Below are 47,962 nucleotides of genomic sequence, written 5' to 3' on the forward strand. Positions count from 1 at the left end.
CGAGGCCGAGGGCGGTCTTGGTGATGGTCTTGCGCGTGATGGTCACGATGGGACTCCTTGTCTGTTCTTCCCGGTGGGGAGGTGACAGGGGTTCGCCGCCACCTCGGGAAGGGGTGGGTGTTCCCAGGTCCTGCTCAGCTTCGCCCACGCCGGGCCCCCCGAACAGGGCACGCCCCGTGCTGGCACGCGGCGGGCCCGCCTGCTCTACTGGTCGTCAGGCACCACCGCTCCGACCGCCTCCTCGGCACCACCAGGTCGGGGCCGCCGGATCAGGGAGAGACATGGACGACCGAGCGGGAACCGATACGGACACCGACACCGCCGCCGCCGACCCGGGCGGCGCCGCCGCCGGCTCGCAGGACGACGGCTGGCACGCCGTCGACGGCACCGCGCCCCTCGACGCCGCCGAGCGCGAGCGCCTGGCCGCCGTCGAGGCCTCGGCCCTGCTCGGCACCCCGCCGGAGGAGCGCTTCGACCGCATCACGCGCTTCGCCCGCGAGCTCTTCGACGTGCCGATGTCGTACCTCAACCTCGTCGACGACGCCTCGCTCGTGGTCAAGTCGCCCCAGGAGCCGGGGGAGGCGGCGCCCCGCTTCCCGTACGGGGCCGCGTTCTGCGAGTACACCGTCCACGGGACGGGCCTCTTCGAGGTGACCGACGCCTCCCTCGACCCCCGCTTCGCCGAGAGCCCGGCCGTCACGGCCTTCGGGGTGCGCTCGTACGCGGGCGTGCCGCTGCGCGCCGACGGCGGGCAGGCCATCGGGACGCTGTGCATCCTGCACCCCGAGCCGCGCCGGCTCACCGGCGAGGAGCGCGGCCGGCTGGTCGACCTGGGGCGGTGGGCCGAGGCGGAGATCCGCCAGGGGCAGGGGCAGGGCCCGGCGTCGGACGTCACCGTCGCCGTGGACCCGACGGCCGCGGGGCAGCGCCCCGCCCTGCACCACGGCGACCTCACGGCCACCGCCCTCGACCGGCCCCACGGCGCGGTGAGCGGCGACCTCCACGCCTGGGCCGAGGGCGGCGACGTCGTCACGGCGACGCTCGCCGACGTGATGGGCAAGGGCGCGGCGGCCGGCGCCCTCGCCGAGGCCCTCCGCCGGAGCCTCTACGAGGGGCCCGACGGCACCGACGCGCCCCCCGCGACGGCGCTCGCCACGGCGGCGCGGGCCCTCGGCCCGCAGCTCGCCGAGGCCGGGTCGTTCGTGACCCTCTTCCACGCCCGCGTCGACACGCGCTCGGGCGACGTCGAGTACGTCGACGCCGGCCACGGCCTCACGCTCCACCTCCGCGCCTCGGGGACGGTCGAGCGGCTCTCGTCGCACGACCTGCCGCTGGGGCTCCAGGACGCGGCCGAGGGCTGGACGACCGGGACGCTGCGCCTCGAGCCCGGCGACGCGCTCGTCTCCGTCTCGGACGGCGTGCTCGACGTCTACGACTCGACGCTCGCGAGCCTCGACCGCGTCGTCGCCGACCTGCGGGCCGAGCGCGACGTCGAGGCCTTCCTCGACGCGTTCTCGGTCAAGGTCGGCGTGGCCCAGGTCGACGACGACGTCACGGTGCTGGTCGTCACGAGGAGCTGAGCGGCCGGCCGGCCGGTCGGCCGGGCGCCGGTGCCGGCGGGGGTCGGTGCGGCCCGGGCGTCAGGGCGCCGTCGGGGCGGCGACGGCCACGGGAGCGAGCACGTCGCCCGCGACCGGCGCCGCGACGGGCTCGCGCCGCAGGGCGACCACGGTCACGTCGTCGTCGTGGCCCAGCTCGCGGGCGAGGTCGGCCAGGGCGTCGACGACCGCCGACGGCCGCGGGTCGCGGCGCGCGAGGGCCGCGACGTGCTCGACGCTGTCGAGCCCGCCGCCGAAGAGGTCGAGCACCCCGTCGCTGAAGCAGACCACGAGGTCGCCGGGGCAGAGGGCGGTGGTCCGCGTCTCCCACGCGTCGTGCAGGCCGAGGCCGAGGCCGATCGGGAGGTCGGGCGTCGACAGGCGCTCGGCCCCGCCGTCCTCCCGCACGACGACGGTCAGGCCGTGGCCGGCGTCGGCCCAGTGCAGCACGTCGCCGCGGAGGCGCGCGTGGAAGAGGGTGGTGAACACGACGGAGTCGGGCCCGTCGGCGAGGTCGGTGGCGAGCCCCTCCGAGGCGCGGACGATGGCGGCCCCGGGGTCGGGGTCGCGGCGTGAGCTGCGCACCGTCGCCCGCACGGCCGCCGCGATGAGACCGGCGCCGACGCCCTTGCCCATGACGTCGCCGAGGGTCATCGCGACCCCGTCGTCGGTGCGGTACCAGTCGAAGAAGTCGCCGCCGACGGTCGTCGAGGGCAGGCAGGTGCCCGCGAGGGCGTAGCCGGGCGTGTCGGCCAGGGCTCCGGGGAGGAGCGAGCGCTGCACCTCGGCGGCGCGGGTGATCTCGGTCCGGACCACCGCCTCCCGCTCCTCCGACAGGCGCAGCTGGGCCGCGTACTGCCGGCTCAGCTCGTTCACGACGAGGGCCAGCGCGGTGTAGACGAGGACGCCGACGAGCAGGCGGGCGAGCTCGGTGACCCGGTCGCCGGCGCTGATGCCGGCGATGAAGGGCGTGAGGATGACGACCATCGAGCCGAGCACCGCCCAGAGCACCGACCGGCGTGGCTCGCGGGCGGCGAACCACACGAGCGGCATCACCAGCAGGGCCGTGAAGACCGACGAGGAGGAGCCGGTCGACCAGCGCAGGACCCCCAGCGCGACGAAGTCGAGGGCGGGCACCAGGAGGGCCCACCCGCCGATCACGGCCGGGCGGGCGGTGGCGGCGGCCGCCCAGAGCGTGGCGACCGCGGTGACGCCCAGGGCGACGAGGAGGCCCGCGCCGCTGGTGACCACCAGCTGCGGGACGGTGAGCGAGAGGACGACGGCCAGGACGACGAGCAGCGCCGACGGCGCCTGCTTCACCAGGGGGGTCACGCCGTACCGCAGGAGGAACGTGTCGAGCGTGGAGCTCCGGCGTGCCCGCGACGGAGAGCGGTCAGAGGTCACCCCCCGACGATAGGTGTCGGCCGCCCCTCTCCGGTACCCCCCGCACTGGAGCGCCGCGGCGGGCTGTGCCGGGGGTCGGCCGCAGCTATGGTGTCGCGGAGGACCGCGCCGACCCGTGCGCCGGGACGACGAGCCGAGGAGGCTGGCTGGATGGATCTCGCTGTCGAGGGAGCGGGCGCCGACGTCGCCGTCGTGCGCTGCACCGGGAGGCTCAACATGGTCTCGGCCCCGGCCCTGCGGGAGGCCGTGACCGGTGCGATCAGCGACGGCCGGCCCCGCGTCGTCGTCGACCTCGCCGGCGTCGACTTCATGGACTCCTCCGGCCTGGGCGCCCTCGTCGGCTGCCTCAAGTCCGCCCGCTCGGCGGGCGGCGACCTGCGCATCGCCTCGCCGTCGGCCCAGGTGCTGATGGTGCTGAAGCTGTCGAACATCGACCGCATCCTCCGCCCGCACGACGACGCGGCGACGGCGTTCGATGAGTGAGCACCAGCTCGTCTTCGCCACGCCGCCGGACGACGTCAACACGGTGCACGACTTCCTCGAGTCGGTCTGGGGCGACGACACGACCCTCACCGACGAGGAGCGCATGGCCTTCGAGCTCGCCCTCGTCGAGCTGACCAGCAACGTCATCGAGCACGCCGCGGCGGGCGAGGGCGTCGCCTGCCGGCTCTCCGTCGCCATCACCGACGGCGAGCTGACGGCCACCCTCAGCGACACGGCCGAGCCCGGCAGCGTCTCGCTCGTCGGCCGCGTCATGCCCGACGAGATGGCCGAGGGCGGCCGCGGCCTCGCCCTGGTCCAGCTGCTCGTCGACGACCTCGGCTACGAGCGGGTGGGCGACTCCAACGTGTGGTCGATCCGCAAGGCGCGCCCGACGGCCTAGCCGAGGGGCGCCGCACGACCGGCCACCTCGGGGGAGGCGACGTCAGTGGAGGCGACGTCGGTGGAGGCGACGTCGGTGGTCTGGCCTAGGTTCTCTCCGGGAGGCACCGTGAGCGAGACGACAGGCGAGGCAGCGCGTGGGGCGTGCCCTGCGCGGCCGACCCGACCCGCGACTCCTGAGCTGCCGCCCGTCGTGCTCGGGCCCGTCGGGGGCGAGGAGCGCGCCGACGCCGACCTGCCGCGAGCCGCGCTCGAGGCTGTCCACGCCGGCTTCCCGTCGCCCGCCCAGGGCTACTGGTCGGGGCCGGTCGACCTCAACCGGCACCTGATGCGCGACCCGACGGCGACCTTCCTGGTGCGGGTGAGCGGCGACAGCATGACGGGCGCGGGCATCTTCGACGGCGACGAGCTCGTCGTCGACCGGGGGCTCGACGCCCACGACGGAGCCGTCGTCGTGGCCGTCGTCAACGCCGAGCTGACGGTCAAGCGCCTCTCGTGGCGGCAGGGGCTCATGGTGCTCAGCCCGGAGAACCCCGCCTACCCCGAGATCGTGCTCTCCGAGCTCGACGAGGCGACCGTCTGGGGCGTCGTCACGAGGTGCCTGCACCGTGTCTGAGCGCCACGTCGCCATCGTCGACGCCAACAACTTCTACGTGTCGTGCGAACGTGTCTTCAACCCCGCGCTCGAGGGCAGGCCGGTGGTCGTCCTCTCGAACAACGACGGCTGCGTCATCGCCCGCTCGCAGGAGGCCAAGGCGCTGAACGTCGACATGGCCGCGCCCTGGCACACGATCGCGCCGATCGCCGCGATGCAGGGCGTCGTCGCGGTGTCGAGCAACTACGAGCTCTACGGCGACATGTCGGCGCGCTCGGCCGAGATCCTCAGCCGGTTCACGAGCCACCAGGAGGTCTACTCGATCGACGAGTCGTTCATCGAGCTGAGCGGCACCGTCGACGAGACCGCCGCGCAGGCCCGCGAGATCCGCCGCGTGGTGCGCAAGCTGATCGGCCTGCCCGTCAGCATCGGCATCGCGCCGACGAAGACCCTCGCGAAGCTCGCGAACCGGGGCTCGAAGCAGGCCGCCGCACTGGCGGGCGTCTGCCACCTGGGCAGCTACTCGTCGGCGCAGCAGACCGCCATCCTCGCCAGCGTCGACGCGGGCGACGTGTGGGGCATCGGTCGACGCACGGCGAAGAAGCTCGTGCCGCTCGGCGTGCACACGGCCGCCGACCTGCGCGACGCCGACGCCGCCCGCATCCGGAAGCGCTTCGGCGTGGTGCAGGCGCGCGTCGTGCAGGAGCTGCGCGGGGTCGACTGCCTGCCGATCGAGGAGGTCCAGCCCGAGCGCGACCAGATCTACCACTCCCGGTCGTTCGCGGTGCCCGTGACGACGGTCGCCGAGCTCGAGGAGGTGCTGTCGGTCTACACGCAACGTGCCGCCGCACGACTCCGGGGGCAGGGCTCGCTGACCCGGATGATGCGCTGCTTCGCCGCCACGTCGCCGTTCGCGACGGAGGCCGGCCACACCAACCACGTCGTGTCGGTCGCCTTCCCCGAGCCGACCGACGACGCGACCACGCTCTACCGGGCCGCGATCGCAGCGCTCGGCCCCCAGCTCGAGCCCGGCAAGCGCTACGTGCGCGCCGGCGTCACGCTGATGGAGCTCACGCCGCGCGCCGAGCACGCGAGCCTCGACGTCTTCGGCGAGGTCGCCGCGGCACCGCCCGCGTACGGCGACGTGCTCGACCGGATCGCCGGCAAGTTCGGCGACGAGAGCCTCGGCCTCGGGGTCGCCGGTCTGCGGCACCGCCGCGGCTGGGCGATGAAGCGCGACATGGTCTCGCCGCGCGCGACGACCCACTGGGACGAGCTCGCGACGGTGACGGCGCGGTAGCTCCTCCGTGATCGAGGTGCCCCTTCCTGGGCTCTCCGGCGAGGACGGAGCCCCAGACGGGGCGTCTCGACGACTCGCCGAGCATCTCGGTGCACGGTGCGCATCATTGCCCGGAACGCGCCGGGAGCCGTCACGATGGAGGCATGGCAACGACCGAACCGCCCTCCTCCGGGGCCCCCGAAGCCCGACCCTCGACCCTGGGGGAGGCCGTCACGACGACCCCCCAGCTCCGCCGCTGGGTGTTCTGGCCCGCCGCGATCGTCGTCCTCGGCTTCGTGGCCTTCACGCTGATCGCGCCCGCCTCGGCCGAGGCGCTCTTCCTCGGGCTGCAGAGCGGCATCGTCCGCAACTTCAGCTGGTACTACGTGCTGATCGTGGCCTTCTTCGTCGGCTTCTCGATCTTCGTCGGGTTCAGCCGCTTCGGCACCATCAAGCTCGGCAAGGACAAGGACGAGCCGGAGTTCTCCACCGGGTCGTGGTTCGCCCTGCTCTTCGCCGCCGGGATGGGCATCGGCCTCGTCTTCTACGGCGTCTCCGAGCCCCTCAGCCACTTCGCCTCGCCGCGCCCCGGCGTCACCGGCACGGAGGACCAGCTCGCGCAGCAGGCCCTCACGCAGACCTTCCTGCACTGGGGCCTGCACGCGTGGGCGATCTACGTCGTGCTCGGCCTCGCGCTCGCCTACGCGATCCACCGTCGGGGCCGTCCGGTCTCCATCCGCTGGGCGCTCGAGCCCCTGCTCGGCGACCGCGTGCGCGGCGGCTGGGGCAACCTGATCGACGTCATCGCCCTGGTCGGCACGCTGTTCGGCGTCGCCACCTCGCTCGGCCTCGGCGTGATCCAGATCGGCGCGGGCCTCGAGGCCGCCGGCATCGCCGACAGCAGCATCGTCAGCCAGATCGCGATCATCGCGGTGATCACCGCGGTGACGATCGTCTCGCTCGTGACGGGCGTGACGAAGGGCATGAAGATCCTCTCGAACTTCAACCTGATCCTGGCCGCCGCGCTCCTCCTCTTCGTGCTGATCGTCGGCCCGACGCAGTTCCTGCTGCGCGACTTCGTGCAGTCGATCGGCGCCTACCTGCAGAACGTCGTCGGCCTCTCGTTCAACGTCACCGCCCAGCAGGGCGCGGCCGGCGAGGAGTGGCAGGGTGCCTGGACGACCTTCTACTGGGGCTGGTGGATGTCGTGGGCTCCTTTCGTGGGCATCTTCATCGCGCGCATCTCGAGGGGCCGGACCGTCCGCCAGTTCGTCTTCGGCGTGCTGCTCGTGCCGACCGCCCTGACCTTCCTCTGGTTCGCCGTGCTCGGCGGCGCGGCCATCCACCGCCAGACCGACGGCGCCGGGGGGCTCATCGGTGCCGACGGCTCGGTCGACGTCGAGGGCTCGCTGTTCGCTCTCCTCGGCGACCTCCCCGCGGGCGCCGTGCTGACCTTCGGCGCCATCCTCCTGATCGGTGTCTTCTTCGTCACGTCGTCCGACTCGGGCTCCCTCGTGATGGCGATGATCGCCTCCGGCGGCGACATCGAGCCGAAGAACTGGCTTCGCGTCTTCTTCGCGCTCGTCGCCGCCCTGCTCGCCGTCGCCCTGCTGCTCACGGGCGGCCTCGACGCCCTCAAGACCGCGGCGATCACGACGGCGCTGCCGTTCAGCGTGGTGCTGCTGCTCACCTGCTGGTCGACGATCATCGCCTTCACGCGTGAGCGGCGGGCCTATGACAAGGCTGAGCGCGACGTGCTGCTCGAGCACGTCGGGGCCTACTACGGCCTCGAGGTCGAGGCGCCGACGGAGGCCGGGGCCCGCGGGCTGGCCCGCCCGTGGGAGGCGGTCAAGGGTCGCCTGCGCGGCTCCCGTCGTGCGACGGGCGACGGCTCGCCCGCCTCGTCGGCCTCGCCGTCCTCCGTGGCTGCCGAGCCGCCCCTCCGCGTGAGCGACGTCTCGGTCGACCCCGCGGTCGACCCGAGCCTCGACCAGCGCCCCACCGACGACGACCGCGGCGAGGGGACGCACGGCCCCGGCCCGCGCTGACGTCGGCCCGGGCGAAAGGCACGCCGGGCGGCGGACATGTGAGGGTGTGGACGTGACCCTGCTGCCCGCCCGAGCCCGCTTCGAGGCCCTCGTGCCCGAGGTCGTCGAGCCCGTGCGCCGGTACCTCGCGCGCCGCGTCGACGCGGCGACGGCCGACGAGGTGCTCGGCGACGTGCTGCTCGTGCTCTGGCGGCGCCTCGACGACGTGCCCGCGGGCGACGAGGTGCCCTGGGCCGTCGGCGTCGCCCGGCTGCAGCTGAGCAACGCCCTGCGGTCGATGCGTCGCCGCGACCGGCTCGTCGCGCGCATCGTCACGGTCGACCCGCCGACCGAGTCGGTGCCCGAGGCCGACGAGGTCGACCCCCGGGTCGCGCTCGTCGCCCCCGCCCTCGCGCGCCTGCGGGAGGTCGACGCCGAGGTGCTGCGCCTGCACGTGTGGGACGAGCTCACCGTCGCCCAGACGGCCGCGGTGCTGGGCACGACGCCGAACGCCGTGTCGATCCGCCTGCACCGGGCCCGTCGACGCCTCGCCGACGAGATCCGGAAGGCGGAGGCGCGTGACGGACATGCACCGGTGACGGGAGGAGACGGACGATGACCACGCACGACGAGCACGAGCACGACGAGCACGCCGAGCACGGCGCCGACGACCTGCTGATGCGGTCCGCCGACCCGGCCTCCTCCCTCGCCCCGCTGCCGGCCCGGCAGCTCGCGCACCTGACGGAGACGACCATGAGCACCGCACCCCGCACCCCCGCCCGCACGGCCCCCGGCCGCTCCGCCGCCGCTCCGGCCCGTCGACGCTCCCGCCGCCTCCTGGCCGGGGTCGCCGGCGGGGTGCTCGTCGCCGCGGCGGTGGTCGGGGTGCTCGTCGCGACCGGCCCGGGGTCGGGCGGGAGGGTGACGACCCTCACCGCGCCTCCGGCGGGCGGACCGGGCGCGATGTGCGCCGTGCCGACCGCGGAGGTGCTGGCGACCTCGACCACGGCCTTCCGCGGCACCGTCGTGGCCGTCGACGGGGGCACCGCCACGCTGCGGGTCGACGACGTCTTCGCCGGCGACCCGGGCGACGCCGTCGAGGTGCCGCAGGGCGACCCCGACGACCAGGTCGACGGGGCGGCGCCCGTCTTCACCGAGGGAGGCGCGTGGCTCGTCGCCGCCTCGGCCGGCGTCGTGAGCTCGTGCGGCCTGACCGGCCCCGACTCGCCGGAGCTCGCGGCGCTCTACGACCAGGCGTTCTGACGCCGGCAGCCGCGAAGGTCGGAGCTGGCTCGGCGCCTAGCGGCCGATGAGGGAGTCGCGGAGCGCCGACGCGTGCTCGTCGAGCAGCCCGGCGCGCGACGGCGGCGCCACCTCGTCGAGACGGGCGATCAGCCGCAGCGCCGCCTCCTGCACCGCCGGCTGCCCGTCGGCGTAGGTGCGCACGGTGTCGAGGACGGACAGGGTGAGCTCCTCCACCGTCGGCCAGCGGACGAGCACGCGGTCGCGGCCCTGGTCGTCCCGGTGGGCGACCACGGCGTCGCTCCGTCGCCAGAGCGGCACGAGCACGCCGGCCGACATGTCGAGCGCGCTCACTGCCGTGTAGGGGTCGTTGCTGCCCGAGGCCAGGCCGCGGACGGCGATCTCGACGAGCTGCTGCAGGGCGAACTCGACGTCCTGGTGCGGCGTCCGCGCGGCGCCGACCGTGATCGCGCGGCGCAGCTCCTGCACCGCCCCGGAGCCGAGGGAGGCGCGGGCCACGACGAGCGCGTCGCCCGCGATCACGTAGCGCCCCGGCATGGCCACGACCTCGACGACGACGTCCTCGCGGGCGGCGACGCGGCACAGCTGCGGCCACGCGAGCTCCTGCACGTAGCCGTCGGCCGAGGCGCGCACGACGGCGCCGCCCACGCCCTCGTCGTCGGGTCGGGGCGGTGCTGCCGACGCCGAGGCCGACGCCGAGGCGGCCTCCCGGCCCCGCGACTCCGTCCGCACGTCGTCGCCCGGCTCGTCGGGCCACACCGTCGCCGCGACCGCGCGGAGGTCGCTGAGCACCCGGGCCTGGAGCGACGTGATCTGCACCGACGCGGCGATGTGGTGGATGAAGAAGACCAGCACCCCCACGTCGACGACGCCGAGGAGCACCGCGACGTGGACGGCGATGACGGGCACGAAGGCGGAGGCGTCGTCCACCTCGGTGTGGACGGTGCGCATGACGACGATGCAGTAGAGGAAGGTCGACGTGAAGGCGGCCAGCACGAGCTGGTTCGACCGGTCGGCCATGAAGTTGCGCACGAGGCGCGGCCCGTAGGTCGACGACGTCGTCGCCAGCACGGAGATGGTGATGGAGAACGACGTGCCCGCCACCGTGAGCATCGACGAGCCGATGCCGGAGAGGAGCGACCTGCCGCCCGAGGCGCTGAGGGCCCCGAGCAGGGGCAGGCCCGCGGTCGTCGACGAGGGGATCGAGCGGTCGACGGTGACCAGCACCTCGGCGAGCACGAGGGCCGCGAGGGCGAACACGGCGGGGAGGAACCAGAACGACTCCCGCACGCGGGTGAGGGACATCATGTCGCCGAGAGTAGGCGTGCCCGTGCCCCCGCGGTCGGGCGAGCCGGGGCCGGCACCTGCGAGGATCGGGCCATGCCCGTCGACGGAACACCCCTGCGGCGCCTCGGCGTCCTCACCATCGGCTCGTTCGACCCCGCCTCGCCGGCCGCGGGCCACGAGGACGTCCTGCGCGTCATCGAGCGCGCCGAGGAGCTCGGCCTCGACAGCGCGTGGCTGCGCCACCGGCACCTGCAGCCGGGCATCTCGTCGCCGGTCGCGATCATGGCGGCGGCGTCGCAGCGCACGAGCCGGATCGAGCTGGGCACGGCGGTGACGCCGATCGGGGCCGAGAACCCCTTCCGGCTCGCGGAGGACCTCGCCACGGTCGATGTGCTGCTGGGGGGCCGCCTCAACCCGGGCTTCTCGTCGGGCACCCCGATGAACTTCGACCTCTACCGCGACGCGATCTACCCCGACACCGCCGACCACGAGGAGCTCGGGCCCGAGCGCCTGCTGCGCCTCCGCGACCTCGTGCGCGGCGACGTCGTCTCGGCCTCGCCGGGCCGTCGCGGCATCGAGGAGTTCAGCGACGTCGTCCAGCCGCACAGCCCGGGGCTCGTCGACCGGCTGTGGTGCGGCGTCGGCAGCACGCGGTCCGCCGTCTGGGCCGGCGAGAACGGGTTCCACCTGCTCGCGTCGAGCGTCACGAAGGCCGAGCGGGGCACGGACTTCGCCGAGAACCAGCGCGCCCAGATCGACGCGTACCGCGACGCTCACCCGGCGGGCGCCTCCGCCCGGGTGTCGCAGGGGCTCGTCGTCGTGCCGACCGACTCGGCCACGCCCGAGCAGCGGGCCCGCTACGCGGCGTACGCCGAGGCGCGCGCCGGCCGCGTGGGCGTGCCGCAGGGACCGGGGCAGCTGCTCTTCGCCGCCGACCTCGTCGGCACCTCGGCCGAGATCGCGGACACCCTGCACGCCGACCCCGCCTACCAGGCGGTCGACGAGGTCGCCTTCGCGCTGCCGTTCGCCTTCGAGCCCGGCGACTACGCGCAGATGCTCACCGACATCGGCGAGCGCCTCGGGCCCGAGCTCGGCTGGAGCCCCGCCGGCGCCTGACGGCGAGCCCTCCGGGGGCCCGACGCCGAGCCCCGCCAGGTCGTCGGTCAGGCGTGGTCGCCGCCGCGCACCACGCGTTCGAGCAGCTCGAGGTCGATGCCGACGTGACGTCGTGCCAGCGCGGCGGCGCGCGCGGCCTCCCCGGCGCAGATGGCCTCGACGATCTGCTCGTGCTCGGCGAGGGCGCGCAGCTCCATCTCGCGCATGCCGTCCGGGCCGCCCCAGAGGTGGGCCGGCGCGGCGATGCTGACCCGCGACTCCAGCTCGAGCAGCACGGCCCGGAGCGTGGCGCTGTGCGCCGCGTCCGCGATCGCGACGTGCAGGCGCTCGTCGGCCTTCTGCGAGGCCAGGCCCGAGGCGGCGGCGCGGTAGCCCTCGAGGCGGTCGCGCAGCACGGCGACGTCGTCGTCGGTGCGGTTCTCGGCGGCGGCCTCGGCGACCGTGCCGTGCAGGCGGCCGATCGCGTCGCTGGTGTCGCGGAGGTCCGACCAGCGGGCGGCGAGCGTCCGCTGCGCGACGGCCGCGGCCCGGTCGGTCGAGCGCTCCTGCACGAACGAGCCGCCGCCGCGGCCGCGCTGGGTCTCGATGAGCCCCTGGTCGACGAGCCGGGCGAGGGCGGCCCGCACGGTCATCCGGCCCACGCGCAGCGAGGCGGCGAGCTCACGCTCCGGGGGGAGGCGCTGGCCGGGCAGGTACTCGCCGGTCGCGATGGCCGTGACGAGGCGGTCGGAGATGTCGTCGACCCGGGTCGACGACTCGAGCGGGGCCTCGAGGACGCCGGGGGAGTCGGAGCCGGGGGAGCCGGGAGAGGCGGTGGCGGCGTCGGTCGTGGCGGTCACCGGGGACCCGGCGCGCGCCTCCGCGGCGTCCACAGACCCGTCCTCCGTCATGCCGCGTCACCCCTCCCCAGCTCGTCGTCGTGTTACGCCCAGGTTAAGTCACGCAGAAAGGTCTTGGCGTGAGACCTTTCGCGGGTGCATGCTGACGCGCATGTCGACGAGCACCGCTGCCACCCTCCCGTTCCGTGACGGCCACACCTGGTACCAGGTCACCACGCCCGACGAGCCCCGCCCCGGCGCCCTGCCCCTCGTCGTGCTCCACGGCGGCCCCGGCATGGCCCACGACTACCTGCGCAACCTGGCGGCGCTCGCCGACGAGACCGGCCGCACCGTGGTGCACTACGACCAGTTCGGCTGCGGCCGCAGCAGCCACCGCCCCGACGCCCCCGTCGAGACCTGGGTGCCCCAGCTCTTCGTCGACGAGTTCGAGGCCGTCGTCGTGCACCTCGGGCTCGAGCGCTTCCACGTGCTCGGCCAGTCGTGGGGCGGCATGCTCGGCGCCGAGATCGCGGTGCGCGAGCCCGCCGGCCTCGCCAGCCTGGCCATCTGCAACTCGCCCGCCTCGATGCAGCTCTGGGTCGACGGTGCCGCCGAGCTCCGGGCCCAGCTGCCCGCCGACGTGCAGGAGGCGCTGCTCCGGCACGAGGGCGCGGGCACGACCGGCGACCCCGAGTACCTCGCCGCGACCCAGGTCTTCTACGAGCGCCACGTCTGCCGCGTGGTGCCGATGCCCCGGGACTTCGTCGACAGCGAGGAGCAGATGGAGGCCGAGCCGACGGTCTACCACACCATGAACGGCCCGAACGAGTTCCACGTCATCGGCACGATGCGCGACTGGACGATCGTCGGCCGCCTGCCGAGCGTCACCGCGCCCACCCTCGTGGTCGCGGGCGAGCACGACGAGGCGACGCCGGCCACCTGGCAGCCCTTCGTCGACGGCATCGACGGCGCCGTCTCCCACGTCTTCCCCGGCGCCAGCCACTGCACGCACCTCGAGCAGCCGGAGGAGTTCCGCCGCGTCGTCGCCGGCTTCTTCGCCGACCACGACGCCTGACCACCACCACCCCCTCCCCGCACCGTTCCTCCCTCACCCCGAAGAGAGACACCATGTCCGAGCGCACCGAGTCCCCCGAGCTGAGCGCGCAGGCGCAGCTCGAGCAGTACGGCTACAAGCAGGAGCTGAAGCGGTCGGTCTCGACCGGCGACCTGCTCGTCTACGGCCTGATCTTCATGGTGCCGATCGCGCCCTGGACGATCTTCGGCACCGTCTACAACGCGTCGTCGGGCCTCGTGCCCCTGGTCTACCTCGTGGGCCTCGTCGCGATGATCTTCACCGCCCTCGCCTACGCGCAGATGGCCAAGTCGATCCCCCTCGCGGGGTCGGTGTTCTCGTACGTGGGCCGCGGCATCCACCCCACGGTCGGCTTCTTCGCCGGCTGGGCGATCCTGCTCGACTACCTGCTCGTGCCGACGCTGCTCTACGTGTTCGCCGCCGAGTCGATGGTCGGCATCTTCCCCGGCACCGCCCGCTGGATGTGGGCGCTGATCTTCGTCGCGATCAACACGGCCGTGAACCTGCTCGGCATCACCTCGCTCAAGCTGATGAACCGCGTCTTCCTCGCCATCGAGGTCGTCTTCATCGTCATCTTCGTGATCATCGCCGTGACCGCCCTCAACGGCGGCACCATCCCCGGCGCCGAGTTCAGCGTCAGCCAGGTGTGGGACCCGTCGAAGGTCACCGGCCCGCTGATCGCGTCGGCGCTCTCGATCGCCGTGCTGTCGTTCCTCGGCTTCGACGGCATCTCGACCCTCGCCGAGGAGTCGACCGGCAAGCGAGGAGGCGCGGGTCGAGCCATGATCATCGCCCTCGTCATCGTCGCCTTCCTGTTCGTGCTGCAGACCTGGCTGGCGAGCGCGCTCGCCGCGGGCCGCGACTCCTTCCCCGAGGGGGAGGCCGGCAACGCCTTCTTCGACCTCGTCGCCCAGGCGTCGTCGAGCGGCTGGATGACCGCCTTCTTCGTCGTGAACGTGCTCGCCGTCGGCATCGCGAACGCCATGGCGGCGCAGGCCGCGACCTCGCGCCTGCTGTTCTCGATGAGCCGTGACCGGCAGCTGCCCGCGGTGCTCTCGCGCCTCAACTCGCGCCAGGTGCCGCAGGCCGCCATCCTCGTCGTCTCGGTGCTCTCGGCGATCCTCGTGCTGTTCTTCGTCGGCCAGATCGACGTCATCTCGTCGCTGGTCAACTTCGGCGCCCTCTTCGGCTTCATGCTGCTGCACCTCTCGGTGATCTGGCACTACGTCGTGAAGGGGAAGTCGCGCAACTACCTGCTGCACCTCGTCGTGCCCGTGGTCGGCTTCCTGATCATCGGCTACGTGCTCGTCAACGCGGCCCCCGCGGCGAAGATCGGCGGCCTCGTCTGGCTCGTCGTCGGCGCGGGAGTCTTCCTCTTCTACAAGATCCGGGGAGGCGCGGCGCCGACCCTGGGGCAGGTCGACGAGGGCGACGGGTCGGGAGCGGCCGCCACGGCGACCCCGGCGGCGGACACCCTCGAGAAGGAGGCCGGGCGGTGAGCGACGCGCACCGCGACTCCTCGGGGTCCGGGCCGGCGTCGGCCTCGTCCGGCGCCTCGGGCGTCCACCACGTCCTCGGCAACGAGCTCGGCCGGCCCGGCTTCAGCGCCGCCGTCGAGCCCGTGCTGCGCATCACCCCGGGCACGGGCGAGACGATCGGCTTCGAGACCAGCGACGCCGTCTACGCCGAGCTGCACGACCACCACGACCTGACGCAGCTGTCGGTGCCGATCAACCCCGTCACCGGCCCGGTCTTCGTCGAGGGCGCGATGCCCGGCGACGCGCTCGCCGTGACGGTGCACGACATCCGGCTCGTCGACCACGGCTGGTCGGTCAGCCTGCCCGGCTCGGGCGCCCTGCAGCACGTGATGGGCGACGAGATGTTCACCCGTCGCGTGCCGATCGACGCGGAGGGCGTGCACGTCACCGACCGCCACGTCTTCGCGCCGCGGCCGATGATCGGCTGCATGGGCACCGCGCCCGCCGAGGGCGAGAACTCGACGATCATGCCCGCCTACCCGCAGGGCGGCAACATGGACGTGACCGAGAACACCGTCGGCTCGACCGTCTACCTGCCCGTGATGGTCGAGGGCGCGTACCTCTCGATCGGCGACGTGCACGCGATCATGGCCGAGGGCGAGTCGTCGTTCGTGGCGATCGAGGCGCAGGGCACGGCCGTCGTGTCGATCGACCTCGTGAAGGGCGCCCGGCTGCGGGCGCCGCGCATCGAGACCGCCGACGACTGGATCTTCGTCGGCCTCGGCGACCCCGTGCAGGAGAGCGTCCGGCGCGGCTACGAGGACGCCTTCTCCTTCCTGGTCGACGACCACGGCTGGTCTCGCGGCGACGCCTACGCGGTGCTCAGCGCCGTCGGGCACTCCCGGCTCGGCGGGCCGACCGGCTCGGTCGCGCCCGACCCGCTGCACCCGTTCGCGGCCGTCGGCGCGGTGACGCTCCACCGCGTGCCGAAGTCGGTCCTGTAGGAGGCGCGGCGCGGGCCCGGAGTTCCTCTGGCCCGGGCAGTGATGTGAATCCTCCTGGGTCTGGTCGCAACTTTTTGACGGTTCCGGCCGTGTCTTGCTATTGGACAAGGGACAGACATGGCCTGTGCCTCTAGTCTCGACGTCGAACGCTTTTATCGTCGTTACAAGGGGGAGTTATGGTCGATATGCACGGGCTCGAAGAGGCTTTACGAACCGGTGACTGGCTGGAACCACAAGGCCAAGACGATAATCTTGACGCGAAGCTAATCAGATCTACTCTACTTAAATTTCAAGGATCAGGTGACCCTCGAGGATTGCGTATAAAAGATATGCATATTCGCGGCAAACTTGACCTCGCTGGTATGCAGCTCCCGCATAACCTCGAAATGGTTTCGTGCCATTTCGACACTGAAATAGAATTGTCAGGGGCCTCGTTGAAGGGGCTCAACCTTAGTGGCTCACACCTGATGGGCTTACGACTTTTTGCGATTCGCGCCGAAGGGAGCATTCTCCTCATCGAGGCGGTGTCACAAGGCCCTGTAATGGCCAGCCAATCCAGAATACAAGGTCAATTGTGTCTTGATTTGCTTGTCATTAACAGCGACATAGAATGTGTAGTCCTCGATGGCGCAAAAATTGCCCACGGGCTAACTCTCAATGGAGCGAAGATTGATGGCGAAGTACGAGCCGTAGGGGCTGAAGTCAACGGCATCATATCCATGGACGATGCTGTGATCGAGAACTTCGATGGAGATGCGCTCTGCCTGGACAGGGCCCGTATACTGGGCTCAGTCCGAGGATACAATGTGACAATGACCGGAGCTCTTCGGGCCGTTAGCATGGATATAACTGGATCTTTAGAACTTGATGGCGCAGTCATAACTAACCGCGACTGTTCCATTGTGTTGCGTCAAAGCAAAATAGGCCAAGATTTGGACTTAACCGGTGTGAGCCTGTTTGGGCCACTTCTCCTCGATGCTATTCAACTCGGGTCTGCTCTTATCTTCGAAACAAGTGTCGTAGACAGTCCCGCAGGCATCTCCCTTTCCCTTGCCCGCGCTGAACTCGGGGGAGGACTAAGTGTTTCAAGTTCTGCTTTTAAGGGGCAGATATTCGCCTCAAGCCTTGAGGTTGGTGCGGGAATTTCGCTTCGCAACGTTATGGTTCGAAGCCAAGATCCGTTGGCAATGATCCTTGATTCAGCGACAGTACGCGAGGGGTTTCTGTCGCGTGATTGTGTCCTTTTAGGTGGTATTCAAGCAATTGGTGCCTCGTTTGCTCGACGAGTCGAACTGAAGGACCTGAAGATATCCTCGCAGTTTTCGCTTGTCTTCGATGACTGCGACTTTGGGGGCGACTTCACGATTCGGAACGCAACCTTGACGGGTGAAGTAAGGGCTCTCAATGCACGTGTGAGAGGTCAACTGCGTGTTCTAGAGTCGTCCGTGGAAGCGCCTGATGGTGACGCAGTCAGCTTCAATACAGCAGTACTTACTGATTTGGCCGTCTTTCAAGACCTTGAACTCACGGGGACTTTGCAATTGACGAGTTCTCGCTCCGAGAATGGTCTGATACTGAACGATATAAAGGTGACAACGGCTTCGCCAGTTGCGATCGCGTTGCAGGACGCCACAACTAGCACTTTGCGACTCGGCCAACTTATATTGGGCCAAGCGGGGTTGGATCTGGGTGGTGCTAGAATAAGCCACCTAAAAGTCGAAGACGCCTCCACGTTGGTCTTGCCGCGGATTGCTGACGCTCAGGGTCTCTCCATCGCGAGTTGGAGTGGTTTCGTCGCGGGTGACCGAAAGGCAGCTCGGGCCTGGCTTGATACTATATCGAGCTTAAGTGGCAGGTCGGGGCAGCAGTTTCAGGGACAGCCTTGGCGTGAGTTTGCACGGCTGTACCGGGATGCGGGTCGCCCTGAGGATGCTCGCTGGTTACAGTTTTGCGCGGCGCTTAGAATTACTGCGTCTTCACCCGTGAGATCTAAACTAATACGCATTCCCTACGGACTGCTAGTCGGGTTTGGTTATTACCCTCTTCTTGTCATTCCCTGGTTAGTAATTGCATGGCTCGTCGTCTTCGGAGTCGTTTCGAGTAATCAAGCTTCTTTTACTCCTACCGCATCGAATGCATCGACAATGTCGGTTGTCGTAGACGGCAGGGTAGACAACGTTTACGTCACAGGGGCGACGAATGTTCCTAAGGGCTATCCAAAATTGCGTCCCAGCATCATCGCCTTGGAGACTGCGCTTCCTGCTATTTCGGCCGGTCAGACAAACGCTTGGCGAGTCACAGGGAGTTCGTGGCTGCCCCTCGTGCTCGCGGCCGTGAGGGCCTTTGGCTGGCTGCTAACGGCTCTTTTGCTGGCGGGGCTCACCGGTATCCTAAGGAAGGAGTGAGGAACGCGACATGAACCCTAAGGGAACCTATGCAACCCTAAGGGAACCTATGCCACGCAGGTAGCCTTAAGTGTTGATCAACACACACTCGCCTCAGCTCGAGAGGTGCGTCAGGATCGACCCGAGCAGGTCGTCGGTCGGGTAGTTCGACTGCCCGACGGCGATGAAGAGGTCGCCTCGCACGAAGTAGGTGTCGGTGCTGTCGGTGCCGTACATCGCGTCGACGGTGGTCTGCTGGCAGAGCCGACCGTCGTGGGCCTCGGAGCAGCTGGCCCCGCGCGCCTCCGCCTGCTGCAGCAGGGCGGCGCTGGTGGCCTCGTCGAGACGGCCCAGCTGCACCGACAGGCCGGTGACGTCCGCCGCCGGGTCGCGCCAGAGGCAGTCGAGCTCCGCCGCAGTGTCGGCGATGACGAAGGGGGCGTCGGCGGCCGCGGGGACGCCGGGCGTGCGGGCGCCACGGGCGCTGCCGTCGCGCCGCGGGTACGCCTCCGGGTTCAGCGGCGTGGAGCCCATGGTCGCCTGGTACGTCGCCGTGTCGACGATCTGCGTGCAGTCGGTCGGGATGGTGACGACCGGCGACGCGTCGGGAGCCGCGGTCGCCGTGGGGGCCGGGGTCGTGTCGGGCTCGGCGGTCGGCGTCGGGGCCGGCGTGGGAGCGGCGTCGCCGGTGGCCGTGGCCGTCGGGGTCGGCGACGCCGTGGCGTCGCCCCCGGGCGTCCCCGAGCAGCCGACCAGGGCGAGCACGACGAGGGCGGCGGCCGCGACGGTGGTGAGCGGGCGGACGTGCGACATGGTGGTTCTCCTCGACGGGCAGGTGCCGTGCGCACCCCTGGCGCTCGCGGCGGGCCCTCGGTCGGGCCCGGTGCTCACGCTAGTGAGCGGGGGAGAAGTCGCCCGTCAACCTCGGGGATGATCCCTGCCCGTGCCGGTCACGATCTGGTCACGCCGACCCGGTGTCGGACGACGGCCCGCTACGGTCTCCCCGTCGGCCTGCAGCGGCCCGACGCCGGCCCTGAGGAGGACCATGCTCTCGCTCCGCTCCGCACCCGTCGGTGCGACCCGTCGGCGACCGTCGTCCCGTGCCCTCGGCGGCCTCGTGCTCGTCGTCGGCATCGCCCTCTCGGCGGCCGGTTGCGCCTCTGCCGACGGCGCCGCCTCCGCCTCCCACCGTCAGGTGTCGGTGGCGGGCCACGGCTCCGGCGAGGCCGAGGCGACCCAGGCGGCCACGGTGAGCCCGACGCCCAGCTCGGAGGGCGAAGGGGCGGCGGTCGCCGCTCCGGCCTCCCTCCCGACGTCGTGCGACGACGTGCTGCCCCCCGCCGAGGCCGTGGCCGCGGTGGGCGACCGTCCGGTCGTCGAGCTCGAGCCCCGCGCGGAGGCGGACGCCGTCATGAAGAGCGAGCGGCCCGTGCTGGCCGCCGAGGCCCTCGCGTGCCTCTGGTCGTCACCCGGCTCCGACCTCGGCACGAGCGTCGAGTACAGCGTCGTGGCCCCCGAGGTCTCCGACCAGTACCTGTACGACCTCAGCCTCGAGGGCTTCGCCTGCACCGAGTCGCTCGGCGGGCAGCGCTGCGCGTACTCGCACCCCGGCACGGCGGGATCGTCGGCGAACGCCGGGCTGCTGACGATCTTCGAGCGCGACGGCGTCGTGATCACGCTGACGGAGTTCGGCGACGTGTCGGGCTCGCTGCTCCAGGCCGTCGTGCACCGCTTCTGGCCCTGAGCCCGTGGCGGCTCGGCTCCTCGGGGCGAGCCAGCTCAGTGGGCGTGACCGTGCCCCGGCCGCCCCGTCGCGTCGTCCCAGGTCGGGAAGGGGTCGACCAGGTCGCGCCACGAGGCCGGGTCGGCGAGCAGCTCGGCGTCCGTGAGGAGGCACTCGTCGAGCGCGCGACGGACGAGTCCGGCGTCGAGGTCGAGCCCGAAGAACGCGATCTGCTGGCCGTGCGGCGACTCCGGGTGCCACGACGGCCGTGACGTCGGGTCGAGGCTGAGCATCTGGCCGACGCTCGACCAGGAGCCGACCCGGTCGGCCCGGGTCGCGAACTGGGTGAAGCCCCGTGACCGGAGCACGGTGCCGGCCGGCCCGGGGGTGAACGTCTGCTCCAGGGCGACGGCCAGGCGCTCGGGGTGGAAGGGCCGCTCGTCGCGGTAGACCACCGTCGACACGGGGTCGCCCTCGACGACGTCGGGGGCGTCGTCGGCGAGGGCCCGCATCCAGCCCGCGGAGCCGGAGAGGGCCGAGGCGCGGCCCGGCGTGGGCAGGCAGCCCGCCGTCAGCGACGTGATCGGCAGCACCGTCGCGGTCGGGGCCAGCACCCCGAGCAGGGCCGCGAGGAGGCGGTGCTCGCGCTCCGTCACCGCGCCCACGTCGGTGAGCACGACGAGGGTCGCGTGCTCCACGAGCTCCACGACGTGCTCGGCCGCCGCGAAACGGTCGTCCGTGCCGCGCAGCACGAGGTCGGCGAGGTCGTCGGCGCTGACCACGCACGCCACGTGCTGCAGCAGCGACGCCCCGTCGGGGCGGCCGAGGTCGTGGTCGAGCAGCGAGCCGAGCAGCAGCGCCGTCGAGCGGGTCGGGGTGCCGGGGCGCAGCTGGACGGCGACGTCCACGGGCTCGCCGCTCCGGGCGAGGTCGAGCACGGCACGGTGGACCTCGTCGACGGCGTCGTGCACGTCGGGCCCCGGGGCCAGCCGGTGGCTGTCGGGGCGGGCGAGCGTGTCGGCGACGTGCTGCAGGGCCGCCTCCTCCTGCCCGGCCACGAGGGTGACCCCCCGGTGTCGTGGGAGGCGCGGGCTCGGCAGGTCGTGTCTCATGCGGCTACCCTAGATGAAAAGCATTCTCAACAACACGGAGGTAGCCCATGAAGGTCCGCAACTCGCTCAAGGCGCTGAAGCTCGTCCCCGGCTCGCAGGTGGTGCGCCGGCGCGGTCGCGTCTACGTCATCAACAAGGCGAACCCGCGCTGGAACACGCGCCAGGGCTGACCTCTGACGCCCGGTGCGGGCGCCCGGCCGCGCTACGCCAGCTCGGCGAGCAGCGCCACGACGAACTCGCTGCGCTCCACCATGCCGTCGAGGCTGATCCACTCGTGGCGCGCGTGGGCGCCGCCGCCCACGCCGCCGACCCCGTCGAGCACGGCGGCGCCGAGCGCGGCCGCGAAGTTGCCGTCGCTCGCCCCGCCGACCGACACCTCGCGCAGCTCGAAGCCCAGCTGCCCGGCGACCGCGGCGGCCCGTTCGTAGAGCGCGCCCGTCGCCGCCGACCGCTCCATCACGGGGCGGTTCCAGCCGCCGGTGACCTCGACCCGGGCGAGCGGGTCGTGCGGGGCCAGCGACGCGAACAGCCGCTCGACGCGGGCGGCCTCGTCGGCCCGGGTGACCCGCACGTCGACCATGGCGCGGGCGTGCCCGGCCCGGACGTTCGTCCGCGTGCCGCCCTGCACGATGCCGACGTTCAGCGACGTGCCGGCCTCGACGTCGGCCTCGCCGTGCAGCTGCAGCACGAGACGGGCCATCTCGTCGATGGCGCTCGCTCCGCCGCGCGGGTGGAGCCCGGCGTGCACCTCGACGCCGAACGTCTCGACCTCGTAGATGCCGACGCCCTTGCGGGCGGTCTTGACCGCGCCCTCGGCGGCGGACTCGAAGACGAGCACCGCGCCTCCCCGGCTCACCTCGGCCTCGATCACGGGGCGCGACGCGATGCTGCCGACCTCCTCGTCGCCGGTCAGCACGATGCGCACGCCGGGCCGCGGCAGGCCCAGCGCGTCGGAGACGGCCAGGGAGTGCCCGAGCTGCACGAGCCCGGACTTCATGTCGAAGACGCCGGGGCCGGTCATGCGGTCGCCGTCGATCTGCACGGGCCACTCGGCGAGCGTGCCCTCGGCCCAGACCGTGTCGTAGTGGCAGAGCGCGGTGACCCACTCGGCCGAGCCGGTCGGCGACGGGTGCTCGAGCGTGACGGCGTCGCCGTAGCCCTCGACGACGTTCACCCGGCGGGCGGCGGCGGGGCCGGCCGTCCGCTCGAGCCACGCCTCGATCCAGGCGAGCCCGGCGGCGAGCAGGTCGACGTCGTCGGAGGGGGTCTCGAGCGACGCGTAGGCCACGAGGTCGGCGATCATCGCCTCGCGGCGGGCGGCGACCGCCTCGCGCAGGGCGGTCGTGTCGGTCTCGGTGAGGGTCACGGGGGTCTCCGGGGGCGTCTCGGTCGGTGCGGGCGGCGCGGGCTCCGACCATGTTCCTCCCTCCCGGGGCCGACGGGCGACGAGGAGGCGCGGTGCCGGCCCCGCAGGCAGGGCCACGCCGCACCTCGGGTGTCGGTCGGCGTCGATACAGTGACGACCGTCCGGCAGCACAGCCGGCGCCACGACCACCGCGAGCGAGAGGGGCCCCGTGCGCATCCTGCACACGAGCGACTGGCACCTGGGGCGGACCCTGCACGGCGTCGACCTCCTCGAGCACCAGGCCGCCTTCGTCGACCACCTGGTCGACCTCGTGGCCGCGCGCGCGGTCGACGTGGTCGTGGTGGCGGGCGACGTGTACGACCGGGCCGTGCCCTCGGTGCCCAGCGTGCGCCTCCTCGGCTCGGCCCTGCGACGGCTGAGCGAGCTCGCCGTCGTCGTCGTGACGCCGGGCAACCACGACTCCGCCGCGCGGCTGGGCTTCGCCGCCGAGCTGATGCGGCCGGGCCTGCACGTGCTGGCCGGGGTCGACCGGCTCGACGAGCCGGTCGTCGTCGACGACGCGCACGGGCCCGTGGCCTTCTACGGGCTGCCCTACCTCGACCCCGACACCGTGCGGCACGCGCTCGCGCCCGACGGCGCCGACGGGCCCCTCGCCCGGTCGCACGAGGCCGTCGTCGGCGCGGCGCTCGACCGGGTCAGGGCCGACCTGGCGACGCGGCCCGGCACCCGCTCGGTCGTCGTCGCGCACGCCTTCGTCGCGGGCGGCGCCGTCGTCGAGCGGAGCGAGAGCGAGCGCGACATCCGCGTCGGCGGGGTCGACGTGGTGCCCTCGGCGGTCTTCGACGGCGTCGACTACGTCGCCCTCGGCCACCTGCACGGCGCCCAGCGCGTGGGCGCCGCCGCCGGGTCACACCCGGTGCTGCGCTACTCGGGCTCGCCCCTGGCCTTCTCGTTCGGCGAGGTCGGGCACGTGAAGTCGACGGCCGTCGTCGACCTCGCCGCCGACGGCACGGTGGAGGTCGAGCTCGTCGCCGCACCCGTGCCGCGCCGTCTGGCCGAGGTGACCGACACCCTCGAGCATCTGCTCGACGGCCGGCACGACGACCTCGTGGACGCCTGGCTGCGGGTCAGCGTGACCGACCCCGTGCACCCCGACCACCTGTGGGCGCGCGTCCGGGAGAGGTTCCCGCACGCGCTCGCCGTGCTGCACACGCCCGTCGGCGCCGTCGACTCTCCCCGGCTGCGCGTGGTGACGGCCGAGACCGACCCCGTCGAGGTCGCGGCCGACTTCGTCGCCTTCGCCTCGGGGGCCCCGGCCAGCGACGCCGAGCTCGCCGTCGTGCGCGCGGCGTACGAGGCCGCGAGGGCGAGCGAGGGCAGCGAGTGATCCTGCACCGGCTGACCCTGCGTGCCCTCGGCCCCTACGCCGGCGAGCACTCCATCGACTTCGCGGCGCTGGGCGCCTCGGGCACCTTCCTGCTCGAGGGGCCGACCGGGGCCGGCAAGTCGACCGTCATCGACGCGATCGTCTTCGCCCTCTACGGGCAGCTCGCCGGCGAGGGCGCCAGCCGCGACCGCCTCCGCAGCCACCACGCCGCGGCGCACGTCGAGCCGTTCGCCGAGCTCGTGTTCGAGACGGCGGCCGGGGTGCACCGCATCCGCCGGAGCCCGGCGTGGCAGCGGCCGAAGAGCCGGGGCACGGGCACGACGCCGGCGAACGCGACGGCCACGCTCGTCCGCCTGACCTCGCCCGACGCGGTCGACGGCGAGGTGGTGTCAACCAGCACACAGGAGGTCGGGCACGAGATCGGCCGGGTGCTCGGCCTGACCCGTCAGCAGTTCGTGCAGACGGTCGTGCTGCCCCAGGGCGAGTTCGCGGCGTTCCTCCGCTCGTCGGGGGAAGACCGCCGGCGCATGCTGCAGTCCCTCTTCGGCACCGAGATCTACGAGCTGACGACGGCCCGCCTGGCCGAGGGGCGGCGCGCGGCCCACGCGGCCGTCGCCGAGGCCGACCGGGGCGTCGAGCTCGCGGTCGCCCGGCTGCGCGAGGCGGTCGGGGCCGACGACGACCCGGTCGTCGGAGCGGCGCTGGAGGCGGCCCTCGCCGGGCAGGCCGCCCCGGTCGGGGCGGGTGCCGGGGGCGACTCGGGCGACTCGGGGGCTCAGCCCGCCGAGGGCGCCGAGGGTCTCCCGGCCACCGTCGACGGCGTCCTCGCAGCGCTCGTCCGCGACTCCGACGCGGCCGCCGAGCGGCGGGGCGCGGCTCGACGGGTGCACGACGACGCGCGGCGTCGCCTCGACGAGCAGCGCCGTCTGCGGGCGTCCCTCGACCTCCGCGCCGACCTGCAGGCCCGGAGCGCCCGCCTGACGGAGGCGGCGGTCGCGGTCGACGAGGCCCGGTCGCGCCTCGAGGCCGCTGGCCGGGCCGACACGGTGACCGGAGCGGCCCGGGGCCTCCGGGCGGCGCAGGCCGTGCGCGCGGAGGCGGGCACGACGCTGGTCGACGCGCGGGAGGCGGCGACGGACGCCGACCCCGAGCTGGAGTCCGTGCCCGGGCTGGTGCTCGTCACCGGGGCGTGGTCGTCGGCCGAGCGCGCGGACAGCACCGACGGCACCGCTGGCTTCGACAGCTTCGACAGCCACGGGGGAGAGGCCCCCACGCTGCCCGAGGTGGCCGCCGCCGTCGCGGCCCACCGCGACGACCTGCGCTCCGACCTCGCCGTGCTCGGCCGGGTCGCCGCCGTCGAGCGGGGGCTGCCCGGCCGTCGTGCCGAGCTGCTCGACGCGGGCCGAGCGCTCGAGCAGGTCGACGTCGACCTCGCGGCGCTCGACGCCGAGCTCGCCGAGAACCCCGTCGCGAGGGCCGCCCTGGTCACCGCTCGTGATGCCGCCCGGCGGTCGGCCGACGACGAGCCCGCCGTCGCCCGCCGGGTCGCCGACGCCCGTGCGCAGCTCGCCGCCGTGCTCGCGACGGACGCCCTGAGGCAGGAGGCGACGCGGCTCGACGAGCTCCTCGCCGACCGGTCGACGGAGGCGCTGGCCGCCGCCGACCTCGAGGCCGGGCTCCGTCGTCGGCAGATCACCGGCACGGCCGGCCAGCTCGCGCTCTCGCTCGAGGCCGGAGAGCCGTGCCCGGTCTGCGGGTCGATCGAGCACCCGGCCCCGGCCGCCCCGACCGACGACCACCCGACCGACGACGACGTGGAGGCCGCCGCCCTCTCCGCCCGCGCCGCGGGGCAGCGGCAGCGCGACGCGGCCGCCGCCGCGGCCGCGGCCCGTGCCCGTCTCGACGTCGCCGTGGCGGGGCTCGGCGACCTCGACGAGGCCGGGGCCCGGGAGGCCGTCACCGAGGCGGAGCAGGCGCTCGACCGCGCCCGTGCCGCCGTGGCCTCCGCCCGGGCCGCGGAGCGGGCGCTGGACGACCACGACCGCGAGGCGGACGCGCTGCGCACCCGGGCCGAGACGACCCGCACGCTCCGAGCCACCCGCGCCGAGCGGCTCGAGGGCGATCGACGCCGACTCGCCGACGACGAGGCGCTCGTCGCCGAGGCCGTGGCCGGGGCCGAGGGGAGCGCCGACGGGCGTGCCGACGGTGACGCCGAGCGCGCGCCCGGCACCGTCGCCGACCGCGTCGGCCTCCTCACCCGTCGCGCCGACCTCGCCGATCGTCTCGTCTCTGCCCTCCGCGCGGCCGAGGTCGCCCGGGTCGCGCACGACCAGCGCCGCGTCGAGCTCGCCGACGCGCTGGCCGCCTCGGGCTTCGCGACGGCCGACGCCGCCGCCGCGGCGGTCCTGCCCGGCCCGGAGCGCGACTCCCTCGGTCGTCGGGTCGCGGGGCACGACACCGAGCTGGCCGTCGTCGGCGCGGGCCTGGCCGACCCGGCGATCGCCGCCCTCACCGGTGAGGAGGAGGTCGGCGTCCCGGCCGCGGAGGGGGCTCTCGGCGTCGCCGAGGTGGACCTCGCGGCGACCACCGACGCGGCCGGGCGGTCCGCCGACCGGGCCCGACGCGCGACCGAGGCACTCGCCGCGCTCCGACGTGCCGAGGCCGCGGGCGAGTCCGTCGCCGAGGAGGCGCGGGCCGTCGTGCGGATGGCCGACCTCACGGGCGCCACCGGCACCGTCAACGTCCGCGGGGTGACGCTCGGCACCTACGTGCTCCTCCGTCGGTTCGACGACGTCGTCGCGGCCGCGAACGCCCGGCTGCGGGTGATGTCGAGCGGTCGATACGTGCTCGAGGCCTCCGAGGAGCGCGAGCAGGGCTCCCGCTCCCGGCGCACGGGCCTCGCGCTCGCGATCCGCGACGCGTCGACCGACACGACCCGCGACCCCGCGAGCTTCTCGGGCGGCGAGACCTTCTACGCCTCGCTGAGCCTCGCGCTCGGGCTCGCTGACGTGGTCCAGGCGGAGGCGGGCGGCCTCGAGCTCGGCACGCTCTTCGTCGACGAGGGGTTCGGCTCGCTCGACCCCGAGACGCTCGACGCCGTGATGACCGAGCTCGGCCGCCTCTCCGACTCCGGCCGGGTGATCGGCATCGTGAGCCACGTCGACGAGCTCAAGCAGCGCATCGCCGACCGCATCGAGGTGCGACGCCTGCCCGACGGCTCGTCGACGCTGCGCTCCACGGTCGGCTGACCGGCGCTACCCGCCCCGCGCCTCCCGCCTGTCTCCTCCCGCCTGTCTCCGCCCGGCGCACGACCTCGCCCGGCGAGTGGTCGCGAACTGCTGCTCCCGGCCGCTGCGGAGCGCAGTTCGTGACCACTCGGCGCCCGCCCGCGCCTCCCCCCACGAGCGACGGGCCGCGACCCCGCCACGACCACGAGGGTCGGGAGGGGACGCGGCCCGTCGAGGGGTCGTGCGGGGTCGATCAGACGATCGGGCCGCCGTCGTCGCGCGTCGAGCGACGCGTGACCTGCTCGCCGCTGACCGGGTCGACCGCGCTGCGCGAGGTCGAGGTCACCTGGCGACGACGCGTCGCGAAGACGAGCCCGAGGATCGTGACGATGATGCCCGCCGCGATCAGGATGTAGCCGATCAGCTGGATGTCGATGCCCGCGACCTGGAAGTCGAGAGCGAACGCGAGGATCGCGCCGATCACGATCAAGGCGATTCCGCCGCCGATGCTCATGGGTTCTCCTTCGTGAGCCGGAGCCTCTGCTCCGGGTGCCTGAAGGGTACTGACCCCGCGCCTCCTCCGTCACGATCTCGTCGAGCGCTCCTCACCCCTCCGGGGCCTGTGGGCAGCCCTCGGGCGGGCCGAGCCCCGGCTGAGCGTCACCCGGGTGGACGGGGGACGACGGGCCGAGACAGGTCGGGCGGCGAGGTAACCTCGGGTCACTCCGGCGGATCCTCGGCCTCGAGACTCCTGTTGAGCGACGCCCGTCGCTCGTTTCCCGGTGGTGGAGCCGAGGTCGGGTCCGCCGGAGGCCTCGCCTCTCCCGACGCGGCGGCAGACCACGCGGTCGACCCTCGATCTGGGGGAGGCGCGGGGCAGGTCGGTCCGATCACCTCGACCAGCAGCGCCCCCGGTCGCCCCGCCCCGGTCAGGCCCCGTGCAGCAGGTCGAGCGCGGCGCCGAGGGCCCGTGCGTCGAGCTGCCCCGGCGCACTCGTCGCCCCGACCGCGCCGAACGTCAGGCACGAGCCGACCGTCTCGCCGGCGAGACGCGAGACGGCGCCGAGCGGCCCCATCGACATCGTCACCGCGGGCACCAGGCCGGGCCCCGACCGGAAGTCGTCGGTGGCCGCCAAGAGGGTCAGCACGTCGGCGGGCGACGTCGGCATCGCGGCGAGCTTGACCACGTCGGCGCCGTTCTCCTGCTGCTCGACGAGGCGCGAGACGATCTCGGCGCGGGGCGGCGTCGCCGTGAAGTCGTGCGACGACATGACGACCCGGAGCCCCGCGCCGTGCGCGGCGTCGACGAGGTGCTCGCGCACGTCGGGCTGCGTGTACATCTCGACGTCGACCGCGTCGGGGCGCTCGGCCGGGTCGAGGGCGACGACCGCGTCGAGCAGCGCACCGTAGGCGTCGGGCGTGATGTCGCGCTCGCCGCCCTCCTGCTTCGTGCGGAAGGTCGCGAGCAGCGGGACGTCGTCGCGCAGCGACCGCCGCACCGCGGCCACGGCCTCCCGCACGCGGTCGTGGTCGGCGACGGCGGTGAGGTAGTCGAGGCGGAGCTCGACGACGTCGACCACGCCCCGGGGCAGGGCCGCGAGCTCGACGGCGGTGGCCTCCAGCGCGGCGGCCGTGCGCCCGACCAGCGGCACGCAGACGGCGGGGCGTCCGTCGCCCAGGGTCACCGAGCGCAGGGCGACGGGCTGCGGGGTGGGACGCACGTCAGACCACCGCCCGGTCGCCGCGGCCGCCGAGGTCGTGGCGGTCGCCGTGCTCGTGGTGGTCGCCGCGGTCGGCGGCGCCCGACGGCTCCGCCTCGAGCCCGGCCGCCGCACGGACGGCCGCCCGCACGGCGCCCTCGTCGGGGAGGGGCTCGTCGGCCGCGCCCCCCGTGAACAACCGCACCTGCCCGATCGCCTGCTCGACGAGCATGTCGAGCCCGCTGAGCACGACGCCGCCCTGCGCCGCCCAGGCGCTCGCGGCGCGCGTCGGCCACGGGTCGTAGGCGACGTCGAACAGCACCGACGTCGAGCTCCGCGGCCGCAGCGGCAGGTCGTCGGCCGCGCCGGCGGGCAGGGTGCTGACGACGAAGTCGAGGGGGCCGATGGAGGGCAGCTCGCTGAGCGGGGCCACGACGACGTCGCCGCCGAGCTCCGCGGCGAGGGCGGTCAGCTCGCCGGCGCGGCCGGGGCTGCGGAGGTGGACGGAGAACGACCGGGCTCCCAGCTGCCAGGCCGCGTGCATCGCGGAGGCCGCCGTCGCGCCGCCGCCGAGGATGACGGCCGACTCGGGCCGCACGTCGTGCCGGCGCTCGACGGCCCGGACGATGCCGTCGACGTCGGTGTTGTGCCCGTGCCGGCGGCCCTCGTCGTCGATGACGACGGTGTTGGCGACGCCGAGCAGGGCCGCGAGCGGCGAGACGGTGTCGAGCAGCGGCAGCACCTCGCGCTTGAGCGGCATCGTGAGGCTGAGCCCCCGCCAGCTCGCGTCGAGGCCGTCGACGAAGCCCTGCAGCTCGCCCGAGGCGACCTCGGCACGGCCGTAGTCGTAGTCGAGCCCGAGCACCTCGTAAGCCGCGGCGTGCAGGCTCGGTGACAGCGAGTGGGCGATCGGCGAGCCGAGCACGGCCAGGCGGCGGCGGGGGTCGGCTCGGGTCACACGGGCTCCTCGGGGTCGGCGGGGCAGACGGCCCATCCTACGACCGGGCCTCCGGGCGGGCCTCGACCCGCGACTCCTGCCTGCTCCGCCGAGGCCCCGGGCCGCCGGGCCGCCGGGCCGCTCGCGGTCTGGCAGGCTCGACCGATGGAGATCCGCGCCTTCGCCCCCGCCGACACCGAGACCGTCGTCGCCCTGTGGGAGGAGTGCGGCCTGACCCGCCCGTGGAACGACCCGCGCCGCGACATCGAGCGCAAGCTCCAGGTGCAGCCCGAGCTCTTCCTCGTCGGCACCGAGCGGGTCGAGACGGCCGACGGGGGAGTGCAGGAGGCGGTGGTCGCCACCGCCATGGCCGGTCACGAGGGCCACCGCGGCTGGCTCTACTACGTCGCCGTCGCCCCGGCCCTCCGCGGCGGCGGCCGGGCCCGCGCGCTCGTGGCCGAGGCCGAGCGGCTGCTCACCGAGGCGGGCTGCCCCAAGCTGCAGCTGATGGTGCGGTCGGGCAACGACGACGCGCTCGCCGCGTGGAGCGCGCTCGGCTACGAGCGGCAGGACGTCGTCGTGCTCGGCAAGCGGCTCATCGAGGACTGAGCGGGCGGGCCGTCGACGTCGACGGGGGCCGTTCTCAGTCGAGCGCGAGAAGCACGGCCGCCGCGAGGGCGAGCACGAGGCCGACGACCTGCGACCGGGTGAGCCGCTCCCGCAGCACGACGGCGGCCAGCACCACCGTCACGGCGGAGTAGAGCGCGGTCAGCACGCTCATCACGGTGAGGTCGCCGAGCCGGAGCCCGAGGAGGATGAGCACGTTCGCCCCGGCGTCGGCCACGCCGCAGAGCAGGGCGAGGCGGAGAGCGGGGGCGAGGCCCCGGGCCACCGACGGCACGCCTGCCGGCCCGGCCGTGCCGGAGGCGTGAGCCGTCGGCAGCGCGTGACCCGCGCCTCCTGCTCGACCCGCGCCTCCCACGCCCGGCGACCGCCGCCTCGAGATCGCCACCAGGGCGAGCACCGCCACCGCGCCTCCGGTCAGCACCACGTTCGTGACCCGGTTCGCGACCAGCGGCACGAGGCCGGAGTCGGCGGGCGTCTGGTCGAGGAAGACGAGGACGACGCCGATGCCGACGCCCGCCGCGAGGGCCATCAGCAGGCCGGCGGCGGTCGGCTTCGGGGCGGAGGCGTCGGGCACGAACCCGACGAGCACCACCGCGACGAGGGCGAGCGCGATGCCCGCCCAGCCGGCCGGCCCGAGCCGCGAGCCCTGCAGCAGGCCCACGCCCACCGGCACGATCGCGGAGACCACGGCGGTCAGCGGCGACAGGATGCTCATCGGCCCGATCGCGAGGCAGGCGTAGAGCAGGGCGATGGCGGCGGCGCCGGCCACGCCGCTCGCGACGCCCCAGCCGACCGCGGCGCCGGAGGGGGTGCCGGGCACCACGACGAGCAGCACGAGCAGCAGCGCGAGGCCGCTCGCCGCCGAGATCGCCGTGACGCGGAGCGGCGGCAGGCGACGCGCCGCGAGACCGCCGAGGAAGTCGCCCGAGCCGTAGGCGACGGCGGCGGCGAGGCCGAGGAGCACGGACAGCAACGGGACCTCCGGAGGCGCGGTGGGGGTGGACGACGACCGTCGCGTTAACAGCACGTGACGAACGTGTGCGGAGCCTTGTGCGGCTCCCAGCCAGATCTTATGTTCGTCGGGTCTGTCCCTCGTCCGAGGGGCGGGCCGCCCCGGGCACCTCCCGCGGGCCTGAGATCACGCACGGACACCAGGAGACACACCGCACATGCGCCCCCGTCACCCCATCGCACCTCCGGCCGAGACGGGAGCGCCGCGTCGTCGCCGTCGCGCCGCCCTCTCGCTCGTCGCCGTCGCCACCCTCGGCGCCGGTCTCGTGGCCGCCGTCCCGGCCCAGGCAGCCCCGACAACCATCGACATCCTCGGCATCAACGACTTCCACGGCCGCATCGCGCAGGAGGCCTCGCCGGTCGCCGGCGCCGCCGTCATGGCCGGGTTCGTCGACCAGTTCCGCACGACCCACCCGAACACGTCGTTCGTGTCGTCGGGCGACAACATCGGTGCCTCGACCTTCACCTCCTTCATCCAGGAGGACAAGCCGGCCCTCGACGCGCTCAACGCGATGGACCTCGACGTCAGCGCGCTCGGCAACCACGAGTTCGACCGCGGCCAGGACGACCTCAACGGCCGCGTCGACGACGCCAGCGACTTCCCCTACCTCGGGGCCAACATCTTCCGGGCCGACGGCTCGCACGCCTACGACCCCTACTTCGTCAAGGACGTCGGCGGCGTCAGGGTCGGCTACATCGGCGCGATCACCGAGCTGATGCCCGAGCTGGTCAGCCCGTCCGGCATCGCCGGCCTCACCTTCGGCGACATCGTCGACAGCGTCAACGACGTGGCCGACGACCTCAGCGACGGCGCCGCCGCGAACGGCGAGGCCGACGTGCTCGTGCTGCTCGTGCACGAGGGCAACTCGTCGGGCACGGCGCTCGACGCGGGCGGCGACTTCGCGCGCATCGCGACCGACGTCTCGCCGAAGGTCGACGCGATCCTGTCGGGCCACACGCACCAGTCGTACAACTTCTCGGTCGTGCCGACCGGCGGCACCACGCCTCGCCCGGTCGTGCAGACCGGCAGCTACGGCGCGAACCTGAGCCACCTCGCGATCACGTTCGACGCCGACACGAAGGCCACGACGGTCACGAGCGAGCTCCTGCCGCTCTACCAGAAGGCGACGCCCGACCCCGAGGTCGCGAAGATCGTCAGCGACGCCGTCGCGGTCGCCGCGGTCGAGGGCGCGAAGAAGGTCGGCGAGATCACCGCCGACTTCCCCCGCGCCGTGCAGTCCGACGGCACCGAGAACCGCGGAGGCGAGTCGACCCTCGGCAACTTCGTCGCCGACGTGCAGCTCGAGGCCACGGTCGGCAACGGGTCGCAGATGGCCTTCATGAACCCGGGCGGCCTCCGTGCCGACCTGCGCTACGCCTCCGCGGGCGCCAGCGACCCCGCCGGCAACCTGACCTTCGCCGAGGCCGCCGCCGTGCAGCCCTTCGCCAACACGCTCATCGTCGTCGACATGACGGGGGCGCAGATCGAGCAGGCCCTCGAGCAGCAGTGGCAGCCCGCCGGGTCGTCGCGGCCGTTCCTCAAGCTGGGCGTCTCGAAGGGCCTCAGCTACACGTACGACCCGGCCGCCGCCTCCGGTGAGCGCATCCGCACGATCACGCTGAACGGCGCGGAGCTCGACCGCGCGGCCTCGTACAAGGTCACGGTCAACTCGTTCCTGTCGTCGGGCGGCGACAACTTCACCGCCTTCAACACCGGCTCGGCGGCCGACAGCGGCAAGGTCGACCTGCAGGCCCAGGTGGACTACTTCACCGTGCCCGCCGGCTCGCCCGCCCGCGTCGCCACGCCGGACTTCACCCAGCGCTCGGTCGGCGTCACGGCGACCCCGTCGCCCGAGGCCGGCTTCGCGGCCGGCGACACGGTGACGCTGTCGCTCTCGTCGCTGCTCTTCAGCTCGCAGGTCGGGCCGGAGACGGGCACCGTCTCGGTCAGCCTCGACGGCGTCGAGCTCGCCTCGCAGCCGATCGACCGCACCGTGGTCGACAAGGGCGACGAGACCGGGCGCGCGACGCTGTCGTTCGCGGTGCCCGCCGGCGTCACGGCCCCCACGGCCGGCCCGGTCGTGCGTCAGCTGCGCGTCACGGTGGCGGGGACGGGGACGGTCGTCGACGTGCCCGTCGTCCTCGCCGCCGCCGCCGAGCCGGTCGTCGTCGACCCGACCCCGGCCCCGACCGACCCCGCCGTCCCCGCCCCCGGGGCCGGAGCGGGCACCGGTGCGGGCACCGGGACGGGTGCGGGCACCGGCACGTCGACCCGCCCCACGCGCGTCACGGCCTCGGGTGACCTCGCCTACACGGGCTCCGACGCCGCGATGACCGGGCTGGCGCTCGCGCTGACCCTGATGCTGGCCGGCGCCGGCGTGGTCACGGCCACGCGCCTCCGTCGCCGTCGCACCGCCTCCGTCGGCACCACCGACTGACGCCCCCCCGCACAGCTCGACCCGGACGGCCCGGTCGCACCCCACGGTGCGGCCGGGCCGTCCGGCGTCGCAGCTGTCCCGGCTAGCCTCGACCCCGTGACCGTCGCCTACCACCGCCTGTTCCGCACCCTGCCGACGTACCGCTGGTACCGGCCGCTGCTGGCGCTCCTGCTCGGCACGGTCTTCTACGTCGTCGCGTCGAACGTCGTCGTGCTCGCCCTCTACGCCGTGGTCGCCGCGGCCGGGGGAGCGGACGCCGCCTCCCGCCTGGCCGAGGGCCTCCAGGGCGACCCGCTCGACGCCTCCCAGCCCCTCGTCATGCTCGCGACGCTGGGCTCGATCGCGACCATGCTGCCCTCCGTGCTGCTCGCGACGAAGCTCGCCGGGCTCGGCGGCTGGGGTCAGCTCTCGAGCGTCGCCGGCCGCCTCCGCTGGCGCTGGCTGCTCCGCTGCGTGGGCCCGGCCGCCGCCTTCATGGCGCTCACCGTCCTGCTCAGCTACCTCGTCGTGCCGCTGGTCACGGGCGACGAGCTGGGCTCCGGCCCCGTCACGACGCCGCCCGCCGCCCTCGTCTGGTCGGTCGTCGTGATCCTCCTGCTCGTTCCCCTGCAGGCCAGCGCGGAGGAGTACGTCTTCCGCGGCTTCGCGATGCAGTCGCTGGGGTCGTGGATCGCCCGGCCGCTCGTCGCGATCGTCGTGCCCACCGTCGCCTTCGGCCTCTCGCACGCCTACAACGTCTGGGGCGTGCTCGACGTCGCCGTCTTCGGCGTGACCGCCGCCTGGCTGACCTGGCGCACCGGCGGGCTCGAGGCCGCCATCGTCGCGCACGTGCTCAACAACACGGTCCTCTTCCTCCTCCTGGCGCCCTACGCGGGCACCCCGTCGAGCGACGGCAGCCCCCTCGCGCTCGCCGTGACGGTCGTCTGCACGCCGTTCTGGGCCTGGCTCGTGCTGCGCTCGTTCCACAGGTCGGGCGAGCTCGCGTCCTCCCCCGCGAGCGAGCTCACGGGGCGTCACCCGGTGGAGTCGCGGGTCGGCTGACCGCGTCGGTGGCGCCTCCTAGACTCGCCTGGTGACCGACGCTCCCCCCTCCTCCGCAGCCCCCGCCACCGGCAGCCCGACCGACGCCTCCGGCAGCGCGACCGACGCCTCCGCGCGGGCCGGCTCGCCCGTCGAGGTGCTGCAGCGGGTCTTCGGCTACGACGCCTTCCGCGGCGACCAAGCGGCGATCATCGACCAGGTCGTCGGCGGCGGCGACGCCCTCGTGCTGATGCCGACCGGCGGCGGCAAGTCGCTCTGCTACCAGGTGCCCGCGCTCGTGCGCCCCGGCACCGGGGTCGTCGTCTCGCCGCTGATCGCGCTGATGCAAGACCAGGTCGACGCCCTCGAGGCCGTGGGCGTGCGGGCGTCGTTCCTGAACAGCACGCAAGACCCCGACCAGCGCCGTGCCGTCGAGCAGGCCTTCGTCACGGGCGAGCTCGACATGCTCTACCTCGCGCCCGAGCGGCTGAAGCTCGACAGCACCAAGTCGCTCCTCGACCGCGGCCGGGTCTCGCTCTTCGCGATCGACGAGGCGCACTGCGTCGCGCAGTGGGGCCACGACTTCCGCCCCGACTACCTCGAGCTGTCGGTGCTCCACGAGCGCTGGCCCGACGTGCCGCGCATCGCCCTCACCGCGACCGCCACCGAGACCACCCACCGCGAGATCTCGCGGCGGCTCGAGCTCGACGACGCCGCGCACTTCGTGGCCGACTTCGACCGCCCCAACATCCAGTACCGCATCGAGGCGAAAGACGGTCCGCAGCAGCAGCTGCTCCGCTTCATCCGCGCCGAGCACGACGGCGACGCCGGCATCGTCTACTGCCTCTCGCGCAAGTCGGTCGAGAGCACGGCCGAGTTCCTGGTGAAGCAGGGCATCGCCGCGCTGCCCTACCACGCGGGCCTCGACGCGGGCACGCGCGCCCGCAACCAGTCGCGCTTCCTCCGTGAAGACGGCATCGTGATGGTCGCCACGATCGCCTTCGGCATGGGCATCGACAAGCCCGACGTCCGCTTCGTCGCCCACCTCGACCTGCCCAAGTCGGTCGAGGGCTACTACCAGGAGACCGGGCGGGCCGGGCGAGACGGCCTGCCCTCCACCGCGTGGCTGGCCTACGGCCTGCAGGACGTCATGCAGCAGCGCCGCATGATCGACCAGTCGGAGGGCGACGCCGAGCACCGCCGCAAGCTCAGCGCGCACCTCGACGCGATGCTCGCGCTCTGCGAGACGGTCGAGTGCCGCCGCGTGCAGCTGCTCGGCTACTTCGGCCAGGCGAGCACCCCGTGCCACAACTGCGACACCTGCCTGAACCCGCCGCAGTCGCTCGACGGCACCGTGCCGGCGCAGAAGCTCCTGTCGACGATCGTGCGCCTCAAGCGCGAGCGCGACCAGCAGTTCGGCGCGGGCCAGATCATCGACATCCTGCTCGGCAAGACGACGCCGCGCATCACGCAGAACCGCCACGAGCAGCTCAGCACGTTCGGCATCGGCACCGAGCTGAGCGAGATCGAGTGGCGGGGCGTCGTGCGCCAGCTGCTCGCCCAGGGCGTGCTGGCCGTCTCGCCCGACGGCTACGGCACCCTGCTCATCACCGACGCCGCGGCCGAGGTGCTCTCGGGCTCGCGGCCCGTCCGTCTCCGCAAGGAGCCCGAGCGGGCCCCCCGATCGCGCTCGGCCCGCGGGGCGGGCGGCTCGTCGCGCGGCTCGCGCACCGGTGCCGGCGCCGCCGACCTCGACGCCGCCGACGTGCCGCTGTTCGAGACGCTGCGCCAGTGGCGGGCCGGGGTCGCGAAGGCCCAGGGCGTGCCCGCCTACGTCGTCTTCGGCGACGTCACCCTGCGCGGCGTCGCCGCGGCCCGGCCCTCGTCGATGACCGAGCTCGCCGGCATCAGCGGCGTCGGGCAGAAGAAGCTCGACACCTACGGCCAGCAGGTGCTCGACGTCGTGGCCGGCGTCTCGCCCGAGGAGGCCGCCGCCGCGGCGGCCGAGCGCGGCCCGGCGAGCTCCGGCCCGAGCTTCGGCGGGGGAGGGGGCGGGGTCGACGACGAGGCTCGGCCCGCCACAGCGCCCGGGTCGGCCCGCCGGGCCGCGCCCGCCCGGTCACGACCGGCGACGCGCCCCACGACGACGGTCCCGGCCAGCGGGGGCGCCCCCGACCTCGAGCCGTACCCGTACGACGACGAGCCGCCCTTCGACCCCTACGTCGACGACGTCCCGCCCGACGACTGGCGCTGACGACCGGCACCGACGACCGGCACTGACGACCGGCGCTGGCGACGCGCTGCGCCAGGGCGGGCCCGGGTCGATCCGATGGCCCTCGGTGCCGCGCGGCGGCTGGAGCCGTGAGGCGTCGGCGTCGGCGTCAGTGCTGGGCGGAGCGGGCGTCGACGACGACGCGGTCGTCGACCTGCCCGACTTGCCCGACCCGTGCGGTCCGTTCGGCCCGCGGCGTCGGCCGTGCGGGCACCCGTATCGGCCCCGAGACCGGGCCGGCGGAGCCGAGCTGGAGCTCGGAGACGCGTCGGGCGAGCAGCACGAGCGCGAGGGTCGTCCCGACCATCGCCTCGAAGCCCCCGGCGAACCCGCCGCCGTGGAGGCGGGAGACGTACGCGGCCGAGAGCAGGAAGGCGCAGCCCAGGGGAGCGCTCAGGTACAGGGCCTGCACCGGCTGCAGGAGCAGCGGCAGGCCGAGCCGGACCCGCACGCGGATCACGGTCATCGTGACGAGCAGCGCGACGGCGACCGCCGCGGCGAGGCCGTAGAGGACGACGGCGACGTCAGCCGCGACGAAGTCCGCCCGGGCCGCCCCCGCGGCCCCGGCGGACGCCACCACGGCGTAGTAGAGGTAGACCGCCGGCGCGACGGCGTAGGCCGCCCGCCGGAGACGCCCGGCCGGCAGCGCGATGATCGCGTCGGCCCCCTGACCGTCGCGAGTCGTCGGCTCCTGCATGTCGTGCGTCATCGTCGTCCCCCCGGTGCGCCCCCACGGCGCACCTGCATCCCCGCGACGAGCCTAGACAGGTCCGTCGGAGGCGCGCAATCAGTCAGAAGGAGGACACCCGCCGTACCCGCCGCGGGTGGTCCGCCGGCCCCGCGTCTCCCGCCCGCCCCTCGCCCGCCGCGCCCCCGGCCGTCACCCGCCGTCGGCGCACGGCCCGTCGACGCCCGGGGAGCATGCCCGGCGGGGCATGCGGCGTCGGGCACCCTGGAGCGTGCTCACCTTCGTCAGCCGGGCTGTCCTCGCGCCCCTCGTGCGCCTCCTCTGGCGACCCCGCGTCGTCGGACGCCGCAATGTGCCCAAGCGGGGCGCGGTCATCCTCGCCAGCAACCACCTGTCGTTCATGGACAGCGTCGTCATCACGCTGATGGCCCCGCGGGAGGTGTCGTTCCTCGCGAAGAACGCCTACTTCACGGGCACGGGCCTCCGGGGCCGGCTTCGCCGCTCCTTCTTCACCGGCATCGGGGCCATCGGCGTCGAGCGCGGCGCCGGCTCCGCCGCGCAGCACGCCCTCGACCTCGGGCTCGAGCGCCTGACGCAGGAGGCCGCCTTCGCGATCTACCCCGAGGGCACCCGATCGCTCGACGGACGTCTCTACAAGGGCCGCACGGGCGTCGCCTGGCTCGCCCTCACGAGCGGCGCCCCCGTCGTGCCCGTCGCCCTGACCGGCACGCAGGAGCTGCAGCCGGTCGGCTCCACCCTTCCGCGCCTCACCCGCTTCACCGTCGAGTTCGGCGAGCCGATCGACCTGTCGCACCACGGCGAGGCGAAGTCGGGCCGCGCCCGGCGCCAGGCGACCGACGAGGTGATGGCGGCCATCGCGCGCCTCAGCGGCCAGGAGCTCGCCGGCACGTACAACGAGCCGCCGAACCCCTCCGTCGTCGAGCGCGTGCGGCGGGCGATCCGCCGCGACCCGGTGGGCGAGGACGCGGTCGACTGAGCCGCCCTGCCGGGGCGGCTCCCCGCGGCGGCCGACCCGCGCCTCCCCCCGGCCCCGGGCGCGCCCCGAGCCGCCCGGCGTACGGTGCACCTCGGCGGTGCACCAGCCCGCCCCCGCACATCGGCGCGGCTGCACGACGGCCGCCGGCAAGGAGCACCAGGGCATGCACGTCGCAGTCATCGGCACCGGGATCATGGGCGGCGGCGTCGCCAGGACGCTGCTCCGCGAGGGCTTCGACGTGACGGTCTGGAACCGCACCCGGGCCAAGGCCGAGCCACTCGCCGACGACGGGGCCCGCGTGGCCGACACGGTCGCCGAGGCCGTCGCCGACGCGGACGTCGTCGTGACGGTGCTGTTCGACGGCCCCGCGGTGCTCGACGTGCTCCGCGAGGGCGGCCGGGCCCGGCACTCCGCCGACGCGCCCCTCTGGGTCCAGGCGAGCACGATCGGCACCGCCGCCACCGCCCAGGTCGTCGACCTCGCCCGCGAGCTCGACGTGCCGCTCGTCGAGGCGATGATGCTCGGCACGAAGAAGCCCGCCGAGACCGGCGCGCTCGTCATGCTCGCCGCCGGCGACCCCGACCTCGTCGCCCGGGCGACCCCCGTGCTCGACGCCATGGGCGCGAAGACGGTCGTGGCCGGCACCGAGGTGGGCCAGGGCACGGCGCTCAAGCTCGCCGCCAACGCCTGGATCGCGTCGATCACGGCGGCGACCGCGCAGTCGCTCGCCCTGACGCAGGCCCTCGGGCTCGACCCCCGGCTCTTCCTCGACGCCATCGCCGGCGGGCAGTCCGACAGCCAGTACGCGCACGTCAAGGGCGCGACGATGATCGCCGGCGAGTACCCCGCGCAGTTCGCCCTCGACGGCATCCGGAAGGACATCGACCTCATGCGCGAGGCGGCCGACGGCACGCCCGTCGACACCGGACTGCTGGAGGCGCTGGCCGGCCTCTACGGGCGTGCGTCCGATCGCGGCCACGGCAGTGACGACATCGCCGCGGTGCGCACCGGCTTCGACGCGTGACGCCCCTCCGACGCGCCTCCGCCTGACGCCCCTCCGCCTGACGCGCCTCCGCTCCTGCCGCTGACTGCAGGCGGCCGAACCTGCGCTCCTCCTGGGAGTCCCGCCGCCGCGCCGTCGCGGCGGAATGCCCTCCCCGCACCTCCGGTTGCCCTCGCGGGCGCCGCTGCCTCCGTGCGCCGCACCCGCGGTCGCGCCCCGTCCTCATCCCCGACGAAAGGACCCTCCGTGGACCTCTTCTCCTCCGCCTCGTTCGGCGACCTCACCCTCGCGAACCGCGTCACCATGGCGCCCCTCACCCGCATGCGCGCCGACGCCGGCGACGTGCCCGGCGACCTGATCGTCGAGCACTACCGCCAGCGCGCGACCGTGGGCCTGATCGTGACCGAGGGCACCTACCCGACCGTGGAGGGCAAGGGCTACACCGGCCAGCCCGGCATCGTCACCGACGAGCAGGTCGCCGGCTGGAAGCGCGTCGCCGACGAGGTGCACGCCGCCGGCGGCACGATCGTCATGCAGGTGATGCACGCGGGCCGCGTCTCGCACACCGAGGTCACCGGCACCGAGCGCATCGTCGGCCCGAGCGCCATCGCGATCGACGGCGAGATCCACACGCCGAGCGGCAAGTCGGCCTACCCGGTGCCGCACGAGCTGACCACCGAGGAGGTCCGCCAGGTCGTGCAGGACATCGTCACCGCGTCGAAGCGCGCCGTGCTCGAGGCCGGCCTCGACGGCGTCGAGCTGCACAGCGCCAACGGCTACCTGCTGCACGAGTTCCTCTCGCCCGTGTCGAACGTGCGCACCGACGAGTACGGCGGAAGCCCCGCCGCCCGCGCCCGCATCGGCGTCGAGACGGCCACGGCCGTCGCCGCGGCGATCGGCGCCGGCCGTGTCGGCATGCGCATCTCGCCCATGCACAACATCCAGGACGTCGCCGAGACCGACCTCGCCGACGTGACCGCGACCTACGAGGCCCTGCTCGACGGCGTCGCGCCGCTCGGCCTGGCCTACCTGAGCGTGCTGCACGCGGAGCCCCGCGGCGAGCTCGTGCAGCACCTCCGGGCCCGCTTCGGCGGCCCCGTCGTGCTCAACAGCGGCTTCGGCGTCGTCACCGACAAGGCCGAGGCCGAGGAGCTCGTCGGCGGCGGCCACGCCGACGCCGTCGCGGTCGGCCGCATGGTCATCGCGAACCCCGACCTCGTCGCGCGCTGGCAGGGCGACACCGAGCTGAACGAGCCGAACCCGGCCACGTTCTACGCCGAGGGCGCCACCGGCTACACCGACTACCCGACGCTGGAGACGGTCTCGAACTGACCCGCGCCTCCTCGCTCGGCCCGACGCCCGGCCTCGCCGCGACCCCTGGTCGCNCTCAGGCGGTCGACCCCGACGACGCCGCCGAAGGGGACCACCGTGGCCGATGCCGACCTGCCGCCGACGCACCAGCGCGTCGCGGCGCTCCTCCGCCACGAGTTCTCCGGGCTCGAGCTCACCGACGTCGCGAGCGAGTACCCGGGCACCCGCGCGCCGGGTGCGGCCCTCCGCCTGCGCCTCGGCCACCGTCTCTGGCTCGACCTCGCCGACGACGGCCGGGAGTGGTTCGTCGCCGGCCTCTACGCCGACGCCTCGGGCGTCACCCCGCCCGACCAGCGGTCGCGCGAGTCGCTGGCCGTGCCCCTGGACGCGGAGGCGCGGGTCGTCGCCGACGCAGCCGTCGCGTCGGTCTGGCGCTGGGTCGACGCGGTGGGCCCGGCCGAGGCCGACGCTCCGTTCGCCCGGGAGCGCCCCGCCGCCCCTCCCGCGATCCCCAGCCCCGCCGTCTTCGGGGCGCCGGCGCCCGCTCCGTACGTCCCCCAGCCGGCGCAGACGCTGACGCCCCCGCCCGGGGCGTGGGCCGGGCAGGGCGCGGGCCAGGCCGCGCCGAACGCGTACGTGCCGCAGGCCGCCCCCGGGGCGGCGCCCTACGGCGCGCCCGGCGGCTACGGCGCCGCGCCCGCCTACGGCGCCTGGGCACCCGCCGCCCCCGCGAAGCCGCGGAACCGCGGCCTGCTCATCGGCGGCATCATCGCCGCGTCGGTGCTCGTGCTCGGGGGCGTCTCCGCCGCCGTCCTCAGCGGCATCGACACCCTGTCGAGCGAGGTCGCGGCCGGGTCGGACCCGGGCATCGACCCCGACGCCGTGCCCGACACCGGCATCGAGGAGCTCACGGTCGGCGACTGCTTCTCGTTCGGCGGCGCCGACGCGACGGCGGAGGAGGTCTCGATGGTCGACCTCCGCTCGTGCGACGAGGAGCACCAGAACGAGGTCTACCTGCAGGACGAGCTCACCGACGCCGACGCGTACCCCGGCGACGAGGCGACCGCGGCCGAGGCGGACGACCTCTGCTACGGCGCCTTCGAGGGCTTCATCGGGCTGCCGTGGGAGGAGTCGGAGGTCGAGTACCTCTACCTGACGCCGACCGAGCAGAGCTGGGGCCAGGGCGACCGGAGCGTGCTCTGCTACGCGTACCTCTACGGCGACACGTCGCCCGGCAGCCTCCAGGACTACGGGTACTGAGCCGCCGCTGGTGGGGCAGTGCGGCGGGTCCGTGTCCTCGCCGGCGGGTCGGCGCCGGCCCGCCGGGGAGGACGGCGACCGGCCGCCTTCGCTGAGCGGTGGGCGGGGCGCTGGGGGAGGCTGTTCCACTCCGGAGTGGAGGAGCGATCCTGGAGCACGCCCTGCTGGCCGCCGCGCTCCTCGCGGACCGGGCTCGCGCCTCCCGCGCTCGCCCGCCCACCCGCCGCGGCGCGCCCCGTAGGATCGGAGCGCCCCGGCAGCCCGTCGGGAGCGTGACCCGAGAGGACGTCGTGCAGCTCGTCGACCGTCTGTTCCGCACCGACGAGTGGCGGACCGTGCCCAACGCGATCACGGCCGTGCGCCTCCTGCTGCTGCCCGTCTTCGTCGTGCTCGTCGTCGGCGCGCACTACTGGTCGTCGCTGCTCGTGATCGCCGTGGTGTTCTTCACCGACTTCCTCGACGGGTTCGTCGCGCGGCGCACCGGCGCGACGTCCGAGCTCGGCCGGTGGCTCGACCCCGTGGCCGACCGGCTGACGGTGATCGTCGTGATGGTCTCGCTCGCGCTGGGCGACCTGCTCAACTGGCCCGTCGTCGTGCTGATCCTGCTGCCCGACGTGCTGCTCAGCCTGTACGCGCTGGTGCGCTTCGGCGGCGCGCCCTTCCCGGTCACGCGCGTCGGCAAGGTGCGCACCGCCCTGATCTTCGTCGGGCTGCTGATGCTGCTCGTCGGCCACGCGGCCGTCGACCAGTGGCGAGGAGTCGCGGGCTCGGAGGGCCTGGACGTCGCGGGCCAGGTGATGATCCTGGTCAGTGCGTTCGTGCTGCTGCTCGGGCTGATCGGGCACTACGTCGCGGCGGTGATCTACGGGCGAGCCCTCGTCGCTCGCCACCGCGAGGACCGCCGGGCCGGCTGAGATCGCCGGATGACGACTCCCGACAACGGCACGGACGCCGCAGCGCTCGACCCCGCAGGGCTCGACCCCGGAGCGCTCGACCCCGCAGTGCTCGACCCCGCCGCGATCGAGCTCGCCGAGGTCGACCCCGACGACCCGAGGGCCGTCTGGTGCCTCGGGCAGTACCTCGCCGAGATCGACGCCCGCTTCGACGTCGGCTACGACCCCGCCGCGGCCGTGCCGACCACGGCGGCGTCGATGCGCCCGCCGAAGGGCCTCTTCGTGCTCGCGACGCGGAGCGGCGAGCCCGTCGGCTGCGGCGCCCTCAAGCTGCACGACGACGGCTCCGCCGAGGTCAAGCGGGTGTGGGTCTCGGGGGCGGTGCGGGGAGCGGGGCTCGGCCGCCGCCTCCTGCGCGACCTCGAGCGCCGGGCCGTCGAGCGCGGCACCACGCTGCTGCGGCTCGACACGAACGCGACGCTCGTCGAGGCGATCCGCCTCTACCGCGCCGAGGGCTGGGTCGAGGTGCCGCCGTTCAACGACGAGCGCTACGCCGACCACTGGTTCGAGAAGCCCGTGGCACCCGCCGGGGCCTGAGCGAGCCGACGGACCGAGCCCGGCGCTCGCGCCTGCCAGGATGACTGGCATGGGAGAGAGCATGGTCATGCCCCTGCACGATCCGCGGCGCGCGGAGCTCGAGGCGGGCGGGTGGCACGTCACGGCCCGGTCGTTCGGGGCACAGCTGGACTCCGCGCGCGTCGACCGGGAGCGGCTGCGGCGGTTCGTGGCCGGAGTCGTCGGCTCCCTGCGCGAGCTGAGCGAGGGCGACCTCCACGACGTGCTGACGCTCGACGCGGCGACCGCCGGCGACTACCCCGGGGGCGTGGCGACGCGTCACGAACCGCTCGACGCAGCCCGGGCGACGCCCTCCGCCTCGCGCCGCGCGTTCGGAGCCTTCCTGCCCACCGGAGAGCTGGTAGCCATGACCTTCGTCGACGTCGAGGGCGTCCGCGCCGAGACGGACTTCACGGTCGTCCGTCGTGACCAGCGAGGACGGGGCCTCGGTGTCGCCGTGAAGGCGGGCTCAGTCCTCGAGCTCACGTCGGACGGCGTCGAACGGTTCCGCACAGGAGGGTCCGCCGACAACGAGGCCGTCCTCCGGGCGAACGACGCCGTGGGCTACCTCCGCGACGAGGAGTGGGTCACGCTCGAGCCCGGCACCGCCTGAGGGGGGCCCGGCGGCGACGAGATGGTCGACCTGCCCGTGCCTCGCGGCCGTGGATCCGGTCACAGCCAGGCGGGAGGCCCGTTCACGGTCCAGTCGACGGCCTCGACGAGGGTAACGACGACGTACAGCGCCACGACGCCGACGAAGCCCGAGAGGGCGGACCCGATGGCCCAGTCGCTTCGGTCTTCCCGGTCCAGGCGACGGTCGAGGAGTGCGGCGACGCTGCCCAGCAGGCCCAGCGCCGGCGGTGCTCCGAGGAGCAGTCCGGCCGGGACCGACTGGGCGAGGAACCCCAGGGCGACGAGCGCGCCGAGGGTCGCGCCGAGTCAGACGAGCGTGACGATCGGGAGGCGCCGTCGGGCGCGACCGCCCCGCCCCTCCGTCCGCACCATCAGCCCATCCTCGCTGACCGTGCCGGTCGTGCGCAGCACCCGCCGCCTCCTAGGCTCGCCCCGTGACCTCGACCACCGCCTCCACCGGCCTCGACGCCGCGTCGCCGGTCGCCCTCGTGCTCCCCGGTGCCGGCTACACCGCGCAGGCGCCGGTGCTCGCCTGGTCCGTCGCGCTGCTCGCCGAGCGGGGCTGGCACGTGCAGGTCGTCTCGTGGACGATCGATGACGCCGCCGAGGGCGACCCGGAGGCGTTCGTCACGGCCGAGGCGCGCTCCGCGCTCGACGCAGCCCGCGCCTCCGGCGCCACCGGGCCCGCCCACGTCGTCGCGAAGTCGCTCGGCACCTGGTGCCTGCCGTGGGCGCTCCGGGAAGGGCTGCCGGGCGCGTGGCTCACCCCGCTGACGACCGAGCCGGCCGTACGGGCCGCGCTCGACGCCGCCGGCCCCGAGCACCTGGCGGTCGGGGGCGACGTCGACGCGTGGTGGCGGCCGGAGGGCCTGGGCGGCTCCGGCCTCGAGCTCGTCACCGTGCCCGGCGCCGACCACGGACTCCGGCGCCCGGGCGACTGGCGTGCCTCGCTCGACCTCCAGCGCGGCGTCCTCGAGCGGGTCGACGCCTGGGCCGGCCGCTCCGCCTGACCCCCGGGCGTCGAGGGGCCGAGCACGGACCGGCCACGGACGCCAGCCGCAGACCTCAACCACAGACCCCGGGGCTACCGTTCACCGCATGACACGTCTCACCACCCCGTTCTCCGCCGCCACGACCGCCGCCGAGGTGGTCGACGGCATCGACCTCACGGGCCGCCGCATCGTCGTCACGGGCGGCGCCTCGGGCCTCGGCCTCGAGACGGCGCGCGCCCTCGCCGGGGCCGGCGCCGAGGTGACCCTCGCCGTCCGACGCCCGGAGCAGGGCGAGGAGGCGGCGGCCGACATCCGCCGCAGCACCGGCAGCGAGACGGTGCGGCACGCCGTCCTCGACCTGCAGCGCCGCGACTCCCTCACCGCCTTCGCCGACGCCTGGCAGGGCCCGCTGCACGCCCTCGTGAACAACGCCGGCGTCATGGCCACGCCCGAGACCCGCACGCCCGAGGGCTGGGAGCTCCAGTTCTCGAACAACCACCTCGGCCACATGGCCCTGTCGCTCGCCCTCAAGTCGGCCCTCGTCGCCGGCGCGGACGACGCCGGAGCCCCGTCACGCATCGTCTCGCTGAGCTCGACCGGCCACCACTACTCGCCCGTCGTCTTCGACGACGTGATGTTCGAGCGCCGCCCCTACGACCCGTGGTCGGCCTACGGCCAGTCGAAGACCGCCAACTCGCTCTTCGCGGTCGGCGTCACCCAGCGCTGGGCCGACGAGGGCGTGCTCGCCAACGCCGTGCACCCGGGCGGCATCATGACGGCCCTGCAGCGGCACATGCCCGAGCAGGAGATCCTCGACCGCGGCTGGCGCGACGCCGACGGCACCCCGAACCCGGCGTTCAAGACGCCGGAGCAGGGCGCCGCGACCTCGGTGCTGGTCGCCGCGTCGCCGCTCGTCGAGGGCGTCGGGGGCCGCTACTTCGAGGACGTCGAGGAGGCGCTGCCCTTCTCCGAGGACCGCCCGCGCGTCGGCGTCAAGGCGTACGCACTCGACCCCGAGGCCGCCGACATGCTCTGGCAGTACAGCGCCGGCCTGCTCGACTGACGCCAGGGGAGCTCCGAGCTTCCTGGCCTCAGCCTGCTCTTCGTCTCCGTTGCTCAGCCGCAGAGATGCGCTCGGAGTCGTCCCGACACGTGTCGTGTCGAAGTAACGGTCGGGTAACAAGTGGTGGGTAGACATACCCCTTTGTCGGGGCGCCTTCGGTCCTTGTCCTCAGGACTTCGCTCAGTGTCCAGAGTTCATCTGAACCCCGCCTTCTTCGTCGGCGAGATCAAGTGCAAATTTGATGGAATTCCAGGCCTCTTCTGTCCCTATTCTCAGCTTTGTCTCGGGTCGTGTGGCCCGACTGAATTGGGGCTGGCATGTTTGCTGCTTGGGGGCGCCGCGGCGCTGTTGTGGGTTCGGTGGCGGCGTTCGCGCTGCTGGGGGAGCTGTTGGTGGCGGTTCCGGCTGTCGCAGCGGAGCCCGTCCCGGACTACGGGTCAGTGCCTGCGATCTCGTCGGACGCTGTGGACCCCGCGGTGCCGACGGTGCCCACGGGTGACCTCGAGCCCAGTCTCGGTGGGGACCTCGACTTGGCCCCTGAGGGCAAGGACACGGACAAGCTGACGAACCTTTCCCCGGAGGTCGAGGGCTCTTTCGATCCTGCCGATTCGGTGCTGGTCGATCAGAGCGAGTTCCAGGACGTGTACCTGAACGACGACGGGACCAAGACCGCTGTCATCGGTGTCGAGCCCCTGAACGTCGAGGCCTCGGACGGGTCCTTCGACGCTGTCGACACTGACCTCGTCGAACAGCGCGGTGGCACCCTCGAGCCTGAGGCGCACCCCCTCGCCCCTGTCTTCGCAGCCTCCGCCGGCGACGGTGATGTGTTCACCGCGACCCGTGACGGGTACACGCTGGGCATGGAACTCGTCGGTGCTGCGGACTCCGAAGCCGTGCACCAGGTCCCCACGAGGTCACGAGGCGCCCTGGACACGGTGCGGTACCCGGACGTGTTCCCCGACACGGACCTCACCTACGAGGTCACCGACGGCGCGGTCAAGGAAGAGCTCGTCCTGGCGAAGCTGCCCTCGACCAAGCACGACTCCTGGACGTGGAACGTGACCGCCCCGGGGCTCACCGCGTCGGTGGATGACGACGACTCCGTGGTCTTCACCGACGATGCCGGGACCGTTGTCTTCGGGATTCCTGCACCGGTGATGTACGACTCGTCCGGCGTCGAGGGGAAGCGGACGGACGCGGAGGCGATGGTGCCTCTGACCGTCGCGCCCGACGGCGACGAGTGGACCCTGACGCTCACGCCGGCCAGGTCGTGGCTGACGGACCCGGACCGGGTCTACCCGATCCATGTCGACCCCACGACGGCAGGCGGGTACATGGAGGACATGCACGCGTACCGCAGCGACGGTGTGAATCGTGTCGACGGCGTCTCGCGTGTGGGTAACTCCCGGGACGGTGGCGACAAGTTCTGGCGCACCGTGCAGCACTACAACTACGAGCA

Annotated in this window: 42 protein-coding genes; 31 read left to right on the plus strand and 11 right to left on the minus strand. The window is 73.6% G+C overall.

Annotation, left to right across the window (positions count from 1 at the left end):
- Nucleotides 1–281: 281 nt before the first annotated feature.
- The gene (locus IFT45_RS15300; protein ID WP_192129192.1) at nucleotides 282–1,580 is read left to right on the plus strand and encodes a SpoIIE family protein phosphatase; all 1,299 of its coding nucleotides are present in this window, start codon (nucleotides 282–284) and stop codon (nucleotides 1,578–1,580) included.
- A 60-nt stretch (nucleotides 1,581–1,640) separates the two neighbouring features.
- Here the strand turns inward: IFT45_RS15300 and IFT45_RS17565 are convergent, their stop codons facing one another.
- Entirely contained in the window at nucleotides 1,641–3,002 is a 1,362-nt protein-coding gene (locus tag IFT45_RS17565; protein WP_192129194.1) for a SpoIIE family protein phosphatase, read from the minus strand.
- 150 nt (nucleotides 3,003–3,152) lie between these two features.
- On the opposite strand from IFT45_RS17565, the gene IFT45_RS15310 reads away from it, so the two are divergent.
- The 7 genes from IFT45_RS15310 (at nucleotide 3,153) to IFT45_RS15340 (ending at nucleotide 9,048) form a co-directional block, all read left to right on the plus strand.
- Nucleotides 3,153–3,485 (plus strand): STAS domain-containing protein, encoded by a 333-nt coding sequence (locus IFT45_RS15310; RefSeq protein ID WP_192129196.1) that lies wholly within the window; start codon nucleotides 3,153–3,155, stop codon nucleotides 3,483–3,485.
- Nucleotides 3,478–3,885 carry an ATP-binding protein gene (locus tag IFT45_RS15315; protein ID WP_056051933.1) on the plus strand — a complete coding sequence of 136 codons (408 nt, stop codon included), beginning with the start codon at nucleotides 3,478–3,480 and terminating at the stop codon, nucleotides 3,883–3,885. Before IFT45_RS15310 ends, IFT45_RS15315 begins: the two co-directional genes overlap by 8 nt.
- A 234-nt stretch (nucleotides 3,886–4,119) precedes the next feature.
- Nucleotides 4,120–4,500, plus strand: a complete 381-nt coding sequence (locus tag IFT45_RS15320) for a LexA family transcriptional regulator (protein ID WP_056055461.1) — start codon at nucleotides 4,120–4,122, stop codon at nucleotides 4,498–4,500.
- Nucleotides 4,493–5,779: a Y-family DNA polymerase gene (locus IFT45_RS15325; RefSeq protein WP_192129198.1), complete on the plus strand. Its 1,287-nt coding sequence runs from the start codon at nucleotides 4,493–4,495 to the stop codon at nucleotides 5,777–5,779. The genes IFT45_RS15320 and IFT45_RS15325 overlap by 8 nt, the downstream gene beginning before the upstream one ends.
- 143 nt (nucleotides 5,780–5,922) lie before the next feature.
- Entirely contained in the window at nucleotides 5,923–7,806 is a 1,884-nt protein-coding gene (locus tag IFT45_RS15330) for a BCCT family transporter (protein ID WP_197982491.1), read from the plus strand.
- 52 nt (nucleotides 7,807–7,858) lie between these two features.
- Entirely contained in the window at nucleotides 7,859–8,404 is a 546-nt protein-coding gene (locus tag IFT45_RS15335) for an RNA polymerase sigma factor (RefSeq protein ID WP_197982492.1), read from the plus strand.
- The gene (locus IFT45_RS15340; protein WP_192129200.1) at nucleotides 8,401–9,048 is read left to right on the plus strand and encodes a hypothetical protein; all 648 of its coding nucleotides are present in this window, start codon (nucleotides 8,401–8,403) and stop codon (nucleotides 9,046–9,048) included. The genes IFT45_RS15335 and IFT45_RS15340 overlap by 4 nt, the downstream gene beginning before the upstream one ends.
- A 36-nt stretch (nucleotides 9,049–9,084) precedes the next feature.
- Here the strand turns inward: IFT45_RS15340 and IFT45_RS15345 are convergent, their stop codons facing one another.
- The gene (locus tag IFT45_RS15345) at nucleotides 9,085–10,356 is read right to left on the minus strand and encodes a DUF2254 domain-containing protein (protein ID WP_192129202.1); all 1,272 of its coding nucleotides are present in this window, start codon (nucleotides 10,354–10,356) and stop codon (nucleotides 9,085–9,087) included.
- A 72-nt stretch (nucleotides 10,357–10,428) separates the two neighbouring features.
- Between IFT45_RS15345 and IFT45_RS15350 the strand changes: the two genes are divergently transcribed.
- On the plus strand, nucleotides 10,429–11,451 hold the full coding sequence (locus IFT45_RS15350) for an LLM class flavin-dependent oxidoreductase (RefSeq protein WP_192129204.1): 1,023 nt from the start codon (nucleotides 10,429–10,431) through the stop codon (nucleotides 11,449–11,451).
- 47 nt (nucleotides 11,452–11,498) lie between these two features.
- Here IFT45_RS15350 and IFT45_RS15355 read toward each other — a convergent pair whose 3' ends face one another.
- Nucleotides 11,499–12,290 carry a FadR/GntR family transcriptional regulator gene (locus IFT45_RS15355; RefSeq protein WP_371811049.1) on the minus strand — a complete coding sequence of 264 codons (792 nt, stop codon included), beginning with the start codon at nucleotides 12,288–12,290 and terminating at the stop codon, nucleotides 11,499–11,501.
- A 151-nt stretch (nucleotides 12,291–12,441) separates the two neighbouring features.
- On the opposite strand from IFT45_RS15355, the gene IFT45_RS15360 reads away from it, so the two are divergent.
- The 4 genes from IFT45_RS15360 (at nucleotide 12,442) to IFT45_RS15375 (ending at nucleotide 18,249) form a co-directional block, all read left to right on the plus strand.
- Nucleotides 12,442–13,344 (plus strand): proline iminopeptidase-family hydrolase, encoded by a 903-nt coding sequence (locus IFT45_RS15360; protein WP_244638051.1) that lies wholly within the window; start codon nucleotides 12,442–12,444, stop codon nucleotides 13,342–13,344.
- Nucleotides 13,345–13,397: 53 nt separating this feature from the next.
- Nucleotides 13,398–14,861: an APC family permease gene (locus IFT45_RS15365; protein WP_192129209.1), complete on the plus strand. Its 1,464-nt coding sequence runs from the start codon at nucleotides 13,398–13,400 to the stop codon at nucleotides 14,859–14,861.
- Nucleotides 14,858–15,844, plus strand: coding sequence for an acetamidase/formamidase family protein (locus IFT45_RS15370; protein WP_192129211.1), 987 nt, complete (start codon nucleotides 14,858–14,860; stop codon nucleotides 15,842–15,844). The genes IFT45_RS15365 and IFT45_RS15370 overlap by 4 nt, the downstream gene beginning before the upstream one ends.
- Before the next feature lie 176 nt (nucleotides 15,845–16,020).
- A complete protein-coding gene (locus IFT45_RS15375; protein WP_192129213.1) occupies nucleotides 16,021–18,249 on the plus strand; it encodes a hypothetical protein in 2,229 nt (742 codons plus the stop codon).
- A gap of 93 nt (nucleotides 18,250–18,342) precedes the next feature.
- Here IFT45_RS15375 and IFT45_RS15380 read toward each other — a convergent pair whose 3' ends face one another.
- Complete coding sequence (locus tag IFT45_RS15380) at nucleotides 18,343–19,041, minus strand: hypothetical protein (protein ID WP_192129215.1); 699 nt, start codon at nucleotides 19,039–19,041, stop codon at nucleotides 18,343–18,345.
- A gap of 232 nt (nucleotides 19,042–19,273) precedes the next feature.
- On the opposite strand from IFT45_RS15380, the gene IFT45_RS15385 reads away from it, so the two are divergent.
- Complete coding sequence (locus IFT45_RS15385; protein ID WP_192129216.1) at nucleotides 19,274–19,972, plus strand: hypothetical protein; 699 nt, start codon at nucleotides 19,274–19,276, stop codon at nucleotides 19,970–19,972.
- A 35-nt stretch (nucleotides 19,973–20,007) separates the two neighbouring features.
- On the opposite strand, the gene IFT45_RS15390 is transcribed toward IFT45_RS15385, so the two are convergent.
- The gene (locus tag IFT45_RS15390; protein ID WP_192129217.1) at nucleotides 20,008–21,063 is read right to left on the minus strand and encodes a GTP-binding protein; all 1,056 of its coding nucleotides are present in this window, start codon (nucleotides 21,061–21,063) and stop codon (nucleotides 20,008–20,010) included.
- 47 nt (nucleotides 21,064–21,110) lie between these two features.
- Between IFT45_RS15390 and ykgO the strand changes: the two genes are divergently transcribed.
- Entirely contained in the window at nucleotides 21,111–21,233 is a 123-nt protein-coding gene (gene ykgO, locus IFT45_RS15395; RefSeq protein WP_056051966.1) for a type B 50S ribosomal protein L36, read from the plus strand.
- Between the two features lie 32 nt (nucleotides 21,234–21,265).
- On the opposite strand, the gene IFT45_RS15400 is transcribed toward ykgO, so the two are convergent.
- A complete protein-coding gene (locus IFT45_RS15400; protein WP_197982493.1) occupies nucleotides 21,266–22,429 on the minus strand; it encodes a M20/M25/M40 family metallo-hydrolase in 1,164 nt (387 codons plus the stop codon).
- Nucleotides 22,430–22,637: 208 nt separating this feature from the next.
- Between IFT45_RS15400 and IFT45_RS15405 the strand changes: the two genes are divergently transcribed.
- A complete protein-coding gene (locus IFT45_RS15405) occupies nucleotides 22,638–23,816 on the plus strand; it encodes an exonuclease SbcCD subunit D C-terminal domain-containing protein (protein WP_192129218.1) in 1,179 nt (392 codons plus the stop codon).
- Nucleotides 23,813–27,064: an AAA family ATPase gene (locus tag IFT45_RS15410; protein ID WP_192129219.1), complete on the plus strand. Its 3,252-nt coding sequence runs from the start codon at nucleotides 23,813–23,815 to the stop codon at nucleotides 27,062–27,064. Before IFT45_RS15405 ends, IFT45_RS15410 begins: the two co-directional genes overlap by 4 nt.
- A gap of 232 nt (nucleotides 27,065–27,296) precedes the next feature.
- On the opposite strand, the gene IFT45_RS15415 is transcribed toward IFT45_RS15410, so the two are convergent.
- The 3 genes from IFT45_RS15415 to IFT45_RS15425 all read right to left on the minus strand — a co-directional run bounded on the left by IFT45_RS15415 (nucleotide 27,297) and on the right by IFT45_RS15425 (nucleotide 29,701).
- On the minus strand, nucleotides 27,297–27,557 hold the full coding sequence (locus IFT45_RS15415; protein ID WP_056051981.1) for a DUF6458 family protein: 261 nt from the start codon (nucleotides 27,555–27,557) through the stop codon (nucleotides 27,297–27,299).
- Nucleotides 27,558–27,972: 415 nt separating this feature from the next.
- Nucleotides 27,973–28,764 carry a type I 3-dehydroquinate dehydratase gene (aroD, locus tag IFT45_RS15420; RefSeq protein WP_192129221.1) on the minus strand — a complete coding sequence of 264 codons (792 nt, stop codon included), beginning with the start codon at nucleotides 28,762–28,764 and terminating at the stop codon, nucleotides 27,973–27,975.
- Nucleotide 28,765: 1 nt separating this feature from the next.
- A complete protein-coding gene (locus IFT45_RS15425) occupies nucleotides 28,766–29,701 on the minus strand; it encodes a shikimate dehydrogenase (RefSeq protein ID WP_371811051.1) in 936 nt (311 codons plus the stop codon).
- Between the two features lie 144 nt (nucleotides 29,702–29,845).
- Between IFT45_RS15425 and IFT45_RS15430 the strand changes: the two genes are divergently transcribed.
- Complete coding sequence (locus IFT45_RS15430) at nucleotides 29,846–30,289, plus strand: GNAT family acetyltransferase (RefSeq protein WP_167257859.1); 444 nt, start codon at nucleotides 29,846–29,848, stop codon at nucleotides 30,287–30,289.
- Nucleotides 30,290–30,323: 34 nt separating this feature from the next.
- Here IFT45_RS15430 and IFT45_RS15435 read toward each other — a convergent pair whose 3' ends face one another.
- Nucleotides 30,324–31,271: an EamA family transporter gene (locus IFT45_RS15435; RefSeq protein ID WP_371811054.1), complete on the minus strand. Its 948-nt coding sequence runs from the start codon at nucleotides 31,269–31,271 to the stop codon at nucleotides 30,324–30,326.
- A 205-nt stretch (nucleotides 31,272–31,476) separates the two neighbouring features.
- On the opposite strand from IFT45_RS15435, the gene IFT45_RS15440 reads away from it, so the two are divergent.
- The 3 genes from IFT45_RS15440 to recQ all read left to right on the plus strand — a co-directional run bounded on the left by IFT45_RS15440 (nucleotide 31,477) and on the right by recQ (nucleotide 37,030).
- Nucleotides 31,477–33,756 carry a bifunctional UDP-sugar hydrolase/5'-nucleotidase gene (locus IFT45_RS15440; RefSeq protein WP_192129226.1) on the plus strand — a complete coding sequence of 760 codons (2,280 nt, stop codon included), beginning with the start codon at nucleotides 31,477–31,479 and terminating at the stop codon, nucleotides 33,754–33,756.
- A 96-nt stretch (nucleotides 33,757–33,852) separates the two neighbouring features.
- A complete protein-coding gene (locus tag IFT45_RS17940) occupies nucleotides 33,853–34,797 on the plus strand; it encodes a type II CAAX endopeptidase family protein (protein WP_192129228.1) in 945 nt (314 codons plus the stop codon).
- Between the two features lie 31 nt (nucleotides 34,798–34,828).
- The gene (gene recQ / locus IFT45_RS15450) at nucleotides 34,829–37,030 is read left to right on the plus strand and encodes a DNA helicase RecQ (RefSeq protein ID WP_192129230.1); all 2,202 of its coding nucleotides are present in this window, start codon (nucleotides 34,829–34,831) and stop codon (nucleotides 37,028–37,030) included.
- 127 nt (nucleotides 37,031–37,157) lie between these two features.
- Here the strand turns inward: recQ and IFT45_RS15455 are convergent, their stop codons facing one another.
- Nucleotides 37,158–37,757: a hypothetical protein gene (locus tag IFT45_RS15455; protein WP_192129232.1), complete on the minus strand. Its 600-nt coding sequence runs from the start codon at nucleotides 37,755–37,757 to the stop codon at nucleotides 37,158–37,160.
- 226 nt (nucleotides 37,758–37,983) lie between these two features.
- Between IFT45_RS15455 and IFT45_RS15460 the strand changes: the two genes are divergently transcribed.
- The 10 genes from IFT45_RS15460 to IFT45_RS15505 all read left to right on the plus strand — a co-directional run.
- Nucleotides 37,984–38,733 carry a 1-acyl-sn-glycerol-3-phosphate acyltransferase gene (locus IFT45_RS15460; protein ID WP_056052002.1) on the plus strand — a complete coding sequence of 250 codons (750 nt, stop codon included), beginning with the start codon at nucleotides 37,984–37,986 and terminating at the stop codon, nucleotides 38,731–38,733.
- A 97-nt stretch (nucleotides 38,734–38,830) separates the two neighbouring features.
- The gene (locus IFT45_RS17945; RefSeq protein ID WP_371811053.1) at nucleotides 38,831–39,757 is read left to right on the plus strand and encodes an NAD(P)-dependent oxidoreductase; all 927 of its coding nucleotides are present in this window, start codon (nucleotides 38,831–38,833) and stop codon (nucleotides 39,755–39,757) included.
- A gap of 225 nt (nucleotides 39,758–39,982) precedes the next feature.
- A complete protein-coding gene (locus IFT45_RS15470; RefSeq protein ID WP_192129236.1) occupies nucleotides 39,983–41,068 on the plus strand; it encodes an alkene reductase in 1,086 nt (361 codons plus the stop codon).
- Nucleotides 41,069–41,164: 96 nt separating this feature from the next.
- Complete coding sequence (locus tag IFT45_RS17950; protein WP_192129238.1) at nucleotides 41,165–42,307, plus strand: septum formation family protein; 1,143 nt, start codon at nucleotides 41,165–41,167, stop codon at nucleotides 42,305–42,307.
- Nucleotides 42,308–42,579: 272 nt separating this feature from the next.
- Entirely contained in the window at nucleotides 42,580–43,221 is a 642-nt protein-coding gene (locus tag IFT45_RS15480) for a CDP-alcohol phosphatidyltransferase family protein (protein ID WP_056052014.1), read from the plus strand.
- A gap of 9 nt (nucleotides 43,222–43,230) precedes the next feature.
- Complete coding sequence (locus IFT45_RS15485) at nucleotides 43,231–43,797, plus strand: GNAT family N-acetyltransferase (protein WP_192129240.1); 567 nt, start codon at nucleotides 43,231–43,233, stop codon at nucleotides 43,795–43,797.
- Between the two features lie 49 nt (nucleotides 43,798–43,846).
- Nucleotides 43,847–44,428 carry an acetyltransferase gene (locus IFT45_RS15490; RefSeq protein WP_192046597.1) on the plus strand — a complete coding sequence of 194 codons (582 nt, stop codon included), beginning with the start codon at nucleotides 43,847–43,849 and terminating at the stop codon, nucleotides 44,426–44,428.
- 454 nt (nucleotides 44,429–44,882) lie between these two features.
- The gene (locus IFT45_RS15495; protein WP_192129242.1) at nucleotides 44,883–45,458 is read left to right on the plus strand and encodes a hypothetical protein; all 576 of its coding nucleotides are present in this window, start codon (nucleotides 44,883–44,885) and stop codon (nucleotides 45,456–45,458) included.
- An 88-nt stretch (nucleotides 45,459–45,546) separates the two neighbouring features.
- Nucleotides 45,547–46,503 (plus strand): SDR family NAD(P)-dependent oxidoreductase, encoded by a 957-nt coding sequence (locus IFT45_RS15500; RefSeq protein ID WP_192129243.1) that lies wholly within the window; start codon nucleotides 45,547–45,549, stop codon nucleotides 46,501–46,503.
- Nucleotides 46,504–46,820: 317 nt separating this feature from the next.
- Nucleotides 46,821–47,962, plus strand: a 1,142-nt coding sequence (locus IFT45_RS15505) for a hypothetical protein (RefSeq protein ID WP_197982494.1), incomplete at its 3' end; no start/stop codon positions are given.

The sequence above is a fragment of the Frigoribacterium sp. CFBP 13707 genome (assembly GCF_014842245.1).
Taxonomy (GTDB): Bacteria; Actinomycetota; Actinomycetes; order Actinomycetales; family Microbacteriaceae; genus Frigoribacterium; species Frigoribacterium endophyticum.

Coding starts and splice junctions, on each gene's coding strand:
- IFT45_RS15490 (WP_192046597.1), top strand. CDS start 43,847: ATGGGAGAGAGCATGGTCATGCCCCTGCACGATCCGCGGCGCGCGGAG.
- IFT45_RS15385 (WP_192129216.1), top strand. CDS start 19,274: ATGCTCTCGCTCCGCTCCGCACCCGTCGGTGCGACCCGTCGGCGACCG.
- IFT45_RS15345 (WP_192129202.1), bottom strand. CDS start 10,356: ATGATGTCCCTCACCCGCGTGCGGGAGTCGTTCTGGTTCCTCCCCGCC.
- IFT45_RS15485 (WP_192129240.1), top strand. CDS start 43,231: ATGACGACTCCCGACAACGGCACGGACGCCGCAGCGCTCGACCCCGCA.
- IFT45_RS15365 (WP_192129209.1), top strand. CDS start 13,398: ATGTCCGAGCGCACCGAGTCCCCCGAGCTGAGCGCGCAGGCGCAGCTC.
- IFT45_RS15310 (WP_192129196.1), top strand. CDS start 3,153: ATGGATCTCGCTGTCGAGGGAGCGGGCGCCGACGTCGCCGTCGTGCGC.
- IFT45_RS15415 (WP_056051981.1), bottom strand. CDS start 27,557: ATGAGCATCGGCGGCGGAATCGCCTTGATCGTGATCGGCGCGATCCTC.
- IFT45_RS15500 (WP_192129243.1), top strand. CDS start 45,547: ATGACACGTCTCACCACCCCGTTCTCCGCCGCCACGACCGCCGCCGAG.
- IFT45_RS15360 (WP_244638051.1), top strand. CDS start 12,442: ATGTCGACGAGCACCGCTGCCACCCTCCCGTTCCGTGACGGCCACACC.
- IFT45_RS15300 (WP_192129192.1), top strand. CDS start 282: ATGGACGACCGAGCGGGAACCGATACGGACACCGACACCGCCGCCGCC.
- IFT45_RS15350 (WP_192129204.1), top strand. CDS start 10,429: ATGCCCGTCGACGGAACACCCCTGCGGCGCCTCGGCGTCCTCACCATC.
- IFT45_RS15330 (WP_197982491.1), top strand. CDS start 5,923: ATGGCAACGACCGAACCGCCCTCCTCCGGGGCCCCCGAAGCCCGACCC.
- IFT45_RS15340 (WP_192129200.1), top strand. CDS start 8,401: ATGACCACGCACGACGAGCACGAGCACGACGAGCACGCCGAGCACGGC.
- IFT45_RS15455 (WP_192129232.1), bottom strand. CDS start 37,757: ATGACGCACGACATGCAGGAGCCGACGACTCGCGACGGTCAGGGGGCC.
- ykgO (WP_056051966.1), top strand. CDS start 21,111: ATGAAGGTCCGCAACTCGCTCAAGGCGCTGAAGCTCGTCCCCGGCTCG.
- IFT45_RS15440 (WP_192129226.1), top strand. CDS start 31,477: ATGCGCCCCCGTCACCCCATCGCACCTCCGGCCGAGACGGGAGCGCCG.
- IFT45_RS15375 (WP_192129213.1), top strand. CDS start 16,021: ATGGTCGATATGCACGGGCTCGAAGAGGCTTTACGAACCGGTGACTGG.
- IFT45_RS15315 (WP_056051933.1), top strand. CDS start 3,478: ATGAGTGAGCACCAGCTCGTCTTCGCCACGCCGCCGGACGACGTCAAC.
- IFT45_RS15460 (WP_056052002.1), top strand. CDS start 37,984: ATGCGGCGTCGGGCACCCTGGAGCGTGCTCACCTTCGTCAGCCGGGCT.
- IFT45_RS15380 (WP_192129215.1), bottom strand. CDS start 19,041: ATGTCGCACGTCCGCCCGCTCACCACCGTCGCGGCCGCCGCCCTCGTC.
- IFT45_RS15430 (WP_167257859.1), top strand. CDS start 29,846: ATGGAGATCCGCGCCTTCGCCCCCGCCGACACCGAGACCGTCGTCGCC.
- IFT45_RS15390 (WP_192129217.1), bottom strand. CDS start 21,063: ATGAGACACGACCTGCCGAGCCCGCGCCTCCCACGACACCGGGGGGTC.